Origin of the sequence: uncultured Methanobrevibacter sp. (assembly GCF_902801725.1) — an archaeon.
Classification (GTDB): Archaea; Methanobacteriota; Methanobacteria; order Methanobacteriales; family Methanobacteriaceae; genus Methanocatella.
In genome coordinates this window covers 1-57,671 of the sequence record NZ_CADCJB010000012.1, presented here as the reverse complement: position 1 = coordinate 57,671, position 57,671 = coordinate 1, and the positions used below count along the sequence as shown (strand labels likewise).

Below are 57,671 nucleotides of genomic sequence, written 5' to 3'. Positions count from 1 at the left end.
TGGAGCAAGAACTATGTTTTTATAGTTACCGTGACCTCCTCCTTTAACTACCTGATTGTAATCTCCCTGTTCCGGACCGATGTTTCCAAGTCCAGGTCCTGCTCTCATGATGTCCACGATGACTGCAGGCAATTCTGCACCTGCAAGGAATGTAAATCCTTCCTGCATTAGGCTTATTCCCGGTCCTGATGATGATGTCATAACCCTATGTCCTGCACCTGATGCGCCGTAGACCATATTGATTGATGCCTCCTCACTTTCCGCCTGAATGAAGTTTCTTCCAACCATAGGGAAGTATTTTGATGCTTCGTGAAGGATTTCACTTGCAGGAGTAATTGGGTATCCGAAGAAACAGTCGCAGCCGGCATACATTGCGCCAATGACAACTGCTGTATTTCCTTTTATCATATTATTGGTCATTTAGTTTCCCCCTGCTTTTGCTTTAATCATTTTTGCAACGGAATCGTCAACAATCTTTTTGTATTGATGCACTTCTAAAGCCAATGGCTCTGGACATGTAAAGTAACAGTCCTTGCATCCTGTACATCCGTTTCCACTATAATATGCAAATTGATATCCTGCGTTGTTCATGTCGTTTGAAAGTAATATTGCATTTTGAGGACATCCGACTATACATCTCATACAGCCTTTGCAAATCTCCTTATTAATAACTGGATAAGATATCTCTTCTGTCATTATATCATCTAATTAACTTTTTTTTGATCATTTTCTCTTATTTCAACTCTCCTTGTTTTACCACTGATGGTTTCCGGAATTTCATCTACGTATTCAACCATTCTTGGGTATTTATAAGGAGCTGTAACTCTTTTAACATGATTTTGAATGTCTTTTGTAAGTTCATCTGATGCTTCGAAGCCAGGCTGCAATATGATAGTTGCCTTTACGATTTGGCCTCTCACTTCATCAGGATAAGCTGTAATTGCGCAGTTTGAAACAGCTTCATGTGATAATACTGCGCTTTCTACTTCGTACGGTCCAATACGGTATCCTGAAGATTTGATTATGTCGTCGTTTCTTCCGACAAAGTGGACATATCCGTCTTCATCCACCCATGCAGTATCTCCGCAATGGTAATATCCGTCATGGATCTGTTTTTTGTATTTTTCTTCATCATTCACATAGTCTTTGAATAATCCCGGGTTAGGTCCATCTTCTAACTTGAAACAGAGTTCTCCTTCATCACCAATTTCAACTCTGTTGTGGTTTTCATCCAATAATCTCAAGTCAAACAATGGAGAAGGTTTACCGATGGATGCGATTTTTGCATCTAGCCAGATGAATGTTCCGATTGATAATGTGGTTTCTGTCTGTCCGAATCCTTCCTTGATTCTCAATCCTGACAGTTCATAAAACTTGTTGGATACTTCTGGAGGCAATGGCTCACCTGCAGTTGTAACATACTTGAGGTTTGACAGGTCATATCCTTCGATGTTTTCCTTAATGATAAATCTGTAAATTGTTGGAGGGGCACAGAAGGTGTCTACCTTGTATTCAATGATTTTTTCAAGCAGTTTGAGTCCGTTAAATCTTTCGTAATCATAGATAAATACTCCTGTTCCGGCAATCCATTGACCGTAAAGGTTTCCCCATACTGCTTTTCCCCAACCTGTGTCCGCGGAGGTATGGTGAATTCCGTCCTCTACAACATTGTGCCAGTATTTTGCGGTAGGGATATGGCCAAGGGAGTAAGTGTGCTTGTGTGAAACCATTTTTGGAAGGCCACTTGTTCCTGATGTGAAATAAATCAGTGAAATCTCTTCTGCGTATGTCTTTTCATCGCCTGTCGGCCTTTCGAATGTGGTGCTTTCATTTTTTATGGCTTTGTTAAAGTTTATCCAACCTTCCCTGTCGGTTTCAATAGCCAATTTTGGTATGTCAATTCCTAATGATTCAATAGCTTCTTCATAATCAGGAAATAGTGAATCACTGTCAACTGACACTACCATTTTCACATTAGCATCTTTTAGTCTAAAGGTAAGGTCATGAAGCTTTAGCATGTGTGTTCCAGGGATTGGTATTGCTCCGATTTTGTGCAGTGCAATCATGCAGAACCAGAATTCATATCTGTTTTTGAGGGTTAGCATTACGCAGTCGCCCTTTTTGATTCCTAAGCTTTTGAATAGATTTGCCGCCCTGTTGGAATATTCCTTCATGTCCTTGAATGTGAATACATGTTCCTCTCCATAATCGTTAACCCAAATTAAAGCTGTCTTTTCAGGGTCAATTTCGGCATATTTGTCCACTACATCAAATCCGAAGTTGTAATCCTCTTCATATTTGAGCTTAAAGTTTTTATAAAAATCTTCATAAGAGTTGAAGTCAACTCTTTCTACAAAATCCGCTATTACTGATGTCATTTGATTAACTCCATAAATATTATATAATTACTGCTAAAAATTTAGCCGGTTTATCGTTAAGCGCTATCATTGCGTGTCTATGTGTTGAATCAAAGAAGATTGAGTCTCCTTCGTTTAACACGATTTCATTGTTGTGTATATAAATTTTTAAGGAACCTTCCAGGACATAGTTGAATTCCTGTCCTGGGTGTGAGTTTAGTGAAGGCACTGAATCTTCTTCCGGATCCACTTCAACAAGGAATGTTTCGGCTTTTTTATTGATGAAATTAGAACATAGGTTTTCATGAGTATATTCCTTCCTTCTGTTAACTGAAACTCCCTTGTTTGATCGGGTTACATCGAAAATGCTCATTCTGCTTTCTTCACCTGTTAATAATAATCCTAAATCAACTTTGAAAATATTTGCAAGTTCATATAAAAAACTGGCAGGGATGTCTACTTCCGCGTTTTCATATTGGATGTAAGTTTCTTCTTTAATGTTTAAGTCTTTTGCAATTTCTTCCACAGTGATGTCTGAAAGTTCTCTCATTTCTCTAATTCTTTTTCCAATATCTTTGTTGTATTCATTCATTAATAAACACCTATTTTTCCAATTGATTTTTTTATATTATAATTAATATTATAACATATATAATCTATGAATTTAAAATTATATAAAGGTTATTAAAAATCATGATAATTCGTTATAAATTTGTTGAACAAAATTTTTTTAAATGTGGATTTTTAGCATAATTGATAAGAAGTTTTATATAGTTAGAAAAATAATTCTAATTATATTAATGTGAGGCGATTATAAAATGTCATCTAATGATATCGGTACTAACGTAGTTTTTAAAAAACAGCTTGGTTTAAATTATGAAATCGACCAGAAATACGTTGGTTTAAAAATGAAGGAAAATAATATTTTATCTTTTAATTTTAGAGTACCTGGATCTTTAAAAGATGAAGTTGAATCATATTTTAAAAGGTTTAAATTAGGAGAACCAATTCTTGTTGATATTGGGGGAACAGGAGATATTAAATGTGATTTTAAAGGTCTTTCCCCTGTCTTGAAAAACAAGGAAGAGTTCGACCAGTATTTCATCTCTGCAACCTTGCAGGAGGATAAGGAATACGACCCTCTGGAAGAGGAAAAATGTGAAACCTGCAGCGGATGCGGATTCCACTAATCAATTCTTTTTTTTTAGCTATACTTTCTGTTCAGGGACCTTGTCTCTGTTATTATGTATTTAATCAATAATACTGTAGCTATTGCTATGGCAATTCCCAAAAGGATTATCCACGGAAATGATGTTATTATTGAATCGAAAGGCGTAAGGTCAATCAGCGTTGCGACAATGTTGTTTATAACATGAACACTCATCGGAATTAGGATGTTGTCTGTTTTCAGGTACAGTATGCACATGCACACTCCAAACAGGAATGCGCTGACAATTCCTCCAAAGTCATGGCCTATGGCAAACAGGAATGAAGAAACAATCATTGCGGGGATGATACCGGTTCTGATTTTCAGTCTGTTGAACAGAACCCCTCTAAATATAAGCTCCTCAAGTACAGGTGCATAAATGATGGATGTTATTGCGCTTAGAAGAAATGCATCCGGAGTCAGGCTGACGGAATCGATATCCAGTGCACTTATCCATGTCGGATCACCCATTGCGATAATGAAGTCCAGGACAACTACTGAAAACAGGAAGAGGTATGCAAATGTCAGGTTGATTATGAATACATACAATATTTCCTTTCTGTTTTCCTTTAAGAATACGCTTTGGATATCTTCGTTCAGTCCTGAGCTTCCTTTCAGGCACCATGCAAAGAATATCACCAAAAATGTCAGCACGCATATCATGAATGCATCATCGTTGGTATCAAGAATTGGAAATATGAATGAAAGTCCTAATACCAACATTAATGCAATAAAACTCGCTAAAACCAGTTCTCTAATTTTTATAGTCCTTAATCTTGTGTTAAAGTTTTTGACATTCCTGTCCATGCCAAATCCTCCGTTTTTCCAATCATATTAAAACATTGATTTGATGATATTAAATTTTATCTCAATGTTTTTTTCATATTGTTGTTTTGCAGTTATTGGCATTTTTTTTAAAACGGCCTTTTATCATGTGCCGTTAACCCGTTGAATTCTTGTAAATTATTAATTCGTAGTTTAAATATTATTATAAAATTATTATTGGCATTTAAACAATTATTTGTCAATTTAAATAATATTTGAGCGGTTATCTATTATTTTTAAGTAACAATATTTATATATTTTCATATGTATATTTATTATTTAAGAGGAGTCTAATAATATGTTTGATTTGGTGTATAATACCATATTCTTTGCTTCATACAGCAATATTTATGGGCTTAGCAATATTGCGCTCGCCCCGTTTGATGTCTTATTAGCTTATATTGTTGCTATAGTAGTTTCAATTGCAATGGCGTTAATTTTAAGACTTCCGTTGTTGCCAAGCAAACCATATAGGTATTCTTTTGATGTAAGTGCATTATATCCGACTCCAATAATAGCTATTGGTATTTTTTCAATATTTTTAATTTTAAACTATACTTTTATTTATAATGGAATTGTATTGGCTGCTATTATAGGCATTTTATCTGCATTATTTGTGAAATATTTATTTGATTTTGTATTTCCAAAGCCTTTGGATGAAGATGGTGGGGAGGATATACAATGAACGAGGTAATTGGAATAATAATTGCCGCTATTCTGTGCTGGCTGAATTTTGTTATTGTCGACACTTATTTCGGACTTCCTGAACGTCCTGGTGTAAGAGGGGCCAGGATTGTTGGTGAGGATGTCAAAAGAAGAGGTGGAGACATTGCGGGAGGATTTTTCCAGGGAAACATCCTGTGTTCTCCGGATGCATCTGCAGGCACTTTGATAGCAGCTATAGGATATTTGCTTTTAGGAATTCCGGGAGGAATTATAGCTGCATTTCTGGTATTGATTGGAAACAGATTATGCGCTGATCCTGGATATGCCGGAACTGTCGGTAGTTTAACTGCAACTGTCATTATATTTATTTGTTCTTTTGTTGGTTTTACTCCTGAAATGTTTATTGTGGGAATGGTCATTGCCATATTGACCGTTCAAGGAATCGATCAAGTCAGGGCATCTGTACTTTTGGGAAAGATAGCTCAAAAATTCAATAGGCATGCGGAGGAGTGATTATATGTATGTTGAAATTATAGGAATTATAGTCATATTTGTAGCATTGAGAGCTTTGATAACACAAAACAGGGCTGAAAGATTGCTTTACCTGAATGTTATCGGTTTTGGAGTTTCTGCAATTATTGCGCTTGTAATTAACACTCCATTCGCTCTTGTAGTTGCAGCCGCATTCTTTATTTGTTCTACAATTAGTGCTAATGCAATTGCATATACATTGAAAAGGCTAGATGATGAGATACTACTGGAGTGAGGCATTAAGATGGAAATCATATCAATAATTTCAATAGCTTTAATGGTTATAGGAGCATTCGGAATAATATTCCTTAAAAGGCCATTGGATAAAGTTATAATGTTTTCAATCCTTGATGCAGGATTTGTTCTGGCTATTGTAGCATTCAAATATCTGGATGTTGCATTGTTTGCTGCCTTGGCAGGTCCTCTATCCACTGTTGTATTCATTTTAGCTATTGTAAAAATAAATGAAATCAGAAAAAACAAAGTGAAAAGTGGTGAGTTAAATGGTTGAAGTTCAATTGTTCTTTTACTTTGGTATTTTCCTGGCAATTGTAGGAAGTATTGCCACAGCATGGGGTCCGGGAGTAAATGACCCTGTCGTCAGGACATTCAATACAGAAGTGGCATCCGTTGGAGTTTGCCTGGTATTGCTGTGCTACAACCATGTTTTGGCGCTGTTGACTTTGCTTGCAACAACAGTCATTATTACATTAATCCTGTTTAGAGCAATCATTAGATTAGAAGAGATGGGGGCAGACGTATGAGAATTGGAGATTTATGGAATAAACTTGCAGAGCCGAAAAATATTCCTCGTCTTTTCGCATTTTCTCTTGGAATAATTCTGGTCATAGGACTTATCGTACCGATGGCCTTGAATCCTGACCAGTTATATACAAGACCTGCTCCACAGGAACAGGTGGATGACGGTCTGTCAATCGCCCCTTATGACAGGGGAGGCGAAGTTATGAAAACACCCGGAACAATCAATCCCCAATATCCAGAAAATGCAGCGGAATTGGGAATGATTACAGGATATATGTCACCTCTGGCGCAATGGATATCATCAATATCCCCTTACTTCGGAACATCAATTTATTCATCTCCGGGCGGATTGATAGATGAGATATTGTATTATACAAGAGGATTCGATACAATTCTCGAATCCAGCATCCTGATGATGTCATTCATCATCGCTTCATGGTTATCCATTAATTATACGATGAATCGCAAAAACGATGAAAAGGAAATAAAGTCAGATGTCAAAAAAGCAATCAATGAATCAGTACAGGTTGCAAATGAGGTAAAAGTCAGTGACGTAAAAGCCAGATCAAAACAATTAAGGAGGGATAACTGATGGTTATGATACCTCCATATGTCCCTGAAGCGTTCATTACAATGTACCTGCCTGCAATTTATGCAGGTTTAATCGTAGGATTCATTGGTACAATGGCAATAGCAATGAAAAGGGAAGAGATTCACATTCTCATCTTGACCGATTTGGTCGGTCTTGCTATGATATTTGTCGTGTCTGCTGTTGGAACTGACTTGGCGGAAGCTTTAATCTTGCCGGGTCTGGTTGTAGAATTGGCAGAAACCTTAGCGATTTCTGAAATTTTGATTACTCGTGAAATGCGCATAATAGAACAGGACCCAAGAAGAAATCTTTCAAAGTCTTCTTCATTATTCCCGCAGCCGTTTTCAGCGAATATGGAAATTTTGACTACTGCGCCTAATTTCATCGCATTGGTCCTGATAGGTTACGGAATATTCCTGACTGGTTTTACTGGAGGAGCAGTAGCTGGTGGGGGAATTGTTTTATATGCGTTGTCTAAAAAAGCAAGGGGACTTCCAATACTTATGTTGGACGGCATTGCCGGAGTTTCCGGAATAGCATGGTGTTTATGGATAATAGGATTTTTATTATTCTTTGTAATGCCTCAATATTGGCTGTTAAGTTTATTCCTTGCAGCATGTGGACTTTTATTAAAAGTAGCTTCCAAAGTGGGCCTGATAGGTCTGCTTATGAGAGAGGATATTGATAGGGAGTAGGTGATTGTAATGGATTTTGTTACACTTGGAGGAAATATACTTGGAACAATTCCACTTGGAGACATTGTATTGTACATTACCCCATTCAACTTGTTCCTTTTCGCAGTTCTGCTAGGATTTACATTGCTGATTGCATTAAGTAAGCCTGAAACTCAAGTAGAAGCTACAATGCATTATTTAAATAATACTGAAGTTAAGGTAGGTCCAAAAGAATTTAAGCAAAGAAGATTTTTATCAATTATTTGTGGTTTGGCATCCGCTGGTGCAATGATTACTGGAGATCTGTTCAACTTTACACTGTTCATGGCATTGGTGGGTATTTTAAATATAGGTATTGTATCTGCAGTAAAACAGACCACTGTGTTAAATTCAGCATTCAACTACGGACTGATAGCTATGATGTGTAGCCTGCCTCTGTTTGGAGGTGCTGCAATTATTCTCGCATCCACAGGAACATTGAGTTTGGCAGTATTGTCCCAGATGCCTGCAAATCCGATGGTAGTATTCGGTGCAGTGCTGATGCTCATTGGTATATTGGGTGAAAGCGGTGTAGCTCCATTTTTCGCAAGTAAGGCAGAAATGTTCAGGACTGCGGGTTCTCCGTTTATTGTTATCATTCACTTAAGTTCATTGTTTATTATTGTAAGAGCTGTTGAAATTTTATTATTGGTATTGTGGTAGGTGGTAGTATGGTTGGTCAAAAAAATACATGTATTATATTATTGGCATTATCAACAATAGCTATTCTAGCCTGCTTGGTTATAGACTTCGAAGCATGGATTGTTTATGCTGTAGCTATATTTGGTATTCCATTATGGATTTTATCTTTAGGTTTATTGACTATGGCTAAACCGGAACCTGAAGATGAAGAAGAGAGGGTGAAAGAACCATTTACTGGGTATTAGAGTGGTATTATGAATTTGATGGCGGAAATTATAATTCAGGTTATTATTGCATTCCTTGCGGGAAGCCTTCTTCTGGGATTGCACAGGAAAATCATGGCTCGTGTTCAGAAACGTCCGGGACCACCTATAGTCCAGCATTTGATACACTCTTTGAAATTTTTCTTTAAGGAAACTGCAATTCCAAAAACTGTTTCAAAAGTATTCTATATAGGTATTGTATTTATATTGGCTTTGATTTGGATTGTAGGTGTTATTGTAGGTCCTGTTGCCCATGGCTCTTTATTAATATTGTTTGGTGTTTATGCAGTTTACAAAATTGTTGAGCATAACTCAGGATCCAGTTCCGGTTCACCATACGGTAAACTGAGCTGTGTAAGGGCAGTACTGTCAGCGGCAACTGAACTTCCATTGTTTGCAGCAATCGTGTTTGTCTATCTTGTGACAGGCACCATGAATATTGGAGAAATAATTGTCTATCAGTCTGTACATGGTCCTCTGATATTTACAGTTCCTCTTGCGGCATTGATGTTTTTCATGCTCATTATTACAAAATCCCCATATTCTCCATTTGCAATAACAAAGGATAAAGTGTTGATATCTGGATTTGAAACAGAACACTTTGGATTTTTAAGGGGATTCATGAATTTTTCAGAGGCAATTGCATGGTATGTGATGCTTTGGGTATTTTTAACAATATTCTTCGGTCCTTTGAATGCTGTCGGCTATCTGATTGGAATGATTGTAATCACATTCATTACAGGATTTATTAATGCAACAACACCGATATTCTCTCCAAATCATTCAGTCATGACTCAAATTACCATAGGGGCAATCTGCTTCTTTGGAACCGCAATAATGATATTTACAGGAGTGGTTGCATGAATAGTGAAGATGTAATTGTATATATGACTGCGTTGGTGGCTATTGGAATAATAGTTGTTGGTTTATTGGCAACATTCCTGCACTCAACCGTTCTTGCTCCGATAGTGATTATTGGATTGATTCTGGCGATATTCGTATTGCTGGCTAAAGGCGGCTTTGCACATAAGATTGAAAGCATTGAAAAACTGTGTTTTGTTATAACATTCTTGGCAATAATTTGCTCATTTATATTACTTTATAAACCGATGTAGGAGATATTATGTTAGATTATATGATTTATATACTTGCATTTGCTGTTGGGTCCATTTTGGGTTTGCTTTACAGTTATAAACAACATGGCGAACCATTTGTTGCTGACAGCAAGCTGAATGTACTGGCGCTTGTTGGTGCAATTGTCGGTTGGTGTCTTGCATTCAATGCAGGCAATGTTGTTTTGTCAGCTATCGGATTTCTCCTTGGAGGTTTCGTAATGGGAGAAAGGCCGGGATATGGTAGAAAAGAAACTGCAATAGGTTTGCTTTTGGCAGTTGTTTTATATTTTTTATTGAATTTAACAGTATGATGTGATTTGAATGGATGATGATGCTAAATTGAGGTTAATGCAGAAGAGAATAATTAAAAGTTATGCCTGGCAAAGAGATATTATCGTTCCACTTTCTGAGGAATTCAATTGTACTGTTGATGAATTGGAAGATCTGTTCTTCAGTCTGTTGGATATGGATTCTCTGGAGGCGATGCACGGAACCTTTGAGTCTGCAAAGGACATATGCTTATATCAGAAGTTTAATGCAGATTTGAGATTATGCTGGTTCAGCGGCACTTTGGAGTTGATTTCTCCGGAAGATGGAAAGAATCTTAAAATGAAGTTGGTTGAAGAAGTAAAATCCGGCAAATCATATGATGATGTGTTGAAAGAAGGAAAACTGGAATTATTTGAATTGTTAAAGAAAGAAGCTAAATATTAAGATTATTTTATATTATTAAAATAAAGAGGGAGTATAATGTTAGATGCTATTAAGGATGTTGTGAGAAAAAGCTCAATTCATGTCTGCATCGTAAATTGTGGCGGATGTAACGGATGCGATGTTGAATGCGTTGCACTATTATCTCCGAGATATGATTTGGAGCAATATGGTATTTACGTTCACAATAATCCTCGTGAAGCTGATGTTCTATTGTTGACTGGTGCTGTAACCGAACAATGGATCGATAACCTAAAAAGAGTATATGATAAGGCTCCTGAACCAAAAATAGCAGTGGCTGTGGGAAACTGCCCGCAATCAGGTGACGTATTTGCTCAGGAAGGGGGTCATGTACATGCCCCTGCATCTGATTTTGTTCCTGTTGCGGCAGCCATTCCTGGATGTCCTCCTAGGCCTAGTGAAATATTGGAGGCAATTCTGGCTGTTGGTCCACAGGCTATTGCTGATCGTGGGAGGGAGAGAAAATGATAGTGCCAATTGGTCCGATTCACCCTGCTTTGAAAGAGCCAATTAGACTTAAACTCCAAACTGAAGGTGAAAGAGTTGTCAAAGCCGAAATTGAATACGGTTATGTTCACAGGGGAATCGAAAAGATAATTGAAGGTCAAACCTGGCAAAAAGGAATTTATCTGTCAGAACGGGTATGTGGAATCTGTTCATATGAGCATACGCAAACCTTTGCAGAAACAATCGAGAGAATTTCAGATGTTGACGTGCCTGTAAGAGCCCAATTCCTAAGGGTAATTACAAATGAATTGGACAGGATTCAAAGTCACTTCCTTGCGAATTCTACATTTTTCAAATCAATGGACCACGAAACCCTGTTCATGCATGTTCTGGAACTGAGAGAATATGCAATGGATTCCATTGAGCTTTTAACTGGAAACAGGGTTAATATGGGATGGAACGTTGTTGGCGGTGTTAGGATGGATGCCGATGAACGCCATTTCAAGCCTATTTTGGAAAATCTCGATAAAATCGAAGAAAGTTTCGAAAGGGTCCGAGCACTGTTTGCTGAAGGTCCTGCACTTGCATTAAGATGCAAGGGAATTGGATTAATGTCTAAAAAAGAGGCTATTAAGGGTCGTGCCGTAGGGCCGATCGGTAGAGCTTCAGGCATCAAGGAAGATTACAGGAACGGTCATTACACCTATGACGATTACTTCGATTTCAAGGTAATCAGAAGAAGCGAAGGGGACAACTATGCAAGGACCATGACCCGATTTGATGAAATTCCCGAATCAATCAGCTTAGTCAGACAGGCAATCGAAAATATTCCAAAAGGTGAAATACGCACTCCTGTTGATTTGAAGTCAGGTTATGCGATGCGCAGAAACGAGGCACCCCGCGGTGAAGTCACATACATGATTGAAACCAATGGTAATCTGATTAAAAACATTTCAATCAGGACTCCAAGTATTGCAAATATGGATTCCTGTGCAAAATACATGATTAGGGATGTTCCGACAGTTGCTGATGCAGTATCAACATACGCATCATGTGACCCTTGTGTTGCATGCGCTGAAAGAGTTGCCATTACTAATGAACATGGTAAAACCGATATAAAAGATTTCTACGAGGTAGTCTAAATGTCTTCATTAATGTGGTATATTTTTGATTTTGCAAGAAAAGCATGGGCTGATGCATTCACCAATGCAAAAACCGATCCTGAAATTGCAGAAAAACCGGAACGTTTCAGGGATTTTCCTAAAGTCAACAAGGAGTATTGTATTGGTTGCGGTGCATGTACTGTTTCATGTCCTTCACCTAACGCTATTAAGATTGTCAGGCAGAAGGATGATGAGGAAAGTGAAGGCCTGACTTATCCAGTCATTAATCCTGGAGCATGTATCCGCTGCGGTTTCTGTGCTGAAGTTTGTCCGACTGACCCAAAAACATTGGAATGCGGTTTGAATCATTTGATAATGCCTGAATTTAATATTATTCCCTCTAAAAGGCAGTATATTGTCGATGATTTCTTATGCATCAAATGTAAGAAATGTATGAAGAAATGTCCTGTTGGAGCAATTGAACTTGTCAACGATAAGCTTCAGGTAAATCAGCTTAAATGTATTTCCTGTGGGGAATGCCTGGAGGTTTGTCCTGTAAACGGTGCTATGAAAGGAGTATTTGTTGAAAACTTGCAGGACCAAAAGGAACTAATTCTTCTTACTGTAAACTATCTTGAGGATTTCATTAACAATAAGGAAGAGGATTTGAGGTCGTTAGAACAGAATGACCTTTTACAGTATGAAGTTCCGCTTTCCGGAATATGGGATGATGCATTGAAGATTATTCCAGATGAAGAAGTATCATTGGAGATTATTACAAATGCAGTAAACAGACTTAAAATCAGAATAATAGATTGGGACAAATCCAAATGTGAAAAATGTCAGCTTTGTATTCCTGAATGCCCTACTGGCTGCATATCCTTCGATGAAAAAGAGGATACAATAGTAAGGGATAAGGACAAATGTTTGCGCTGCAGTATTTGTTACCAGACATGTCCATTTTCAGTAATTAAATATTTCATTGCCAAATTCTCCCTCGAAGACGATGAAATAATTCATACTACTGTAAAGGCATCTAATTTGAATGAGAATATTGTTATGGAGTGAGTGTTATGATTGATAGTTATACTAAAACACCAAGACCATTAAGGCATGTTGACGTTGATTATGTCGTTGATCAAACAAAATGTGCAAACTGTAAGGATAAGCCTTGTCTTAAGTCCTGTCCTATCGAAGCAATCTATTTGGATGAGGATGACGGCTTCATTAAAATAAAAAACACATGCTTTGGTTGCGTATTGTGCCGTAATGCTTGCCCATTTGATGCGATTTCTCTTGATGTAAAAATGGATCCTCCTTTAAAGGAAAACGTTCCAAACATCAATGTCAAGTTATGCAAAGCATGCGGAGCATGCGTTCAGGCCTGTAAAAACGGTTCTATACATCTGGTTGCAGACGGAAAGCAGGAGCCTCACAGTGAAATTAATAAGGATACATGTATCCGCTGCGGATACTGTTTCAGGGTATGCCCTACAGATGCAATCAAGTATGGTCAGCTGCTTCCTAAAACAGTTAAGGGAGGTAAGGCCATCGTTGTCAATCAGGACAAGTGTATCGGGTGCATGACATGTACTCGCGTATGTCCGTCAATGGGTGCAATCAATGTTGCAAGAACCAATAAGCTTCCATACATCAATCCGGGATACTGTGCAAGATGTGAGGAATGTATGCATTCATGTCCTTCAACAGCAATCAAGTATTCATCACGTAAAAAGGCTTATAAGATGTATAGTGAAATCAAATCCTTTGATATCGTATCAAGCATTATCGATTATGACATGAAAAACCTATCACTTGACCTGATAAGCTTGAATAAGGTTCTTGAAAAGGTAGGAAACTCAATCGCTCTTGAATTTGATGACCAGAATTTTGAAAATTTCATTGAATACAAGGTAAATGATTTGATGGAGAAGGAACTTAAAATCAGTCTGGATTCAAGCATTGAAGTGAATAAGTTCTCAAAGCTGTTCGGTTCATATCTGATGGATAGAAACATCGAAGTCTATGAAAGCAAGTGTGTCGCCTGTGGGGACTGTTTCAATGTATGTCCTGTTGAAGCTATAGAGCTTGACGGACCAAATCCAATCAAGATCAATGATAACTGTATATACTGCGGCAAGTGTGTAGAACAATGTAACTTTGATGCAATAGGAGCTTATGACGATTACTTCTACAGCAAGGACACTGATTTGTACTATGCAAGGTCTTACCTGCATTATCAGAGAATCGGCGATTTGTCAATTTCACATACCAAATGTCAGGCATGTGCAATCTGCGCCAAAAACTGTCCGACAGATGCATTGACATTGAATGATGACAAGATAGATTTTGATAGTGAAAAGTGCATTTACTGTAGAAACTGTGAAGCGATTTGTCCGCTTGATACAATAAGAATAGTTAACTTCAGGTGATTTGATGTTTGAAAAGTCATTTATTACAGATTGCGAGGGGCCATTGACTTTAAACGACAATGCCTTTGAAATGTCCGCTCATTTCATTGAAAATGGCGGTGAATTATTTAAGATTCTCAGTTTGTATGATGATTATCTGGTCGATGTTGTAAAAAGAGATAATTATAAGGCAGGCAATACCTTGAAATTGATTCTGCCTTTTTTCGTTTGTGAAAACATTAAAAACTCTGATTTAATTGATTTTTCACAAAACAATATTTATGCAGTCAGGGACTCAGAATTCCTATTAAAATACTTGAAGGAAGCTATGAATACATATATAGTTAGTACTAGTTATGGTCAATATATTGAAGCACTTTCAAATTATATGGAGTTCCCATTCGAGAATACATTTTATACAAAAGTGGATGTAGATGCATTGTCTCTAAATGATGAAGAAATAGAAAAAGTCCTTGAATTCAAGGATAAGATCTTGGATAATCCTGATGACTATGAAATGTTCGACGACATTTTCTTCAATCAGATAGCAAAGATGGGAATTTATGAAGAAATCCGGAAAATAAATGTGGTTGGCGGTGAAGGCAAAAGGATGGCTATTCATGAGATAATCGAAAGGGACGGCATCGATACTGGGAAGGTATTGTATATAGGGGACAGCATAACTGATGTGGAGCCGTTGGAATTTGCAAGGGACCATGATGGAATCAGCATATCATTCAATGGAAATGAATATCCTCTGAAAGTCGCCCAGATAGCTATCGTATCTCCAAGTGCAGTTACAACATGTGTAATAGCTGATATTTACTCAAATACTGATAAAAATAATGTTTTAAAGTTTATAAATGATTACAACAGCTCAAATGATTTGACTAAACTGTTTGAAGATTATGATGTGGATTTGAAGATAAGAAACAGATTCTTTGATGTTTTTGAAAATGAGGAATATCCTTTAATTAAAATTATTGATGAAAATAACTTCGAAGATATCCTGAAACTGAGCAAAGACATGAGAAATAACATTAGAGGCCAGGATATTGGAGGATTAGGTTAAGTTTATAGAAGGTAATAAAATGAATTATGATAAGGTGGATGACACATTTTTCGAAGCTTTTGAAGGCAAATATGTAAGGGCTTTAATCACAGGGCCTACTAAAGAGATTGTCAAAAGGGCAGCATATGATTCCACTTCCACTCCAAGCGCAGTAATCGGCAGAGTGGAAGGTGGAGTTGAAGGATTTTTGGATGAAAGTCAAACTCCTGACGGAAGATATGGTGCCGTTGTCCAATACTGGCTAGGTGGAGATGATGTGGAAAAGTTTGCATTTGAATTGTCCTACAGACTGAGACAGGACGTTTTGGTCAAACCGTTTACACGAATATTTGACTATTCCGATTCAGAAGGTGATGAATTCATTGAAATGATGGATATTGTCGGTCATTGTGGTGACGGTTATGAGTGGATTGTAGAGGAATATGGAAGAAGAATGATTAATGTTCCTATTGCAGTTCCTGATTTCCAGATAGAAGAAAAATTCAGGATAAACGATGGAATAATGGGAGGAAACTTCTGGTATTTATGTTCCACTCCAGAAGCAGTTCTTGAAGCGGGAGATGCAGTAATTAATGCAATTATGGATGTTGAAGGTGCTACAGCACCATTTGAAATCTGTTCTGCAGCTTCAAAGCCGGAAACCAATTTCCCTGAAATCGGACCTACTACAAATCATGTTTATTGTCCGTCTCTTAAGGAATTCTTAGGCGAGGAGTCAAAGGTTCCCGACGGAGTTAACTATATTCCCGAAATTGTTGTCAATGCAATCAACGAAGACGCCATGAATAAGGCCATTAAGGCAGGAATTGATGCTGCTTTGGAATTTGAGGGTGTTGTAAAAATATCTGCCGGCAATTTTGATGGAAAACTTGGAGATAAGAATATAAATCTATTGGATATTTTAAAGTAAGGTTTTAAAATGGAAATTTATGATAATGATCTTAATGCTGAAGTAATAGGATTCGGAGCTTTGAATGTGGACAAGCTCTATTCTGTAGACAAGATAGTTTCCTATGATGAGGAAAGTTTCATAACAAGCGAAACTGACACTCCTGGAGGTTCTGCAGCCAATACTATTGTGGGATTGGCACGTTTGGGATGTTCAACATCAATCATCGGAAAAATCGCTGAGGATGAAGACGGTGATTTGATTGAATATAACTTGGCTGTTAATGGTGTATATTCAAACAATCTGATATATTCCCAAAACGGTTCTACCGGAAAATGCATAGGATTTGTCGATAAGAATGGTGAGAGATGTCTTTATATTTCTCCAGGAGTTAATGACGACATTAAAATAGGTGAAATAAATCCTTTGAATATTATGAGATGTAAAATAATGCATTATACATCATTTGTCGGAGACTCATTCAATACTCAGATTGAACTTTTGGAAAAGTTCAGCAAGGAGACTCTTTTAAGCTTTGACCCGGGAATGCTCTATGTTGAAAAGGGGTTCGATGCCTTAATGCCAATTCTTGAGAGAACCGATATCCTGCTTATAAACGAGTCTGAATTAAGATTATTGTGTGATAATGATTATGCCGATTTAAAAGAATTAACCATAGGTCTTTTGGATTTGGGAATCGGAACTGTTGTTGTAAAGCAAGGTTCAAAAGGTGTGTTTGCAATAAATAATTCTGAAGAATGTTTTGTTGAAGCATACAAATGTGATGCTGTTGACACTACCGGAGCGGGAGACAGCTTCAACAGCGGATTTTTATATTCCTTTTTAAAAGGATATGACCTTGAGAAATCCTGCCAAATCGGAAATTGGGTAGCAAGCAAAGCTATTCAGGGTTTCGGCATGGACAAGTTCCCTACCGCAAAGGAATTGGAGGAATTCTTTTAAATCATTAAAATAAATTATTTAGTTGGTAATAATATGAATGTATCTTTTATAAAACAGATGAAGAACCTGGAACGTGAGGTTCTTTTGAAATCTGTTGAATTAGATGATGATGGAGATGATTTCCAATTTGAACTGGAGGATTTCAGTACCGAAGAGGAAATTATAGCCGTTGCACCTAAATGCGTAAGATGTAATACCTGTGTAGAAGAATGTCCAGTTAATGCAATCGAACCAGCTAATATATTTAGAATAGCTAAAATAACTGAAAAATGTGTTAAATGTGAAATTTGCGTACAAACTTGTCCGATTTCAGCAATCAAATTAATCAACAATTCAGTTATTTATGACCATGAGGAAGAGTATGATGTTATTGAATATAACTTGAGTAATGTCAGAAGTCCTCACAGGGTAGTTAGGATGAATAATATTTCAATTGACTATTCAATTGATAACAATTGGGATGATTGTGCTAATTTATGTCCAACAAACGCATTCACCATGGAATTCAAGGAGTTCTTTGATGATTTGGATATGGATTTGGGCATTGAACTGATTGAAAATGAACTGTATCCTTATATTAATGAGAAAATGTGTATCGGATGCGGAGCATGCGCTGAAATTTCACTGAATAGCAATGCAATCGAGCTTGACAGATACATTGGTCCTATAATTCACAGCAGGAACATTGATATCAATCACGAATCCTGTGTTAATTGCTATTTGTGTGAAGAAAATTGTCCGACAGGTGCTATAGAGTTAATAGATGGTAAAGTTGTTCTTGACAATGATAAATGCATAAGATGTGTAGAATGTACTCGTCATTGTCCTGTAGAAGCATTGAAACGGATTGAAATTGAATAAAAATGGGGTTTTGTTTATGAGAGCAAAAGAGTTAATGGATAAAGAATTTGTATATTTGAACTGTGATGATGGAGTTGTTGAAGTTTCCAAAGTGATGGAAGAAATTAGGCGTTTTACCTGTCCTGTAGTAAACGACAATAAGCAATTGGTTGGATGGATAACATCTTTTGATATTACCAGAGGATTGAGAGAAGGAAATCAAAAGATTCATGAAATAATGAGTGGATATGAAGAAATTGCAACTGTTCATGAAGATGATCCTGCAAGAAAAGCAGTAATCCTGACTGCAAACAATAAATTCGTAACAGTTCCTGTTGTAAATGATGATAATCAGGTAATTGGTATGGTCAGAGCCTGCGATATTGTAGAGCTTCTGTCCGATTTATATGATATTAAAGTTGTAAAGCTGTACAAAGCAATGCAACATCAGTTAAAGGGAGTAACATGGGAAGAACTGATGGCAGCATCAGCATTGGTGTCTAAAAAGACAACTGGTATAAAGATTTCCCCTGAAGAATATGAAGCGAATATTATGAATTCCACATTCGGTGAAGCTATCTGGGCAACCGGAGGTTTGGAAAAATTCTTTGCCGGTTTGATATCTGTCGGTGAAATGGTTATCGCCCGCCGTGTAGGAAAAGCAAGAAAATAGATGATATTTGCCAGTTCACTTCGTGCCCCCTGACAAATATTATTTCGTAAAAAAATGCTTCCAATAACTTGCATGAGTGAACTGAAGCTTATTTTCTTTCAGATTCCAAATTCAAAAAGTGGAAAATTTCGACAAGTTTGAGATTAAATGATGTAAAATTGCAATAACGCATTGGATTTATAAATAAATGCATTAACTGGATTGAAATTGGTATTGTCGATGTGATTTGTGATTTACACATTTTTAACTTTTTTTACATACTTTAAAATTTAAGATATCTGCAGAAATTCATTATCTGACATTCTTTTTGAAATATTATTAAAACATTCAAATTTTGCCTATTTTATCGATACAATTTGGTATTTTGACCTAATCGATTTTTAAAGGATTTATACATTATTTTTATAAAGGATTAAAAACTAAATGTAATTATAAATTAATTTTTTTGTAAGGCGGTTACAAAATATGCAAAAAGTAATTAATGCTCATTGTCATATCTATCCTGAAAAAATTGCTTCAAAAGCAGTTAAAGGAATTCGGGATTTTTATGATCTTGACATGTCATTGAATGGTAAAATTAATAATCTCATAGAAGATGGAAATAAAGTTGGAGTTGTACATTATCTGATTCATTCTGTTGCAACCACTCCAAAACAAGTAAGGTCAATAAACGAATTCATAAGCAGTGTCGTTAAAGAAAATCCAGACCTTTTTACAGGTTTCGGAACCCTTCATCCTGACAGTGATGATGTAAAAGGCGATTTTGAACATCTGCTTGGACTGGGCCTTAAGGGAGTAAAGCTTCATCCGGATTTTCAGCAATTTGCATTGAATGAAGAAAAATCATTCAAGATGGGAGAAATAATTAATGAAGGAAATGTTCCTGTTTTAATACATTGCGGAGATTACAGGTACAATTATTCTAATCCCGAACAACTCAAACCGTTTCTTGAGAAGTTTCCGGATATGCTCGTAATCGGCGCTCATTTTGCCGGTTGGAGCGTTTGGGCTGAAGCAACGGAAAAACTTGCAGGAACTCCAAATCTTTATGTCGATTTAAGTTCCAGTCTTTATGAGTTATCATCTCAAGATGCAAAAAAGTTCATTTATGAATATGGAGTCGATAGAGTTTTATGGGGAACTGATTATCCCATGTGGGAATCAGAAAGTGAAATGGAACTTTTCCATAAGATAGGATTGACTCCTGAAGAAGAAAATATGATTTTATATGAAAATTCCGCTAAAATTCTAGGATTAAAATAATTTCGGTGAAAATATGTATTCAAAAACGAAATTGGCTTTAATTTGTTTAATTTTACTCCTGTTCAATATTGCTGTTGTTTCAGCTAGTGATATTAATTCAACAGATTTGGGATTAAATCAGGCTGATGATTCTGTTGCAACAGGAAATGAGGATTTAAAATTAAATAATGCCAAGGATATGGAGGTAATTTCTTCATATAATGATTCTGATAGTGATATTCTCAATAAAAATTTAAATGAAGATGAAAACTTAATGGCTTCATCTAAGGGGACTGTGAAGTTAGCTACTACAATAACCCCTATTCACACTAAAGTTGCTAAAGGAAGCAATTTCCAGGTATATCTGAAGGATTCAAATGGCACTCCAATTAAAAATGCTGCCATAGCCTTTAAATTGGATAATGCTAACTACAATGCAGTTACTAATTCAAAAGGAATTGCAAGCCTTAAAATTACAAAGAATGTCGGAACATATTCATTGACTGCAACATATAAAGGTAACAGTAAGTACAATCCTTCCTCAAAAACAGTTAAACTTTATGTTCCAAAGGTCACTTCACTTGTCATTGGAAATGACATATTGCTTACAAACGGATATCTGAAGGTTTACATGAAAAGTGCTTATGCTTCAGCAATATCTGGTCAAACTTTGACAATAACTGTTGGAGGCAAGAAGTTTACTAAGAAAACAACTTCCGAAGGTATTGTCGTAATCAGACCTAATTTAGGTACAAAGACTTATGAAGTCAAGGTTACTTATTCAGGTACCAAGGAGACCACCAGTGCATCAGCCTCTAAAAATGTTACTGGTATTAAAGGAACTCCGGTAAATCCATTTTTAAATTCCGTTCCTAAGAAGAATGGAGTTCCTGATGTGGATTATATGTTTGCATTTTACGTGCTTGCTGACGGCAATGCTAAATACACTCTTTTAAAGGACCAGTATCGTGAGGTCATTAAAAGAGATAGCTATTGTTTATTCATGAAAAATAAAATGACTAAATATGTGTTCTTCAAAACAAAAGCACAACCTAAATACTTGCATTTGATTGTAAGGGAAAAATGGAATGTAATTGAAAGAGCAATCAACACAAGAATTGTTCTTATGAACAAATATAATTATGCTCCGGTTCAGATAACTGTAGACCTGAAAGGAAAATCCTATACCTATTCCGAAGTGAGGGATGAACAGGATACAGGTTATACCTGCGGTCCTACATCATGCAGTATGTGTACTCAGGTTTTAAGAAACTATGTCAATGAATGGCATTTGGGCCTAGATGCAGGTACCAATTCTTATGATGGTTCAAGTACCAGCGGCCTGAAAAGGGCATTGGAAAAATACAATATGAAATGTACATATTACTATAAAAGCACATATTATTCCAAAGCCATAGCTGAACTTAAAAAAGGAGGATGTGCATTAATATTCCACACCTGGAGCCATTATGTTGCAATTTTGGATATCAGTAAGGATGGTAAGAAAGTTTTAGTGGGTAATCCTTCTGGAGACTATGACCATGGAAGCCACGATATTCCAACCAATTGGCTATCAGTGGACTATATGTACAATCAGTTCAATGATTACGATACTTCCAGTCTGATTGTCAAACTTAATTATTCATTGAGTCAGGCCACTAAAAACAAAATCAACACATTCTATTCAAATATGGGTTCATGGACCCGATCAAATACAAATGAAAGACTTCCTCAAATTTAATTTTGAGGATTTTATTTACTTTTTTTTTAATTTTTTTCCAATTGGAAAGTGTTTTATAATTTTTTCTAGAATATTATATTAATCAAGATAAGTCTTATTGGGCTTCAAAGAAATGAAGAAAAATTTAAGCCTGCAGAATATGGTTAATTAATTGGTGATGAAATGGATAAATGCCCTAATTGAGGTTATCCTTGTGATGTTTTTGAAGCACCTTGTTCTAATTGAGGATTCATTCCTTTTGTGGAATTTTTGTTTGCATGTTTTTGACTGATTTTAATAAATTTTTAATTTGCAGTAAATACTATTTTTTTGTAACATCATTGACAAAAAATTTTTATAATATTTTATCAAGAAATATATTTTATGGCAAGGCAGATAAATATCAATAAAAAGGTTCCTCTTTCTGAAATTCGTGATGTTAAAAGGGATTTGAAGAAATTTGTGGATTTGTATGAAAAAGTTACATTTATTGAAGAAATTTATTGTGATAATAGTGTAAAATCTGCCATGGAAAAAAGAGGAAAAACTGCTCAAACAGGTTATAAATGGGTTAAAGATTGGAATGAAAATGGCTTTGATGGTCTATTTAGAAAGGAAGGGTCTGGAAGGAATTCAAAGTTGTCTGACCTTCAATTTAAAGTTTTAAGGGAAAATATTATTTCAAAAGGTTTATCCAGTATTCCGGAAATTAAAAGTGAAATAAAAAAGGAATTTGGGGTTGTGTATTCAGAAAGGCATCTCAGACGGCTGATTTTTGATTTGGGTTTTGAAGATATGATAATTTCAAATCACATTAAATAATTTTATATATGATTTTTTTTGTCCATTTTGTTTTGAAGGGTATTATTTATCAAGTCATGCCTGATTAAAGTATTATTTTTTTGTACAGAATTATTTTTTCAATAGAATAATGTTCATTTTTAATGTAATTTTTTTTAAAAATTATTTATATAAATTAATTTTATATATTCTTTTTAATATATTTTATTGTGATAATTATAAGAGTCTATACTATGAATGTTAAATTAGATAGGGGAATGTCAACATTACTCATTTTTATTATTGCTGCAGCTATTTTAAGTGCTGCTCAAAGTGTGGTAACAACAGGTATTGCTGGAATCATGGATGACTTTCATGTTTCTTCAACTACTGCTCAATGGATTTATTCTTCATTTTTGTTAGTTTTAGGAGTTATGATTCCGTTATCCGCTTATATTACTCGCCGTTTTAAAGTTAAAACTATTCTGTTGTCTTCATTGTCATTGTTTTTAGTTGGATCTTTGCTGGCATATGTGTCTCCAAATATTATTGTATTGATTATTGCCAGAGTTATTCAGGCAATCGGTTCTGGAATTTTACTTCCTATTACTCAAATTGTGCTTTTTAAGGTTATTCCGGAGGAAAAATGGCAGATTTATATGGGATTATTTGGTTTCATAATTGGAATTGCTCCGGCATTGGCTCCTACTGCAGGTGGGATGATTATTGATTATGTTGGTTGGAGGTCAATTTTCTTAATTTTTGCAGGCATGGTATTCGTTTTGATATTGGTTGCACTTGTTGTTGTTAAGCTGGAATTTGAAACCGGCGATTATCCTTTGGATGTGCTTTCATTAATTTTATGTGTTTTAGCATGTGTTGGAATAATGCTTGGATTTTCAAACATTGCAGGTAATGGATTTGATTTGGTTTATGTAATTTTACCAATTGTTGTTGGTACATTCAGCTTAATATTCTTTGTCCGCCGTCAGTTTAACATTAAGACACCATTGGTTGATTTACATGCTTTGAAAAATAAATATTTCTTTTTTGGAACATTATTTTCAGCATTGCTATATTTCACAATGTGTGGATTGAATGTTATAATGCCTTTGTTTGTTCAGACTGTTACTTCCCACAATGCAACAACCTCAGGTTTAATTTTGCTTCCCGCAACTCTTGTCATGATTGTATTTAATTTTATAGGTCCTCTTTTAGCCAATAAAATTGGAGTTAGAAAAGTATTGATTATGTCATGTCTCTTTTCGATTGCGGGTTATCTGATAATGATGACTTATGATGCAAACTCTACTGTTGAATATATGATTATTACTCAAATAATAAGGGCTATCGGTGCTGGTTTAGGTTTAATGCCTGCAGTTACATGGACTATTGCCGTTGTATCTGGTGATGTTGAAGATGCGACAGCTATCAACAATACTGTAAGACAAATCATTGGTGCAATAGGATCTGCTGTTGCTGTGGTGCTAATGACAGTTTTTGCAGGAGGGGTACTGGCTCATAATCGTGTTTCTGTAGCAGCATTCGGACAAACTTCATTGGTCATGTCTATTCTGGCGGTTGTTTGTTTGGTGATTGTAATATTATATATTAAAGATGAAATTCATGACTTGATGTAATTCAGTCTTATTCTTATTTTTTTATATTTACTTTCGATATTACTTTTTTATATATCATATTTTTATTAATTTGATAAAATACTTATTTTTGAATTAAATTAGTTTATTTTAATTAATTTAATTAAATATTTATTTTAATTTAAAATTAGTCAATAATATATACTATTAAATATTATATATTTTATATGAGATTAATTATCAATAATTAATTCTTACTAATCGATAGTAAAGGAGGTGAAAAATGAGCAAGAAAGCTTTTATTTTGGTACTGTTTGTATTGGTTATTATTAGCTTAAATTTCTGTGTTGCGCAGGAGGTTAATAATGTCACAGATGATGATTCATCACTAATATCTGCTGAAAGTGATAATTCAATTGCTCATTCAGACCAAACGGCTTTAAAATCATCATCTCCAATTAAAACCCAAATTGATGTTAAAAGTAACACAACTTTTGATGTTGTTGGAGATTATTTCCAAGTTAAACTTTCAGATGATAAGGGTAGTGTGTTAAAGAATACCAAAGTTTACTTTACGGTTTCTGGAAACACTTATACTAAAACTACCAATAATTATGGAATAGCATCTCTTAAGCTTAACTTAAATGATGGATCTTACAAGATTGCAACAAAATTTTTAGGAAATTCTAAATATAATGCTTCTTCAAAAACAACCTCAATCACTATTAGGAATACCATTGCTGTTGAAGATGGGCTTTCAAGCATGGAAATTCAAAAAATTATCGATGGTGCAAAAGATAGGAATGTCATTTTATTTAAGGGATCAAGTTATTCTAATATTAATTTGGTATTGAGTAAACGTTTAACATTATTAAGCAGGTCAAACACTATCTTAAAATCAGGAAATGATAATCCTGTATTTATAATTAGGGGTAAAAGTGCTTCATTAACCACTATTAATGGTTTCAATATTCAGGGTAATGGTAATGGAATTTCAATTGTCAATTCTGATTATATCAGGCTAATTAACAATAAGATATCCACTAAAAGCAATGCTATTGTTGCAAATGCAGTCAAATATCTCAATATCACTAAAAACAATATTGTTCAAAATTCAAAAAATGGTGTTGTTATTGTAAATTCAGATTCCGCTTATATTATAGGCAATATAATCTCCAATAATGGTGTGAACGGTATTGAATTGGCAAATTCCACTAAAATTTATATCCATGGTAATACCATTTATGGAAATGGTGGGAATGGAATATATACTTCAGATAGATTAAATAGGGTTAATTATGGTAGTGCACCTGAAAATCTTCATATAATTGGGAATACCATTACAAAAAATTCCAATAATGGGATTTATATTTTGAGAGCAGGTGACAATGTTAATATAAAGGGAAATGTCATTGATTATAACGGAGACAGTGGTATTTCATTGACTTCTATTGGAGATAATATGATTCAATCTAATGAAATTGCCAGTAATGGTTATGTTGGTATTGAGTTCAATGACGAGTATCTGAAACCTGAAAGTCAGGATATAAGCTACAATGCCCTTTTTGGAAATAGGCATATTCAGGTTGAAGCCAAAGATGTCGAATACTCATTTAAAGGTGGGCAATTGGAGCTTGGTGATAACTGGTATTCTGATAAAGCTTTAGTTTGCCCTAAAATTAAAACAAATAGGATACAATTTTCCGTTACTCAAATTGGAAAAAATAAATTCCAGGCATCATTTGTCGATTCTAATGGAAAGATTGCCAGTTTGCTTCCTGATAGAACTTTGACTTATACAACAAATAATGGAAAGTCGGCCACTATTACTGTAAAAGGTGGATCAGGTGTATTCACAGTGGATGCAAATAATGGTGATATTATCAAAGCGGTTGTTGATTATTCTCCAAGGGAAAATGTTTATGACAGCAATGTTCCGGTTTCTAACCCGTCAAATGGCGTAACTCCAAGTTATCCTTATCCTGATATACCATATGGCCATGATGATATGAGTGTTAACGGTAAAGTTAACGGCAATGGCAATGGTAACGGTAATGGAAATAATGAAGGTTCTGGAAATTCCGGCCAAGGTTTTTCACAAAGTGGAGATAATGGAAACAGCACATATAATGGCCAGCAAAATTCTCCTGGCGATAGTGCAAACAACCCTTCAAAAGATGTTTCAAATGCTTATGAATCAGAAAGCTCCGCTTCTGCACAAAGCGCTGTCGGCGGAGGCAGTGGGGATTCAAGCAGTATTGAATCTAAATCTGTTGTAAAACAAATTATTATTGATGAAGATGAATTCTTTAGAGTCACTGGAATGTCATTTATTGTATTGTTGATGATATTGACAATTGGTTATTATTATCGTGATGATATAAAAGAAATGAATTCTAAAAGATAATTCTCTTCTTTTTTTCTATTTTTCTATTTTTCTTTATTGTAATAAATTATTTAATATATTTTTTACAAATCTTATATTATCTATCTTTGGAGGACTTTAAATGAATAAAAGTGATTTGAAAAGAGATTATTTTATGCTTAAGGGACCACTTGCTAAAAAGGGTTATGACTGGTGGTGGCATTCCTTAACTGCATATAATAAAAAAACTGGCGAACCAAGACCATTTTTCATTGAATACTTTGTATGTAATCCTGCACTGGCTGAAGAGGAACCAACTTTAGGTCAATTGCCTGAAAACAAAGCTGCTGGCAAAAAACCGTCTTATTGCATGGTCAAGGCAGGTGCATGGGGTAAAAATCCAAAACAAATTCATAATTTTTATTCTATGAAATATTTTGATTGTCCTGATGATGAATTGAATATTCGTGTTGGGGATTGCAGTCTAACCGAAACTCACATGAGTGGATTTGCAAGAGTAAGCGAAGAAGACGCTCAAAATCATCCGGAATATATGTGTGATGCGGGAGATATGATGTGGGATTTGGATATTGATAAACAAATCACTTTTAATGTTGGTTATGGTGCAAACTCCTTGTTCAGAAAATTAAACTCTTTTGAAATGTTCTGGCATGCTGAAGGAATCAAAACTCAATATAAGGGTACTATTTGGTTGGATGGTGAGGAATATGAAGTAATTCCTGAAAAATCCTATGGTTATGCCGATAAGAATTGGGGAGGGGATTTTACTTCACCATGGCTTTGGATTTCATCATGTAACTTAACCAGTCTTAAAACTGGTAAAAAACTCAATAATTCTGCTTTTGAAGCGGGTGGTGGAAGACCAAAAGCATTTGGAATATCTATTCCTCGCAAATTGCTGATTGGATTTTACTATGAGGGAACCATGTATGAGTACAATTTCGCAAGATTCTGGAACATGGTGAAAATCGACTTTGACTTTGAAGAGGGCGATGAAATTCATACATGGCATATAAATGCAAGCAATAAAAATTCAAAAATGGAAATGGTACTCTACTGTAAACGCGATGAAATGTTACTTATTAATTATGAAGCTCCTGATGGCCAAAAAAGACACAACCGTTTATGGAATGGCGGAAATGGTTGGGGTGAAATCAAACTATACAAGAAAGACGGAACATTAATCGATCATGTGAAAATGGAAAATGCTGGCTGTGAATATGGGGAGTATGATAAGTAATGATATTTACGGATATTCTTGCATTAATTGTAGTATATATTTATGTTGCTGTCATTTTCGTTGTAGCTGAAATGGTTTTAAAGACAAGGCCTGAAGTTTCACGTAAATTTTTGCACATTATGGTAGGTAATATGATATTTGCCATGCCATTTTTCTCAGATCCATGGGTGATGGTTTGGTTTTTAACATTGCCGATTACAATAGGATTGTTCTTCTTGACTGAATACTCTCCTGTCAAAATTGAAAACAGCGTAACTGAATCAGGACATGCCTTAGGCTTATTTTTCTATGCATTGATTTGGACAATATTAATTGCAATATACAGTATACTCTCTCCGGCAAATAATCCTAAATTCTACATTTGGATTGTGGCATTGGCTATTGTTCCTATGGTGTATGGTGATGGATTTGCAGCATTGATTGGTCAAAAATTCGGTAAAGTCAAATACACAATATTCGGAGGTACAAAATCTCTTGAAGGATCACTTACAATGTTTGTTATCACATCAGTAATGAGCGTATTTGTGTGGATGGTTTTTACTTCAATCGGTTGTACAATGCCTGAATTTAATATTGTCTACATATTGGCGATATCTGCTATTGCGACTGTCTGTGAAGCATTTAGTTATGGTGGAATTGACAACTTAACAGTTCCTGCAGTAACTTCAATTTTATACTATCTGGTGGCTGTATTATAGCAGCTACTTTCAATTCTTATTTTTTGCATTTCACTCAACGATTTTCGCATCTTGGAAGCACTGCCAAATAGCCATTTATATGGAATTGCCCTAAGTTATATTATCGAATGGTGATGATATGAACTTAAGGAAAGAGGCTGAAAAGAGAGTTGACAAAAAAATAAAGTTTCAAGAAAATCTATATAAATATTTGATTGTAAATACAGTAATAGCAATTGTTTGCTTTGTATTTCTGCAAAGCTTTTGGCTATTGATATTTGTAATGTTTTTCTGGGGTATTGGAGTTTTAGATGACTTTTTTAATGCATATTCTCTTAATAACTGTCGTGAAAAAATGATTGAAAGAGAAATTTCAAAAATGGGTGATTAAATGAATGATAATTTACGCGCATTGGCTGAAAAGCGTGCAGATGCAAAAATTAAGTTTTATAAAAGTTTCATGATCTTCATTATTGTCAATGCATTTTTGGCAGTAATTAATGCAGTATACACTCCACAATTCTGGTGGGTTCTGTTCCCGCTATTTTTCTGGGGTATTGGAATATTCATTAAATTTTTAAATGCTTTTATAATTGAAAATAAATTTAATACTGTGGAATATCGTGAACGCAAAATTCAGGAAGAAATGGCAAAATTAGGGAATGAATCATGAAGGTAAATTTATTTATTTCAAGGGATATTGAAGAGCCGCATGCGGACATCCATACCAATGAATTGACTGACAATATTACAAGAGCAATGTCAATTCTTGAAAGTGATGATTCTAATGATATGCTGGCCGTTAAAAAAGGGTCTGACTTTGCACTTTTGGAATTTAGTGATGTCTACATGTTTAGGGTTGAAGATAAGCAAGTTAAAGTTTATACGGAAAACAGTGAATATCTGATTAAAAAGCCATTATATCAGGTTGAAGAGACTTTGGATAGTGATTTTGTAAGGATTTCAAAATCCACTATCGTTAATTTAAAAAAGGTTGAAAGAGTAGCTCCCTCACTTAAGGGAATGATGTTTATACAACTTAAAAATGGTCTAAAGGACAACATATCAAGAAAATATCTGCCTGATTTCAAGCAGGCTTTGGATTTATAGGTGATGAAATGAAAGTTGATTTAATAAAAAGATTGGCAATGGGTGCTTTTGTCGGCTGTTTTATCGTAATGATTATTATGGTTTTAATATCCTTGCAGGGAGGACCTCATAATGTTCATTTTTCAGGTGAAACTATCATAAATGCGTTCTTAGGTTCAATTGTTGTCGGATGGGGGTTTTCCATAACAGGGCTTATTTATGAAAGGGAAGATATTGCATTTCCACTTCAGGTATCATTCCAAATGGGCATAGGAATGATAATCTTATTTGTTATTGCAATTTATCTGCAATGGATGCCGATTAACATGGGACTTGGTGTTATTGTTGAGTGGATTGTAATAGCTTGTATATTTGCTGCTGTTTCTTGGTTTGGATTTTATATTTATTATTATTTGGTTGCGCGCGATTTAAACAAAAAATTGAATGGTGAATAGTTTTTCTATTCATTCCATTTTTCCTCTTTTATAACCGATTATTAAAAGTATAAATATTATGATTATTCCAATAACATAATATTTGATATCTAGTGATCCCTGTTTGATAACTGAGTGTGATTTTTTATTTAATTCATATGCTTTGTTATTTTTTCCATGTGATGTTGAATTTCCAACAATTTCGTTGTCTTTTGAATTATAATCGTCATTTGCATCAGATTTAATGTGATTATTGGTGTTGTTTATATTTATTTGGTTATTCATATTGGATGCTTTGGAATTTTTTGAATTTTCATTTTCTGTATTTATTTTATTGCTGTTTTTGTTTGCATTGTAGTTATTTGCATTGTTGTTATTGTTACTGTCTGAATTCTGATTATTGTTCGGCCTATCAACTTCATCATCCTCATCATCAAAGAAATTTTCAGGGAAATAATCTTTTAAAGTATCTTTATATCTGTTTAATAAACCTAAATTCATAGTTTCTAATAAATTGGAGTGGATAGTTGATGATACTCTGCTTCTGTGTGTTACTTTGTCTGGATCGATGACTGACGGGTCATTTGGATCTTGAGTTCCCCAATCGTTGTTGTTGAAGTCAGTATAGAGGCTTTTTACATCATCCCATTTAATGAATATTTCCTGTCCTTTGGGGGATGTATTATTTGTAATGAGGTTATCATGAATATGAATGCTTGTCACGGCATCATACATTGGTTGCTGGATGTAAAATGAACCGCCTGTTCTTCCACCAGTATTATTGACGATTATTGAATTTTCAAGGTTTAAGTTTCCGGAAACCATTACTGCACCACCGTTTGTACCTGCAGTATTGTTCATAAATATGCATCTTTGGATATTTGATTCTCCAGACCAGCTGTAATATGCTCCACCCCATTCGTCCGCATGATTGTACATGAAGATGCAGTCCTGAACATTACCGTATCCTTGAACGCTAACACGAATAGCTCCACCATCCCTATGGGCGGAATTGTTTATAAACACGCAATTGTATATGTCAGAATGGGCAAAACATGTTGTAACTGCACCGCCGTCATGATTCCCATGATTTCCAATGAATAAAGAATTTTCAAGTAAAAGATATCCTTTTTCTTCTTCAGTACCGTAATTGGAAATGCCCCCTGCATTGACACCAGCGGTGTTGTTAATGAAAATGCAATTGTCCACACTGACATGGCCAGTTTCTATTGAAATGGCTCCTCCAAATCCTTCTGTGTATGCATTAATGAATGTTATGTTCCTAAAAACCACATGAGTCGAGTCATTTCGTATTGAAAAAAGGTTATATTTCTTTTCCCCATCAAAAATGATTTTTTCGGGATTTCCACTGCCTTCAAGAGTAATGTTTTTTGTTAATGTTACATTGTTGAAGTGATATGTTCCTGGTTTAATTAGGATTACGTCTCCATTTTGAGCATTATTAATTTCTGATTCTAAATCTGAGGATATGTCGTTTAATATGGGATTTTCAGCTGTTGAAATTATCATATTATGTGCTGTTGTGTTGTCTTCAAATGCATTAACTCCATTGATAAAAATCAAAAAGATAAATATTGCCAATGCTATTTTGGCTGTTTTCATTTTGATGATATAACCTCCTTAATTTTATCAAATAATCATTTATATATTATATTATTATTGGATATTATAATATTTTCCTATCGATTGACGGATTTAAATTTATAATTTTTATTCATCGTTATGAATTTAATTATAATTATTTAAATTTATTATTTTTTTTAATTATTAATTAATAATTAATATTTTTTTAATATAACTTATTTAATCAGTAATTTATTAATTTTAACTTTTTTTCACTTGTATTTTATATTATACTTGTTTTATTTTTTGTTTAAAAATTATCGATAAATAATAATGTTTATATTAATGGTTGTCCAATAGATATAATCATACTAATGGTTTAAATAAAAAATATTCATTTCGATAATGCTATTTTTTTATTTTATGTTAGTGTAGTGAGATTAATTTAAGGAGAAAAAATAATGAATAACAAGAAGATATTAATACCTCTCCTCTTAGTTATTTTAGTCGCATTATCTGTCAGTTCAGTTTCAGCATCTAATGCAACAGATGTTTTAGCTGCTGATGAAGCTGCTGATGATGTAGTTGCTGTTGATGCGGTTGATGAAGTAGTTGCTGCATCTTTAAAACCAGCCACTAATGATACTGCAGGTGTTCAAAATGCGATTGGAAACGCTGCTGTAGGAGACATTGTCGATTTAAGTAATTTTGATTCTTATGATTTTGCAGGTAATACAATTAATGTAACAACAGACAATTTAACTATCCAAGGTAATGGTAAAACCCTCATTACAGGATATGGTGACGGTAATGGATTATTCAATGTAAGATCCAATTATGTTACTTTCACAGGATTGAACTTTGTTGACACCAACCCTAAAAACAATTTGACCTATGGAGGTAATGTTGCAGGTTGGGGTGTACGTTTCGATGGTGAAGCTGGTTCTACTCATGGTGTTGTAGATAACTGTACTTTTAAAGATTTCAATCAAGCTGTTGTTGTAGCTAGTTCTAATTATGTAACTGTTAAAAATTCTATATTCAATGGTGGTATCGCTACTTTACTCATTAACGATCCTACTGTAAATAAAGAAAAAGGTTCTAAAACTATTAGTGTAATGGGTTCTCACTTCCTTACTGTTGATAATAACATATTCAATGGCCCTGTTCTTGATGGATGTTCCATTGCAGGAGGTAGTGGTGATGCTAGAATTACCAATAACTTATTCAATGGTAGTGTTTATGCTATTTTCTTCGGAGGAGCATCAACTGAAGGTACTTTCATTGATAACAATGTATTCGATCGTTGTGGTATTTTCCAAGATGGAGAACGCTTATATGGTGCTTTCCCAGTAATCAGTATTGAAAAAGCATCTGACAGTATTTCAATTTCTAAAAACATTTTCCATGCAGTAAATGAGAATTTATTAATTGCTGCTCAACAAGGTAATACTGCTCACGGTTACCCAAGTACTCTTGGAAACATTAATGTAACTGATAATACTGTTTTAGCAGCGGATAAAGATGTTGTTGGGGCATCTGTAACTTTATTACACATTCTCTGTCAAAAAAGTCAATTAAACCCATTCGCAGCTATTGATGTAAGAAATAACGAATTATTCGATGGTGTAAAAGCTGCTGTTGTATGGTCCACTGAATGGGGAACAGAACCTGCATACTACGGGAAAAAAGCTAATAATGTCACAGATATTATCATTCCTAAAGCAGACTTAGTCGCTACTCAAATTGTAGTTAGTGATATTGCTGCTAACGGTACTGTAACTGCAAAATTAGTTGACTTTGCAGGTAAAGGTATTAACGATGAATCTGTTTTTGCTATTATTGAAGGCATTACTGTAAATGCAACAACTGATAAAGATGGAATTTTCACCATTGCAGGTATTCCTGAAAAAGACATGTCAATTATATTTGATGGTACAGAAGACTTTGCTTCATCTGCATTGAACTTAACTTTACCTAAATCCACTGTAATTGTTCCTGTTGCTACTAGTATTAGTACTTCAGGTGCAACTATTTATACAGCTGCTTCTAAAGTTATTGCTGCAAACTTAAAACTTGAAGACGGTTCTGCATTAGCTGATAAAGTGGTAGCAATTTTAATTGACGGTGAAACTGTTGGTTTTGGTTCTACTGATGAAAACGGTACTTTCAAAGTGACTGTTAAAAATATTGCTGCAGGTACACACAGTATTGTTGCATACTTCGCTGGTGATAATAATACTAAAGCTTCACTTGATACTGCAGTACTTAAAGTAAACAAAAGAGCTACTGCTTTAACTGCTTCTAAAGCTACTTTAGCAGTTAAAAAAGTTAAAAAAATTAAAGTTGCTTTAAAATCTGCAAAAAAAGCTGTTGCTGGTAAAAAAGTTACTATTACTGTAAACGGTAAAACATTTACTGCAAAAACCAATTCTAAAGGTATTGCAACTATCAGTGTAAAAGTTCTCAAAAAAGGTAAATTTACAGCTGCTGTCAAATTTGCTGGAGATGCTACATACAAAGCCACAATTAAAAAAGTGGTATATGTTGTTAAATAAATAAGTAATAATCCTATTATTACTTTTTCTTTTTTTTCTTTTTTTCAAATGTTAGTTGCATTTTTCAGATAATTTTTAAAATCCTTGGGTAGATTATAAATATTATTTGGAATATATCATTTATCATCGTTAATAATAAATCATTATAACGTTTTATGAAATATTTTAAATTAAGGTTATTTAATTTAAAATTATATTTTAAAGTGAATATATTTCTAAATAAATATTATTTGAGGGGATTAAAATAAAAAAATCTAAATTAATGTCAATATTGCTATTTGCAGTATTTTTTTCGATAGTATTTTTGAATGGAGTCTATGCTGAAAATGGCGATATTAATCTAACACAAAGCGATGATAATTTCGATACAATTCAAAGCATGATTGATAGTGCAAATCCAGGTGATTCAATATATCTTAAGGATAAAACCTATCATGGGAATGGTTCAGCAATCACAATCAATAAAAATATTAATATTTATGGATCAGACTCGTCCGAAACAGTATTGGATGCATGCGACAAATCAAATATTCTTGTAATATCCCGTAATGCCAATGTAAATATTGTCGGTTTAACTTTTACTAATGGACGTACTCTCGGAGATGGGGCAGCTATTGATAATGACGGAAAGTTATCAATCATAAACTCAACTGTAGTTAACAATTATGCCGAAAGTGGTGCTGTACACAATTCAGAAAATGGCGAATTGAATGTTTATAATTCATTATTTAATAACAATACTGCCAGTTTTGGTGCTGCAATTGATGATTATGGGGGAGATTTAAAAATTGAAAATTCCACATTCCTCAACAATAATGCTCTTGAAGGTGGAGCAATCTATAAAAGGTTTGGAAATTTTTTAATATATGGTTCAATTTTCACCAATAACTCCGCAGCCCGTGGTGGAGGAGTTTATAACAATAGAGGTTTGTTAAAAATTTATAATTCTCAATTTTATTTTAATTACGCTTCTGATTTGGGTGGTGGAATTAAAAGCTGGGGATATTGTGAAGCCTATGATTCAATTGTACAGAATAACACCGGAGATTGTGGCGGCGGATTTTTCATATCAGAATTCCTTTTAACTATTGAAAATTGTACAATAGATAATAATACTGCACGTAAGGGTGGTGGAGTATATGTGGAAGCTAAAGCAGGTTTAACTGTTTCAAATTCAGTGATAACAAATAACTCTGCTTATCGTGGTGGTGGAATCGATTTGAATCAAGGTTATTTAAGTCTTTCAGATTCAACAGTCACCAACAATGTTGCAGATACTAATGGTGGGGGAATATACTGTGCTATATTTTCATCAGAAATTAAAAATTCCATCATTAATAACAACTCTGCAAAAAATGGTGGAGGAATTTATGTTAATGACATTCCTCTTACAGTTAAAATGACTGTCTTGAATTATAATTCTGCTGAAAATGGCGGTGGAATTTATAATACTGGAAGTCTAAGTTTAACTGATGTTGATTTGGAGGTTAACAGTGCAAATAATAATGGAGGTGCTGTTTACAATACAGATTCATTGACACTCAGCAATTCTACTGTCAATAAAAATTATGCCCCAGTTAATGGAGGCGGAATTTATAATGCTGGAAGTCTAAGTTTAACTGATGTTGATTTGGAGACTAACAAAGCAGGAGGCAATGGAGGCGCTGCTTACAATGAAGGAGATTTGGATATTGTAGATTCAACTTTTAAATCTAATGAAGCAATGTTTGGTGGAGCAATCTATACAAATTCTCTGTTGGGAGTTAAAAATTCAGAATTCAGTTCAAATAGTGCATCTAGAGCAGCAGGAATTTATTCAAATAGCAATTTAGAAATTGATAATTGCCAGTTTATTAATAATAAAGTAATGCATAATTCTGGGGTGTTATATCTTTTAAAGGATAATGTAAGGATTACTGATTCCTTATTCAAATTAAATACTGGTGCTGATGAAGGGGGATGCATTTTTATTAATAAAAATGCCGATGTTTATATAAATTCCACAAAATTCATATCAAACGATGCTAAAAGCTATGGCGCAGCGATTGATAATTCTGGCATATTAACAATTGAAAACTCTTTATTTGATGATAATGAGGCATACGGTGCAGGTGCAATTGATAATGGTGGGAATTTAACAATAAATCATTCAAATTTCACCAATAATAGGGCAACCAACAACGGTGGAGCCATTGACAATAAAGGTAATTTGAATATTGTCAGTTCTGTTTTTGAAAATAATGTTGCTAATGAAGATGGAGGAGCAATAATTGCAAGAAGGGGAATTAATGTTTCCTATTCTTCATTTAACAATAATTACGATAAAATAGGATATGCGATTTTTAATAATACCTGGGACAGCATAAATGTTTCAAATAATTGGTGGGGATCAAATAATCCCAAATTTGAAAAATTATTTAATTTCAATACCTCCGATGATTTTACTGATGATTTTACTTGGATTGCAATGAATGTTTCAAACGGCACCAAGTTGATTCAGGATAAAGATGCAAAGATAGTTATTGCTTTTGAAGGAGTTAATAAAAATAATTCCAGATTTAAAATTATCGTGCCGGAATCATTGCCGATTTTCAAAGTAGAGGTATCTAATGGAAATATGTTATCTGTTGAAAACGGATATCTATCAGACTATATTAAAATTCCTTCAGAAAAGATTATTGTATTTAAATTGAATGATGAAAGCATTAGTTGGAATGTTGACAGTAATCCTTCAACAATTAAAAGAATAATTAACAACAAAAATGTTGTTGTTGATTATAATGGTAAAGCAACATTTAAAGTTCGTGTAATTGGGGATAATGGAAAGCCTGTTGGTAAAGGTGTTGTAATTTCAATGAAAGTCGGCAAATCAATTTTCAAAGTAAAAACCAATGCTTATGGATATGCTTTTAAAACATTTAGTTTTGCCCCTGGAAAATATGTAATTGCAACTTCCTATAAAGGGTACAGTGTAAAAAATACAATAACCATTAAAAAAGTTCTAAAGGCAAACAGTGCCGTCAGGAAAAAGGCTAAATCAATTAAATACTCCGCCAGCTTAAAAACAAGTAAGGGCAAAGCGATTGCAGGCACAGTTATTTTCAAAATCAAAGGTAAAACATATGTTGCTAAAACTAATAAAAAAGGTGTAGCTACTATTGCCTTAAAGAATTTTAATGTAGGCAAATATTCTGTTGTTGTCAAATACTTGAAATCACAAGTTAAAACAACATTAATCGTTAAAAGATAGTGTAAAATTATTTTTTTACACTCATTATTTTTTTTCAATATGAAATTACATTTATATTAAAAAATTGAATTTGATTGATTTAGGCTTTTTTTAAGCTAAAAAGTAAAATACTTTAAATATATCGATAGTTATATTATTATATATTGATTATAGTTTCAATAAAATTAATGAAATTGTGGGTAAAATATGAAATTCAATAAAAGTTTAGTTATATTTTCATTTTTATTTATTGCATTATTGTGCATAAGTTCTGTTGGAGCTAGTGATGATGCCGCTATTGACGGTAACGTGTCTAGTTTAAAACTTGAAAAAATAAATGAAAATATTGAAGTAGATACACAGTTAATGGCATATGATAATGAATCTGTATTGTCCGAGCCAAAAACTATCCATGTTGAAGAAATTGAGGACAATCATAATGAAATGACTGATCCAAGTATTCAAAAGGTAATTGATAGTGCCAATGCTGGAGATACAATTATTATTGATGGTAAAAGCTATGTTCATTGTCATTTTGTCATAAATAAGAAGTTAACAATCAAAAGTACTATAGGAACAACTATGAGTGAATGTCCTGGAAATACCAAAGGATCAGGATATCATGGAATTTTCTATATATCCCCTGAAGCCAGCGGTACTGTAATTGAAGGATTTGAAATTGCCTTCGATAAAAATAACCAGGTAGACGGTGAAAACGATTATGGGATATTTGTCAAAGGGGCATCTGATGTTACAATTAGGAATTGTAAAGTATCAACATATGGTTTTTCTGATTCAATCAGGTTGGAAAATGCAAAAAATACAAATTTGGCAAATCTCACATTATTCAATGCAAGTAATGGAATTAGAATCATAAACTCTGAAAATATACAAATAGGAAAATCCAATATTAAAAATATAAAAAATGGAATTAACATTATCGATTCATCACAAATTAAAGTAAACGACAATATTATTTCGAATAATGAAATTTCAGGAGTATCCTTTTCAGGCAACTCCAAGAATCTAACTGTCATCTATAATAATATCACTGATAATTTCAATGGAATTAAAATAACTTCCACTGATCATGTTTATATTTTAAGCAATTATATAGCTTTTAATACATATAATGGAGTGTATATTGACTATGATGTTATTAAAATAGAAATTAAAGGAAATTTCTTCAATCAAAATCATTTTTGGGAAGTTTTCAATGATTTTCATACAACAAACCTTCCAGATAATGGACATGAAAAACAGATAGTTGATAACAATTACATGATTAATTATGGTTCTAGCGGCACTTCAGACATTGACAGGCCTATTTGGACACAAGTTTATGACTATCTGCCAGGATATGGTGAATATGATTATGATGCGGCCAATGACAGATATGTTTATGTTGGAGAAATGAAAGGGGATTACTACGGTCACCAGGGCGTTATGTTCATTGCCCATGTCTTTGAGATTAACGAATTCATGAACTGCCCTAATATCTATCGCAGTCCTGGCAAAATATGGTCGAAACCTGCAGATTTGCTATTGGACATAAGTGAAATTACACAGGTCAAAAAAGGAGTTTATTCCGTTTCTATTGTAAATGCAAATGGGACTGTTGCAAATGATTTAAGTTCCGTACCGGTTACATTCTATCTTAACAAGGCTGATAAAAGTGCAAATCCTAAAGAAGGGGATGTTTATCAGACAGTAATGATGAAAAATGGAACTGCTACTGTTACATTTGCACCATCTTTGTTTAACGAAACAGGAAATGTAATAACTGCAGTATTCCCAACACCGGGCACCGATATTGATAATAAGGTATCCCGAACATTCAATGTTGATGATGGAGATATTCCAGGCTCTTCAATAGATGCAAAAATTATTTCTTCAAATGTATACATGATTCCAAAATTGGCTGAAAATTATGTTATCACATTAAGGGATATTTCAGGCAATCCATTGGCTAACCAAAAGGTCACATTCACTGTAAATGGAAAAACTTACAATAAAAACACTAACAGCAAAGGTCAGGCAAAGGTTTTATTGAAATTCAGTGCTCAAAAAACCTATCAGATTAAAACTAATTTTGCAGGGACTGACAGTTATAATAAAGTTTCCAAAACAAATAAGATAATTGTTAAATACTCTTCAAAAACTGCAAAATTAACAGCACCTACAATAACCATTGCTCCAAAGGCTTTAAAATATTATGTGGTCACTTTAAAAGATGGAAATGGAAAAGGAATAGCCAAACAAAAAGTGACAGTTAAAATTAATGGAAAAAATTATGTCAGAACAACAAATGCTAAAGGTCAGGCTAGTGTTAAAGTAAAATTCAATTCTTTAAAAAATTATAAGGTAATTGCAAGATATAAGGGAAGCAAAATATATAAAAAAGCTTCTTCCTCAGGTATGATTAAAGTGGCCAAAATTACCACAAAAATCACTGCACCTACTGTTTCAACACTTCCAAAACAATCAAAAAAATATTCTATTGTTTTAAAGACAAATGCTGGAAAGGCCTTATCAAAACAAAAAGTCACAATTAAAGTCAATGGGAAAAATTATGCCAGAACAACAAACGCTAAAGGTATTGCAGCGGTGTCTGTCAAGTTTTCCAATGAAAGGTCTTATTCTGTTGTTGTGAATTATAAGGGCAACTCCATATATAAGTCTTCTAAGGCAACAGGTAAGATTGTTGTATCAAGGATAGCCACTCAAATAACTGGAAATGATAGAACTTACGCTAAAGATTCCATTAAGGAATATCAAATTACTTTAAAAGATAAATCAGGTATTGCACTTGCAAGGCAAACAGTCAAATTCACTGTCAATGGAAAAAACTATTCCAAATCAACAGATGCTAACGGCATAGCTAAAATTACTGTTTCCGATTTGGGTAAAGGCAAATACAATATTGTTGCAAAATATGCTGGAAATAGCAAATACAAGGCGATTTCAAAAACTAATAAGATTACTGTTACCAATAATACAAATATTTTTTATGTGGATGATTCTTTATCAAACTCTGAAATTCAATATATATTTGACAATGCTGAAAATGGTGCGGACATTGTCTTTTTGGGAGATACTTACAATGGCATTTCATTGAATGTCAATAAGCCGTTGAATATCTTCTCCAATGATAAATCTATTGTGATTGCTAAGAAGGGAAGTCCTGTATTTTCAATATCAGCGAATAATGTAACTGTTGCCAATTTTGTCATTAAAGGAAACTCCAATGATGGAATTGTAATTGATAAGTCTTCAGACATATCAGTTGTGAACAATTCATTTGTCAATAACCTTGATGAATCCAAAATTAAAAGTTATCTCGATGGAACTTTGATGCTGCCGGGTTACGGAATCCATATTTCAGATTCACGCAATGTTGATTTGTCTCAAAACACTATCTCTCAATTTGAAAGTGCAATATTTGTGGAGCATTCTTCCAAGCTAAGGATGGACACAAATTATTTGAGAGAAAATAATTACGGTATCAAATATGGATTTGGAGTTGAAAATACCCAAATTGTGAATAATGAGATATCTGACAATATCGGACTGTATATCATGACTGTGCCTGAAGGTCCAAGCGGCTATGGAATATTGTTAAATAACTCTGCAGTAAATGTCACTATAAATAAAAATCATATTTCAAATAACCATTTGGGAATTTCAATTGATGCAAATGGCTCAACCGGCATAGTCATAACTCAAAATACAATAACTGATCAGGTTTTGGAAGGAATTAGATTTAATGCAGGATATGATTTGGCTTTAAATGCTGTTAAACCTTTGGTGACTGATAATGCAATTTATAGGAATGCAAGAGGTCCTAGTATGATGATTTTGGGTGAATTGAGTGCAAATCCTGAAGGAATATATACTACTACCAACAGATTGAATCTGGATCCAAATTGGTATGGTACAAATAATTTAGTAACTTGGGATAATGATACAGGTGTTGTTGGGTATGGAACAATGTGTCCTAGAATCAATACTACGGGCATTGGATTCAATCTCACATATTCATCTGGAAGCTATGAGGTCATATTTCATAAAAACAATCAAATAGCTTCAAATCTTCCAGAGTTCGACATGTATGTCACATTAAACAGAGGAACAGATAAGCAAGCGGAAATCATATTTGATGTAATTGGTGGCATTGGAACATTCAAGTTCCCGTCACAGAATTATGATGTGCAGAATAATACTATTGAAATTTCCATTGGTTCATTAATCCATTCCACATCAAGGGTATTTAAATCAGAATACACTTATGATGTTCCAAAAAGTGAAATTCCTATTTAATCGGATATGTTTTTTGCATATTCCTTCTTTTTTTATTTTTTCATATAGATTTCAATATTTTCAAATGCTGTTTTTTAAAACAACTTCTTTTAAATGAATTTTTTATTTGATTATTTCACTATTTTATCTATTTAATATTAAAAATATTGGCGAGATTTTTAATATATTGCATGTTGAAATTGCCCCTATTTTCGGTGTTATCAATGTCACTTTCGAATAGTGTTGAAGGTCTTTATAAATTAAAATAATAACGAAAATATCTTTTATTTTTATTGGATAGGTTAAAATTTGTTAATTACATTAGATTAAATTAATTTTAAAATTATAATTTTGTTTTTAATTGTTATTAATCTATTTTTTTAATAATTTTGTAAATTTTAGAAAACTTATTAAATAACTTAGTGAAAATATATTCTTATCGATGGGGGTTTAATAATGGAAAAGAAAATTAAAGTAATTATTTTATTGTTGGTTGTTTTGGTCATAGCTGGTGTGGCTACACATTTATTTTTAACTCCTTCAACAGTTGAGAGCAAGGGGTCCAAAAATATCACGGATATGGCAGGTAGAAATGTTGAAATTCCTGCATCTGTAAGTAATGTTGTAGCAACAAGCCCTCCAATGACTACAGTATTGTATATGATTGCACCTGACAAAGTAAAGGCCGTTAACTTTCAGTGGACAGATGCTGAAATGAAGTACGTTCCGAATCAGTATAAAAATTATCCTGTTGTTGGGGGTTGGTATGGCTCTCAAGACGGAAGCTATGAAGAATTCATTGCATCCGAACCGGATATTGTTATTGAATCTATTGATGAGGGTGGAGATGGTGATTTATCCACAGTTAAGGAACGTCAGGAAAAGTTCGGAAGCATTCCGGTCATTGCAGTTAATGATACAACAAATGTCGAGAAAGTCGGTGAATCCATAACATTCATGGGTGAGATTGTTGGCGAGCAGGAAAAGGCAAAGCAACTAAATGATTTCAACAATAAATATTTGGATATTGTCCATGACAGAGCATCCAAATTATCTGACAGTAATAAAAAGACAGTTTACTATGCTCAGGGTGATGATGGACTTCAAACAAGCCCTTCAAATTCTACTCACGGACAATTGATTGATTTGGTTGGTGGAAAAAATGTTGCGGACTCTGTTTCTCAAGGAAACACAACTGGAGGAGTTCAGGTTTCAATGGAACAGGTAATCAGCTGGAATCCTGATAAGATTATCACTAACGATCCGGAATTTTATGCACATGTTTATAATGATTCAAATTGGGGTAAAATTAATGCAGTTAAAAATAAGGAAGTTTATGTATCTCCGCAATCTCCATTCAAATGGTTTGATAGGCCTGTTGGAGCAAACATGATTATTGGTGTTCCATGGACTGCAAAAGCAATTTATCCTGATGACTATAAGGATATCAAAATGGTCGATGCGACTAAAGAGTTCTATTCTAACTTTTATCATTATGATTTGAGTGATGATGATGCAAAACAAATGTTATTAGATTCAGGACTCAAACAATCAAATTTGTAGGGTAATTTTCATGGATAAGGAAACAAAAGAGATTATAAGTATTGTACTTTTAATCTTTTTTCCAATAGTTCTATTTTTTGCTTCATTTTTACTTGGAAGATATCCAATCAGTCCTGTTGATGTAATTAAAACAATATTGTCTCCTATATTTCCTCAGTTGGAAATCAACCCAACAATTACGACAATTGTATTTGAAATCAGGCTTCCAAGAATTATTGGAGCTATTGTTGTTGGGGCATGTCTTGCAATTTCAGGAGCCGCTTTCCAGTCAATATTTAAAAACCCTTTGGTATCCTCCGATTTGCTTGGAGTATCTAATGGTGCAGGATTCGGAGCTGCTTTAGCCATATTAATCAGCGGAGCCAATATAGTGACTCAGCTATTTGCATTTGTTTTTGGTTTGATATCCGTTGCAACTACCTATTTGATATCAAGAACTTATAAGGCGGGAGGAATTCTTGTCCTGGTATTGTCTGGAGTTGCAATATCTGCATTTTTCAATTCGTTAATTTCTGCCATTAAGTTTATCGCAGATCCTGACGATAAGTTGCCTGAAATTGTATATTGGCTAATGGGATCATTAGCTTCTATCAATGCTGATAAGCTGTTTATGATTGCAATACCTGTCATCATAGGTCTTGCGATATTGCTGGTTTTAAGATGGCAAATGAATTTGCTTGCTATGGGTGATGAAGAGGCCCAATCCTTAGGTTTAAATCCTTCAAGAATAAGATTGTTAATAATTGCGGGATGTACACTTTTAACTTCTGCGGCAGTTTCAATTAGTGGAATTGTTGGTTGGGTGGGTTTGATTATACCTCATATGGCTCGTATGATTGTAGGTCCAGACAATAGGGTGCTTCTTCCGGCGTCTCTAAGTTTGGGCGGAAGTTTTTTACTGTTGATTGATAATATTTCAAGGGCGGTCATATCAATTGAAATTCCGATTGGTATTCTAACTGCCATAATAGGCGTTCCGATATTCTTATACTTGCTTAAACGGGGGTATTCAGAATGGTCGTAGATGAGAAATTATTTGAAGCAAGAAACATTTCATTTTCATATGATGATGAAGAAATATTTTCAGATATTTCCTTTTCCATTAAGAGAGGGGATGTCTTATGTATTCTGGGGCCAAACGGGACTGGAAAAACTACTCTGATTAAATGTCTCAATGGATTGCATGATATAGGTTCCGGTGAAATATTAATCGATGGTAAAAACATTAAAAGATTGTCGTTTAAGGAAATTTCAAAACATATAGGATATATTCCACAATCTCATGTTCCTTCATTTCCATTTAAAGTGTTTGATGTTGTTCTAATGGGCAGAGCACCATATCTTAACTTAACAGATTCTCCTAAAGATGAGGACGTCAAAATAGCTTCAGATGCTTTAAAAACTCTTGGGATAGAGAATTTGAAAGATAAGGAATATACGAATTTGAGTGGTGGGGAACGTCAATTGGTATTTTTGGCAAGGGTACTGTGTCAGAAGCCGGATATCCTAATATTGGATGAGCCGACGTCTCATTTGGACTTTGGAAATCAAATTAAACTTCTGGAAATTATTGAAAATCTCGCAAAAAATGGATTGTCTATTATAATGTCCTCTCACTTTCCAGATCATGCGTTCCTAAGCTCAACAAAAGTGGCTATAATGAAAAATGGAAAATTTATTGATTTTGGAACTCCTGATGATGTTGTAACAGAAGAAAACTTAAAAAAAGCATATTCCATTGATGTTAGGTTAATGGAATTGGATGATAAAAGAAAAGTATGTGTACCGATGAAAACAAACTTAAAATTAGACTTATGATGGTGATATTGTGAATGAAAAAGAATATGATGAACAGTTGGCAAAAGCAGCAGAATTTCATGGACATGTCTGTGGAGGAATTGCTATTGGAACAAAATTGGCAATGTACGGACTGGAACTATTGGGAATGCCATTAAATGAAAGACACAAAAATTTAATTGTATTTCTTGAAATCGACAGGTGCATGTCTGATGCAGTCCAGTCAGTTACTGGATGTTCCATGGGCAAAAGAACATTAAAGCAAATGTATTACGGCAAATTTGCTGCAACTTTCTACAACCAGGATACTGGAGAAGCTTTAAGAATAACCGATGCAGATGCAAACAAAAAATTCAAGGATGAAGAAACTAAAGAGGAAATGATTGCCCGTTTTAGAAGAACTCCTCCCGAAGATCTGTTCAAGGTTGACAAGGTTAAAATTGAATTGGGTTTAGGAGACATGCCGGGTAAGCCTTATACTACTGCATTCTGTTCAGTTTGTGGTGAAAAAGTATCTGACGGTCGCCATAAACTTATTGGCGGAAAACCTGTTTGCAGGTCTTGTGCAGATGGATCATACTACGAAATAATTGAAGAATAATGTTGAATTTTTATTTCTCATTATTTTTTGATGTTTTTTATTTTTACTCAAAATTTTTTCTTTATTTTGATATTGGATATTTTTAATTGTAGTTTTATTTATTTGAATTACTTCTAGCCCTTTAATTAATTTTTTAATTATTCATTACGATATGTTTATATATTCATGTTGATTAATATTTAATTAGATAAATGAATATAGGTTTTGAAAAAAATGGACTTGATTGGGGGGTATTTGTTAATATTATTGGTATTATTTACAGCCAACATCGCTTTGATGCTTGGAAACTATGAGCTAAATAATATCAAATTAATAATATGTTCTTTTGTATTTTCTATCATTTCATTTTTGATAATGCATGTTTCAGGTTATCTGAATACTCAATTTGCATTTTTGTTGGATAATTTTAGTTATCTATTCATTATAATTGCAATTTTGATATTTCTTTCGATGCTATATTATGTTAAGACTAATGAGTTAAGAATGCCGTTATCTGTGATTTTGATTACCTTTTTATTGTCTGTCATATTATTTGCCTCACAGGCGAGTTTAGATTTTTTCAATATTCTCATATATTCTTTATTGAGTTTTATTATTTTATTTGTTGTTTATCAACTAACTAAATTATTGCATCATGCAAAAAGACAATACTCTGTAATAATTGGGGAATATATGTGTCTGTTTTCAATATTGGTATTCATTTTTGCAGTTACATATAATTCAACAGTTAATCTTGACTATACAATGTTTAGCTCATTTTTGATTTTAACTCCGACTTATCAGTTGATTTATGTTATTATTGCAGTTGTTGTCACTTTAATTGCTGGTATGCTTCTAAATGATAGTAAGGGAGGAAATTCATGATAATTCAAGGAACTGGAACATTGACTTCTTTCATTCATATTCTTTCGGAAAGTCTTCTAACTCCGGTCGTTATTTTGCTTGTCATCTCAGTAGTGATAGTTATCTTGGCTTTTGGCGGTTTGATTAATGAATATATATCTAGAAAGCCAATCAAGTCAAAAGATTTGGAGGACCTGATTAGAAGAGTTTCATTTTCAACTGATGTAGGTCAGATGAAGGAAGAAATAAAAAACAGCGATTTGTTTGATTATCAAAAAGAAATTTTGACTAGAATAGCGGATAATTATGATATTGGTTCTGATGCAAGAAAAGCATTAGCCAGTGAATTAATATCTGCTAATGAAACCAGATTAATTAAAAAAACCAATAAAACTGATATTTTAGTTCGTGTTGGTCCAATTTTAGGTCTTTTAGGTACTTTGATTCCATTAGGCCCAGGTCTTGCAGCACTTGGAACAGGAGATATTGCTACACTTGCAGAATCTTTAACAATTGCTTTCGATACTACTGTTACAGGTTTGACAGTTGGGGCTATTGCTTTTTTAATTTCAAAATACAAGAAGCAATGGTATGAATCAGAATTAATAGATGTTGAAACTGTTGCGGAAGCGGAGTTGGAAACTATTAACAAATGGTGATTTGATGCTTAGAAAAAGAAGAAGGATTTCAGAATCTGTTGATGATGACCCAATGGGTGGATTGAATAACCTTTCAGATGCAATGCTTGTTTTGGCTTTGGGTTTTTTGATTTTTGCAATTATGGCTCTATCGGCAAATCCGGACATGATTACAAAAACACAATCAACACAGGATGTTTCAACAGCAGATACATTCAGTCAAAACTACACTAATGCAGGCGGTCTTGAGGATAGTGGCTATAGTGAAGTCGGAAAGGTTTACCAGGATCCGACCACTGGTGAATTGGTAATGGTATCGGGTTGAAGTTTAATTTTAAGAAGTTTTTTTTCTCTTAAACTATCTTTTTTTTTATGTGTTATCTGGTGGTTGCAACGCCTTTTGACTAATCAGTTTTCTATTTTGTTTGGTCAATTTCAAATCCGCACTCGCTGCAGGATTTGGTTTGGAATTTCACAATCCCTCCGCATTCGGGACATAACCATCTTTCCCTATCCTGTGCCATCATCTTGCCTATTCCTGTTGTTTTTATGCGTTTTGCACTATCCAGTGTATTCAAATCGTGGCGTTTTACATATTTTTTAGAGTGCTTTTTCATTAACGGACATGGAAACTCACTGCATCGTCCGCAGTAGCTAAAATTCTTACTGTCAAAGCAGTTTTTGATTTTACACTTTAAACTGGCTTTGTTTTTCCCATCATCACTTATAAGGCATCCTGCACATGGATTTTGATATTTTTCACAGCTTATGCAGTTTATTCCGCAGGGCGCAAGCAATTTTGAATCTATTACATCAGGCATTTTCATAATATATGATTTATTTCATTTTGTATTAATATTTTGAGTTGCTGCAAAGATGATGCTCTTGTAAATATTTAATTTTCGTTGAAATTTTTGTTAAAATCTAATTTTTACGATACCTTTATAAATAGTTAAAACAAATATTTGATTACTGTTATTTTTATGGCAGTGCTAAAATACTTTTTTTGGGATAAGTTCCCATATGGATGTGGCCCTAGTGGCTGAACAAAAAGGTGTTATTTATGTATAAATATATTAGAGACGCATGGAAAAACCCTGATGAGTCTTACGTACGTGAACTCATGTGGGAAAGAGCTCCTAAATGGAGAAGGCAAAAAGCAGTTCAAAGAATCGAAAGACCTACCAGACTCGACAGAGCTAGAAGTTTAGGTTACAGAGCTAAAAAAGGTTTTGTTTTAGTAAGAACTAGAGTAAGACGTGGTGGAAGAAGGAAAACCCGTCACTTCAACGGTCGTAAACCTAAAAGAATGGGTGTAAACAAAATTACCCAAGCAAAATCTATTCAAAGAATTGCTGAAGAACGTGTAGCTAAAAAATACCCTAACTTAGAAGTATTAAACTCCTACTGGGTATGGGCTGACGGAAAATATAAATATTTTGAAGTTATTTTAGTAGATCCGCTAAGTCCTTCTATCGTTAACGATAAGAAAATCAATTGGATTTGCTCCAAAAAACACACTAATAGAGCTTTAAGAGGCTTAACCAGTGCTGGTAACAAAGGACGTGGAATCAAATCCAAAGGAAAAGGATCTGAACAAGCTAGAAGAAGAAAAATCTAATTTTTCTTCATTCTTTTTTGATAAAAATGATTCATAATATCAAGTTCAGGGCTTTCGTTTATGAAAATGAAAGCGTTGATGAAATTTCCGAAGCTATTTTAAATATTCTTCCTGAAGCCGAAATTGAAGCTGAAGAGGCTGAAGGATTGCTTGAAGATAAAATAATTATTTTATCTGGTAGAGTATCTAAAAAAAGATACACAAAGACTTTTTTTAACACACTCCTTGAGTGGACAGATTTAGAAAAATTAAACGCTGATTTAGAGCGTAAGATTGATGAAAAAGGAAACTGGTTTTTAAGATTTGACAAATCTGATGCTCTTGATGAAATTTGGACAATAAAGGATTCAGGCGATTCAATCCATCTTAAGGTAAAGATTGCCGCTTTTCCTGCAAAAAAACAGATTGCAGTTGATAAGGTTCGTGAAGCTATTTTAAATGATTAAAATGGAATTCAATCAAATCATTCATGAATTTGAAGAGTTGTCAGATATTGATTTTGCCAAAAACATGAAAAAATTTGGTATTCAATATGTCAAAAGCTATGGGCTCAGATTGCCCCAAATTAGAAAAGTAGCAAAAAGCTGCGGCAAAAACCATGATTTGGCATTGAAACTCTGGAATCATGGATATCATGAAACATATCTCTTGGCAACTCTTGTTGAAGAGCCGGACAAAGTTGATTTGCTCCAATTGGATGAATGGGTAAATGCATTCTATTCATGGGATTTGGTCGATCAGGCTTGCATCAATCTTTTGAGGTTCATCCCTGAAGCTATTGACAATATTTTCCTTTGGGCAGAATCTGACAAGGAATTTGTCAAAAGGACTGCATTCAGTTTAATTGCGGTATTGGCAGTTCACAACAAGGATTCTGATTTTGATAAGTATTTTGAAATAATTAGGGAAGGCTCAAAGGACAGCAGGAATTTCGTGAAAAAATCTGTAAATTGGGCTTTAAGACAAATCGGCAAATCAAACCGTGAAAACAACAGGAAAGCAATTGAACTTTCCTATGAAATTCTTGAAATTGACAACAAAGCAAGCAAGTGGGTTGCAAGAGGTGCAATTCGTGAACTTGAAAGCGAAAAGGTTCAAAGCAAATTTCAAAAAAGTTAACTTTATTTTAATTTAATCCAATATATAATCATAAAGGTGATGTAATGGAGAGAAAAAGTTATTACTTGATAATTATATTGGTTGCTTTTGTGATATGTATGGGAGTGTTTCTCTACCAATTCAATAATGACGTCCCTACATTCATAATCATAAATGAAACTGAAGTCCATGAAAACGGCTCTTTTTCAGGTATGCTAACGGACGCATATGGTTTTGGTGTTGCAAATCAGACAATAACATTCCACAAGCCAGGTCATAAAATGGGAACTATTGTTGATGTTGTGACTGATGAAAAGGGACAGTTTACCATTGAAAAGGCACAATATTTATCTGATGCAGGTAAGGATAATTATTATGGTAACTTTACATTTGCAGGAAATGGCAAATATCAGGGATGCACATATGAAGGCAATGTTACTGTAGTTCATTAATAATTTAGTAAAATATGTAATATTATGAAATTCATGAATGTTATGGATGAATTTTTTTCATTTTTGATAAAACTTATCATTGTTGTCTATCTAAATTTATATTATGAACATATCAAAAATATTTTCAGATGAAAAAGTTAACACCGGAAGGCAGGTCGAACTTGACATTGCCAAGGCATTGGCCATCATATTCATGATTTTTCTGCATACTATTATGGTAGTTCAGGGTTATAATGCGGGTTTAAGCTCCACTTATAGTTTCATATTTGGTAATGTGCTGGGAAGGCCTTATGCAGCAGTTGTTTTCATGTTTTGTATGGGTGTTGGCGTAGTATATTCAAGGCACAGCCAATGGGACACCATGATAAAAAGAGGGGTGAAATTATACCTTACTGGTGTTCTGGTAAATGTATTCGAGTACTTTGTGCCATTTTTCCTTGCCGGAAGTCTTGGCCTTGATGCCACTCCTTTTAATATATATGGTGGATTGGTGCTCTTTGTGGTTGATATCCTGGCATTTGCAGGTATGGCATTTGTTTTAATGGGTATCTTAAAGAAATTCGAACTTTCCAATAAAAAAATGATTATTGTTGCGGTTGCGCTGTCTCTTCTGGGTACTCTTTTAAGATTCACAGATTTCGGCATTCCTGTTGTAAATTTAATTACAGGCCACTTATTCGGAACTAAATTTACAGCTTTTCCATTATTCAACTGGTTCATTTTTCCAATTGCAGGATATGTTTGGGGACAATACTTCATTAGAGCCAAGGATAAAAGTGAATTCTTTAAGTTTTGGCCAATTTTAATGATTGTTTCTTTAATCTACTTCTTTGTATCTTCAAAGTTATGGGGAGGGGTCTTTTCAAAGGATGTTCACCTTTATTACTTCATGAATACCCTGGATGCAGTGTTCTGTATAATCAATGCTCATGCTGTAATAGGATTATGCTATTGGCTGGCTAAATTCCTGCCGGATGCAGTTGTTAAGATATTTTCGATGTTGAGCAGCAACATCAACAACATATATATTGCTCAATGGTTCTTTATACCGGTTACAGTACTCCTTATCACTTACCTCGCTAGAGGATTGGTATTGAATGATTTGATATCTGCAATAATCTCAATAGTAATGCTGATTATATCCACTGCAGCTGCACTGGGATATAAGAAATTAAGAACCTGATTTGAGGGTTATTCAAAAATCAAAATGTTCATCAGGTATATCCTATGCATCTCAGCTATGATGAGTATTTGAATCAAAATCTGATGATTAATTTAAAGTGATTCACATTAAATAATTGTTAAAATCAAACGTTAGGAGTTTCACTTCCTAACCAATCTTTTTTTTTTAAAATGAATCTTAAAATATGGAATTCATTGAAATTCACTATATCTAAAAAAAAATAAAAGAAGTTGAAAAACAACTTCTAAAAGAGTCCGCTATCTTCTAAACGTGATTCGAAGTAATGTGCTGCTGAATCAGCTTTGGTTTTTAAAATCAACAAGACGATAACAGTAATGATACCTATGCCTAGAAGAATAATTAGTGCAGGCTGGTAATTTGACCATACAAGACCCAATTGTGCTTCACGCATTAGCGTAATTGCATAAGTCATCGGCAGATATGGGTTTAGTGCTTGGAAAACTTCACCCATAATTTGTACTGGATAAATACCCCCAGTACCTGATATCTGGAATACTAAAAGCACAACGGCTATTGCTTTTCCAACCTCTCCCAATGCAGATACTAGAGAATAAATCAATATCATAAATACTGATGATACCAGAATGCCCGACAATATAAACAGTGGAACATTAGAAATATAAATTCCTATAAGTATAGCTCCGCCAAGGGTTATACACGCCTGTAAAATACTCAATGTTAAAAATATGCCCAATTTGCCGAAATACATTTCACGGGGAGTATATTTGGTTCCTTTGGCGACGCCCGGTTTTAACATTGCGCAGGTAATTATACCACCAACCCACATGGACAATACGATATAGAATGGGGACACGTTTGATCCGTAATCTGGAACTGGGAATATTTCATTTCTGTCAAGTGATACTGGAGCAAAGAAATAATCTCCAAGAATTGTTTCATTGATACCAGTAATTTGTCCAAGGGTGCTTGCAGATGAAGCGAGAGAGCCTGCTGCAGTAAACAATGCTTGTGCAGCTGAAGTTGAAAGTAATTCTGCTCCTGCTGCAAGAGCCAGTGAACCTTCAGCCAATTCAACTGAACCACCGGCTACTTGGCTTGCACCGTCTGCGACTTTACCCGAACCTGTTGCTAATTTTGATGAACCTTTTGCCAATGATACTGATCCGTCAGCCAATTGGCTTGCACCTCCTGCAACTTGGCTACTGCCCTTTGCAAGTTCGCCGCTACCTTTAACATACTCTTTTATAGGACCTTCCGGAACAAGAGATGGGTCTACTGCAGATTCAAGTTCTTCAGAACCTTTTTCTACTTGGCTTGCACCTGATTTTACAGCTGAAGAACCCTGTTCTACTTGGCTTGCACCTTCTTCAATTTTACCCACATTGGAAGTTACCTGTGATGCACCGCTTTGAACTTGGCTTGCACCGCTTTCAACTTGGCCGGTACCAGAAGATACTTGGGATGCACCGTCTGCCACTTGATCTGCACCGGCTTGGAGTAAGGCTCCACCGCCAGCCAATTGACTGGCTCCTGAAGCGAGACCTTCCTGCAATTCTCCAAGTTTGCCATAAGCTGCAAGATTGATAATCTGAATTATTTTTGAATTTAATGTATTGTAAACTGCATTGGCACCTGAATCAGTTAGTTTGGTGGCCACTGGATTTGATTTAATATTGACGACATATTCCAATTTTGCCTGTTGGGGGTCATCAGTAGTAATGGAGAGAACATTTTCAGTCAGATTCCGGGGTATTACAATTCCTGCATAATATTTTCCATTGTAAACTCCATCTCGCAGTTCTTTTTCCGTAACAAAAGTCCAATCAAATTTATCATTATCTTTTAACTCTTTAACCAGCTCATTTCCAATATTAATCGTTTCATTTTGGAATGAAGAACCATTATCAAGGTTTGCTATTGCAAATTGAACGTCTCCCGTATTTCCATAAGGATCCCAACATGCCTCAATATTCAAAAGAGCATAGAGAGACGGCAAGACAATTATTCCAATTAAAACGATAGTGACAACCGGATTGGAAAATGCTGATTTGAAATCATTTTTCATAATTTCTATAATATTTCTTATATCTCCAGCCATTTTATACCTCAATTAATAATTATGAATAAATCATTTTAATTTATGTTGTCACTTAATTATAAAATTTGTGTAAATTTTTTATAATATTAAATAGATATGAATATATAGTAAATGAACAGGTGTCAACATATGAAGATAAAAATGTTACTGGTTTTAATTGTATTTTTATTTAGTATTGTTTGTGTTAGTGCAAGTGATGTAAATGATACTTTGGCCGGTGCTGATGAAATTCAGGTGCTTGAAGCCAATGAAACTTCGCAGGATGTACTTTCTAGCACAGATGATGGAACTTTCTCATCTCTTCAATCCAAGATTAATAATGCCTCATCAGGCTCAACAATTACTTTGGATAGGGACTATTCTTATGATGAGAATTTAAAGTCAAACGGAATTATTATCGATAAGGATTTGACTATTAATGGTAATGGACACAAGTTGGATGGTAAGTCAAAATCCAGAATGTTCATTATTTTATATGGTTTCATGGGAAACTATAGGGTCACATTGAATAATATCCACTTTGTAAATGGGTACACCCCTTATGATGGTGGAGCAATACTTAATTTTGCAAATTTAACAGTCAATAAGTGTACTTTCACAAATAATCGCGCTCATGACTGTGGAGGTGCAATTAATTCTGTAGGATATTTGAATTGCAGAAACTCTAATTTCAATAAAAATGTTGCAGGAGGGGATGGAGGAGCAGTATTTTCATTATCCTTTGAAAACTCCTTTTTATTCTACCATAACATTTATGTAAACAGAACTATTGATGAAAAGTTGGAGTTCATCATTACTTTAACTGCGACTGCAAACATTAAATTCCTAAAGGACAGAGTAACTCACTCTACTTTCAGAAACAATGTGGCTAAAGGTCGTGGTGGTGGAGGAATATATGCATTCTCCCATATTAATGTTGCATCATCCACATTCATATCTAATGTAGCAGGTGAAAAAGGCGGAGCAGTATTTGGCAATATGAATTTATATGTACAAAATTCCAAATTCACAGGTAACAGGGCTTCGATGTACGGAGGTGCAATTTACTTCAAATGCCATGGATCCACAGGACATTATGACGATAAGGGTAATTGGGTTTCTGAAATTAAATTTTACAGTAATTCCATTCAGAAATCATCATTTTCAAAAAATGTTGCAAGTAAAGGTGGAGCAATATATGGATTCAGAGCATCCGATTCAGATAGGATTCATTGCGCAAAAGCTGTTAGATGTACTTTTGCAGCTAACAAAGTCTCTGTTGCAGGTAGAGATATTTATGGCGGAACAGCTTCCAAATGTGTGTTCAATTATTTGAAAGTAACTTTAAAAACTGTTACTGTTAAAAAATCCGCTAAAAAAGTTGTTTTGTCTGCAAGGCTTTTCAAGGGAAAAACCTTATTTAAAGGTAAGATCATTACATTCAAATTCAACGGCAAAACACTCAGAGGAAAAACCAATAGCCAGGGTATTGCAAAAGCAACTGTTACTAAAGGACTGCTTAATAAGCTTACCGTTGGTAAAAATGTCAGATACCAGGCAAGTTATGGTAAATTAACCGCTAAAAAAATCGTTAAGGTAAGAAAATAATTCCATGGCAAAAACGGAAAAACTGAAATATTTTTGCTAAGTGATGTTTTGAACTATTGCGTTCAATTCATCCACATTTCTATTTTTTTTTTAATACTTCAATTCAAAGGGATATGACTCTCACTTTTATTCAAAACTATTTTTTTTAAATCGTTTCATGTATGCTCAAGTTCAAAATAGTTCGGTTTTCAAAAACATTGAGGTTAATGTAAACCTCTCTGCATTTAATTAAAATAATGGATGGGCCTGTTGATATTATTGGTCATTTCTTATTGTAAAATCATTGCTGATACAGTTTCATTTTTAAAAAATTGTTATTGATGAATGCGTTATATTTCAGAGGTTTCAATTTTGTCCTTGTCATCAATAAATATGATTGTCAAAATAAGCATGAAAACATGTAGGGCAAGCATAATCAATGAAGTCTGATTGAATGCTACGACTGAAGCGGAATTGTGATTTATAGCACCTCCTGCTAGGATAGCCGCTATAACAACTACCATTGATGAGCCGATTGCAGCAAAAATCTGTCTTAATGTATTGTTGACTGCAGTTCCGTCCTCAACCTTGTCTGATACCATGGTCAGTGTCCATGTTGTGGCCGGCATGAGAGCCAAACCTGTACCTATATAACGGATTGATTGAGTTATTGCCATAAATTCAAATGAGGAATCTTGAGTATAGAACATCATAGCTCCAAATCCGATTATGGAAATTAAACACCCTAAAATCAGGACCTTTTTGATTCCTATTCTATTTGTAAGTAATGGACCTATGATATTAAAGACAATTATCAATAATCCTCCAGGGAGGAGCACTGAAGCGGAAAAGATTGCTGAATTGTAAGCTACGCCCTGAATGAATATTGGAAGGAGTGCAGTGCATCCATTCAAACATGCATAGAGGATACAGATAAATATTGTCCCCACTAGGAAATACTTGTTTTTAAGTATGGATAAGTTTATCAAAGGATGTTCTAATTTTGATTGACGTTTTAAAAATAATATTAAAGCTATAATTCCAATTATTATTGGCAATATTACCATATAATGTGTAAATCCATAATCTGCAACATTTGTAAAACCAAACATTACTCCAGCACATCCAATTACTGACAATACAACGGACAAATAGTCAAGGGGATAATCTTCGGTTGGAGTATTGTCTTTTACAAATATTATGCCTAAAACCAAAAGAATTAATGTGGCTATTGTGAAAAATGTGAACAATTCTCTCCAGCCATATAAAGTTATTACAAATCCTCCTAAAAAAGAACCGAGAACGGGAGCTATTGCAATTACCAAACCATATAATCCCATATATGTCTGCCATTTTTCTTCAGGTATGCTTCTCAAAAGCAAAATCTGCATATATGGCATGATAATACCGTTACCAATTGCCTGAAGAATTCTGCCAAAAATCAGAACAATAAGGGAAGTTGAAAAATAACATATTACTGATCCTATAAGGAATACAATTAATGAAAAGAAAAATATTGATCTTGCACTGAATCTGCGTGATATAAAAGCACTTAATGGAATCATGACGCCTACAACAAGTAGAAATGCAGAATATGACCACTGGGCTTGTGTTGATGAGACGGAAAAGTCACTCATCAAATAAACGACACCTGTTGTAATGATGGATTGGGCTATGCATACCAGGCTTGAAGCTAAAGTAAACAAAATCAAAAGTTGCATCTTCTTGTTTAATTGTATATTCATTTTTTCACCAAATGTATTTATAATTATTTTTTTAGGAAGATATTATTTATAATTTTGGAAATTTTTTGAATGAGGCTTTAAACGGAAGGAATATTTTTTTGTCAAAATTACATTAAATCAAATTTTAATTATTTTACAATTTATGAATAGAAAACCAATATTTTTTTATATAATCTTGAATAGAAATTTCAGTATTAATATAAATATTATATTAAATGGAGGAATTTTTATTAAATCAAAACTGATTATTGTTGCAGTAACTCTATTTGTTTTAATCAGTCTGCCTTGTGCAAGTGCAGTCGCTGACAATCAAACAGATGTTACTGCACAGGTTAACGTTATGGAAGAAACCTTAACGGATGTAAGTACAGATTTGGGTAATTTTACGGATTTAAATGAGTTAATTTCCCAGTCTGATAAAGAATTAACGTTGGATAAAAATTATAAATTTGATCCGTCAAAAGATATAGATATTAATGGATTTACAATTTCTAAGGATAATTATGTTGTTGATGGGCAAGGCCATACCATAGACGGTTCAGGCCAAGTGAAGATATTTACTTTCACAGGATCAAACATTACTCTTAAAAATATCAATATAATAAATGCAAAGGGAATTAATGGTCCTGCAGCTTCTTTTGCCTCTTTAGCAATAGTTGATAATTGTAGTTTTGTTAATAATAGCGCTTCCGGTTTAGGTGGTGCAATTCATGTTAATGACTCTGTTTCTGATTGCAAAATTGACTCTAAATTCATAAACAATAGTGCAAGTCGGGGTGGAGCAATATTCTTTAACAATACAGTTGATAACAGTATAATTAATGGTTATTTTGAAGGTAATGAAG

The 57,671-nt window shown here is 34.2% G+C and carries 59 protein-coding genes and 1 pseudogene (1 of these 60 running past the window's edge); 51 read left to right on the top strand and 9 right to left on the bottom strand.

From position 1 onward, the window contains the following. The 4 genes in view from QZV68_RS03880 to QZV68_RS03865 are tightly spaced (at most 19 nt apart) and all read right to left on the bottom strand, a layout consistent with a single transcriptional unit that may run on beyond the window. Positions 1-420 carry the start of a 3-methyl-2-oxobutanoate dehydrogenase subunit VorB gene (locus QZV68_RS03880; protein ID WP_296878780.1) on the bottom strand. Its footprint begins 696 nt before the window's first position, so the window shows 420 of its 1,116 coding nt (coding positions 1-420); its start codon is at positions 418-420; its stop codon lies beyond the left edge, outside the window. Beyond that, positions 421-696, bottom strand: coding sequence for a 4Fe-4S dicluster domain-containing protein (locus tag QZV68_RS03875; protein ID WP_296878778.1), 276 nt, complete (start codon positions 694-696; stop codon positions 421-423). It abuts the gene before it with no gap. Positions 697-704: 8 nt separating this feature from the next. Then, a complete protein-coding gene (locus QZV68_RS03870; RefSeq protein WP_296878776.1) occupies positions 705-2,378 on the bottom strand; it encodes an AMP-binding protein in 1,674 nt (557 codons plus the stop codon). Between the two features lie 19 nt (positions 2,379-2,397). Continuing rightward, complete coding sequence (locus QZV68_RS03865) at positions 2,398-2,949, bottom strand: helix-turn-helix domain-containing protein (protein WP_296878774.1); 552 nt, start codon at positions 2,947-2,949, stop codon at positions 2,398-2,400. Positions 2,950-3,175: 226 nt separating this feature from the next. On the opposite strand from QZV68_RS03865, the gene QZV68_RS03860 reads away from it, so the two are divergent. Further along, the gene (locus QZV68_RS03860) at positions 3,176-3,547 is read left to right on the top strand and encodes a hypothetical protein (protein WP_296878772.1); all 372 of its coding nucleotides are present in this window, start codon (positions 3,176-3,178) and stop codon (positions 3,545-3,547) included. A 14-nt stretch (positions 3,548-3,561) separates the two neighbouring features. On the opposite strand, the gene QZV68_RS03855 is transcribed toward QZV68_RS03860, so the two are convergent. Beyond that, positions 3,562-4,371 carry a CPBP family intramembrane glutamic endopeptidase gene (locus tag QZV68_RS03855; RefSeq protein WP_296878771.1) on the bottom strand — a complete coding sequence of 270 codons (810 nt, stop codon included), beginning with the start codon at positions 4,369-4,371 and terminating at the stop codon, positions 3,562-3,564. A gap of 316 nt (positions 4,372-4,687) precedes the next feature. Between QZV68_RS03855 and QZV68_RS03850 the strand changes: the two genes are divergently transcribed. The 33 genes from QZV68_RS03850 to QZV68_RS03690 all read left to right on the top strand — a co-directional run bounded on the left by QZV68_RS03850 (position 4,688) and on the right by QZV68_RS03690 (position 29,990). Beyond that, complete coding sequence (locus tag QZV68_RS03850; protein WP_296878767.1) at positions 4,688-5,074, top strand: energy-converting hydrogenase A subunit A EhaA; 387 nt, start codon at positions 4,688-4,690, stop codon at positions 5,072-5,074. Further along, positions 5,071-5,568: a hypothetical protein gene (locus tag QZV68_RS03845; RefSeq protein WP_296878763.1), complete on the top strand. Its 498-nt coding sequence runs from the start codon at positions 5,071-5,073 to the stop codon at positions 5,566-5,568. The genes QZV68_RS03850 and QZV68_RS03845 overlap by 4 nt, the downstream gene beginning before the upstream one ends. A gap of 4 nt (positions 5,569-5,572) precedes the next feature. Further along, a complete protein-coding gene (locus tag QZV68_RS03840) occupies positions 5,573-5,821 on the top strand; it encodes a DUF2109 domain-containing protein (protein ID WP_296878761.1) in 249 nt (82 codons plus the stop codon). Between the two features lie 9 nt (positions 5,822-5,830). Beyond that, positions 5,831-6,097 (top strand): DUF2108 domain-containing protein, encoded by a 267-nt coding sequence (locus QZV68_RS03835; RefSeq protein WP_296878759.1) that lies wholly within the window; start codon positions 5,831-5,833, stop codon positions 6,095-6,097. After that, complete coding sequence (locus tag QZV68_RS03830) at positions 6,090-6,350, top strand: EhaE family protein (RefSeq protein WP_296878757.1); 261 nt, start codon at positions 6,090-6,092, stop codon at positions 6,348-6,350. The genes QZV68_RS03835 and QZV68_RS03830 overlap by 8 nt, the downstream gene beginning before the upstream one ends. Further along, positions 6,347-6,940 (top strand): EhaF family protein, encoded by a 594-nt coding sequence (locus QZV68_RS03825; protein ID WP_296878756.1) that lies wholly within the window; start codon positions 6,347-6,349, stop codon positions 6,938-6,940. Before QZV68_RS03830 ends, QZV68_RS03825 begins: the two co-directional genes overlap by 4 nt. Next, positions 6,940-7,635 (top strand): EhaG family protein, encoded by a 696-nt coding sequence (locus QZV68_RS03820; RefSeq protein ID WP_296878754.1) that lies wholly within the window; start codon positions 6,940-6,942, stop codon positions 7,633-7,635. The genes QZV68_RS03825 and QZV68_RS03820 overlap by 1 nt, the downstream gene beginning before the upstream one ends. Positions 7,636-7,644: 9 nt before the next feature. Beyond that, the gene (locus QZV68_RS03815; RefSeq protein WP_296878752.1) at positions 7,645-8,316 is read left to right on the top strand and encodes a hypothetical protein; all 672 of its coding nucleotides are present in this window, start codon (positions 7,645-7,647) and stop codon (positions 8,314-8,316) included. Between the two features lie 8 nt (positions 8,317-8,324). After that, the gene (locus tag QZV68_RS03810; protein ID WP_363136922.1) at positions 8,325-8,540 is read left to right on the top strand and encodes a DUF788 domain-containing protein; all 216 of its coding nucleotides are present in this window, start codon (positions 8,325-8,327) and stop codon (positions 8,538-8,540) included. 9 nt (positions 8,541-8,549) lie between these two features. Further along, positions 8,550-9,422 (top strand): respiratory chain complex I subunit 1 family protein, encoded by an 873-nt coding sequence (locus QZV68_RS03805; RefSeq protein ID WP_296878748.1) that lies wholly within the window; start codon positions 8,550-8,552, stop codon positions 9,420-9,422. Then, positions 9,419-9,673, top strand: a complete 255-nt coding sequence (locus QZV68_RS03800) for a hypothetical protein (protein ID WP_296878746.1) — start codon at positions 9,419-9,421, stop codon at positions 9,671-9,673. Before QZV68_RS03805 ends, QZV68_RS03800 begins: the two co-directional genes overlap by 4 nt. An 8-nt stretch (positions 9,674-9,681) precedes the next feature. Next, positions 9,682-9,984, top strand: a complete 303-nt coding sequence (locus QZV68_RS03795) for an energy-converting hydrogenase subunit EhaL family protein (protein ID WP_296878745.1) — start codon at positions 9,682-9,684, stop codon at positions 9,982-9,984. A 10-nt stretch (positions 9,985-9,994) separates the two neighbouring features. Next, a complete protein-coding gene (locus QZV68_RS03790) occupies positions 9,995-10,387 on the top strand; it encodes a DUF1959 family protein (protein WP_296878743.1) in 393 nt (130 codons plus the stop codon). Between the two features lie 36 nt (positions 10,388-10,423). Beyond that, positions 10,424-10,873 (top strand): NADH-quinone oxidoreductase subunit B family protein, encoded by a 450-nt coding sequence (locus QZV68_RS03785; RefSeq protein WP_296878741.1) that lies wholly within the window; start codon positions 10,424-10,426, stop codon positions 10,871-10,873. Then, on the top strand, positions 10,870-11,994 hold the full coding sequence (locus QZV68_RS03780; RefSeq protein ID WP_296878739.1) for a nickel-dependent hydrogenase large subunit: 1,125 nt from the start codon (positions 10,870-10,872) through the stop codon (positions 11,992-11,994). Before QZV68_RS03785 ends, QZV68_RS03780 begins: the two co-directional genes overlap by 4 nt. Continuing rightward, positions 11,995-13,023: a 4Fe-4S binding protein gene (locus QZV68_RS03775; protein WP_296878737.1), complete on the top strand. Its 1,029-nt coding sequence runs from the start codon at positions 11,995-11,997 to the stop codon at positions 13,021-13,023. Beyond that, positions 13,020-14,387: a 4Fe-4S binding protein gene (locus QZV68_RS03770; protein ID WP_363136915.1), complete on the top strand. Its 1,368-nt coding sequence runs from the start codon at positions 13,020-13,022 to the stop codon at positions 14,385-14,387. The genes QZV68_RS03775 and QZV68_RS03770 overlap by 4 nt, the downstream gene beginning before the upstream one ends. 4 nt (positions 14,388-14,391) lie before the next feature. Then, positions 14,392-15,438 (top strand): HAD hydrolase family protein, encoded by a 1,047-nt coding sequence (locus QZV68_RS03765; RefSeq protein ID WP_296878733.1) that lies wholly within the window; start codon positions 14,392-14,394, stop codon positions 15,436-15,438. Positions 15,439-15,457: 19 nt separating this feature from the next. Further along, positions 15,458-16,348 carry a formylmethanofuran--tetrahydromethanopterin N-formyltransferase gene (locus QZV68_RS03760; protein WP_296878732.1) on the top strand — a complete coding sequence of 297 codons (891 nt, stop codon included), beginning with the start codon at positions 15,458-15,460 and terminating at the stop codon, positions 16,346-16,348. 9 nt (positions 16,349-16,357) lie between these two features. After that, positions 16,358-17,290, top strand: coding sequence for a carbohydrate kinase family protein (locus tag QZV68_RS03755; RefSeq protein ID WP_296878730.1), 933 nt, complete (start codon positions 16,358-16,360; stop codon positions 17,288-17,290). A gap of 33 nt (positions 17,291-17,323) precedes the next feature. After that, positions 17,324-18,151: a 4Fe-4S binding protein gene (locus QZV68_RS03750; RefSeq protein WP_296878728.1), complete on the top strand. Its 828-nt coding sequence runs from the start codon at positions 17,324-17,326 to the stop codon at positions 18,149-18,151. A gap of 16 nt (positions 18,152-18,167) precedes the next feature. Further along, the gene (locus tag QZV68_RS03745) at positions 18,168-18,803 is read left to right on the top strand and encodes an HPP family protein (RefSeq protein ID WP_296878726.1); all 636 of its coding nucleotides are present in this window, start codon (positions 18,168-18,170) and stop codon (positions 18,801-18,803) included. A gap of 465 nt (positions 18,804-19,268) precedes the next feature. Beyond that, positions 19,269-20,066 carry an amidohydrolase family protein gene (locus QZV68_RS03740; RefSeq protein ID WP_296878724.1) on the top strand — a complete coding sequence of 266 codons (798 nt, stop codon included), beginning with the start codon at positions 19,269-19,271 and terminating at the stop codon, positions 20,064-20,066. A gap of 13 nt (positions 20,067-20,079) precedes the next feature. Then, positions 20,080-21,786, top strand: coding sequence for an Ig-like domain-containing protein (locus QZV68_RS03735; RefSeq protein WP_296878722.1), 1,707 nt, complete (start codon positions 20,080-20,082; stop codon positions 21,784-21,786). Between the two features lie 363 nt (positions 21,787-22,149). Beyond that, the gene (locus QZV68_RS03730) at positions 22,150-22,587 is read left to right on the top strand and encodes a helix-turn-helix domain-containing protein (protein ID WP_296878720.1); all 438 of its coding nucleotides are present in this window, start codon (positions 22,150-22,152) and stop codon (positions 22,585-22,587) included. Positions 22,588-22,799: 212 nt separating this feature from the next. After that, complete coding sequence (locus QZV68_RS03725; protein ID WP_296878718.1) at positions 22,800-24,185, top strand: MFS transporter; 1,386 nt, start codon at positions 22,800-22,802, stop codon at positions 24,183-24,185. A 241-nt stretch (positions 24,186-24,426) separates the two neighbouring features. Beyond that, positions 24,427-26,550 (top strand): nitrous oxide reductase family maturation protein NosD, encoded by a 2,124-nt coding sequence (locus tag QZV68_RS03720; RefSeq protein ID WP_296878716.1) that lies wholly within the window; start codon positions 24,427-24,429, stop codon positions 26,548-26,550. 100 nt (positions 26,551-26,650) lie between these two features. Next, on the top strand, positions 26,651-27,769 hold the full coding sequence (locus QZV68_RS03715; protein WP_296878714.1) for a tocopherol cyclase family protein: 1,119 nt from the start codon (positions 26,651-26,653) through the stop codon (positions 27,767-27,769). Further along, entirely contained in the window at positions 27,769-28,467 is a 699-nt protein-coding gene (locus QZV68_RS03710) for a diacylglycerol/polyprenol kinase family protein (RefSeq protein WP_296878712.1), read from the top strand. The genes QZV68_RS03715 and QZV68_RS03710 overlap by 1 nt, the downstream gene beginning before the upstream one ends. Positions 28,468-28,585: 118 nt before the next feature. Beyond that, entirely contained in the window at positions 28,586-28,837 is a 252-nt protein-coding gene (locus QZV68_RS03705) for a 2TM domain-containing protein (protein ID WP_296878710.1), read from the top strand. Continuing rightward, complete coding sequence (locus QZV68_RS03700) at positions 28,838-29,119, top strand: 2TM domain-containing protein (protein ID WP_296878708.1); 282 nt, start codon at positions 28,838-28,840, stop codon at positions 29,117-29,119. Further along, entirely contained in the window at positions 29,116-29,556 is a 441-nt protein-coding gene (locus tag QZV68_RS03695) for a LytTR family DNA-binding domain-containing protein (RefSeq protein ID WP_296878706.1), read from the top strand. The genes QZV68_RS03700 and QZV68_RS03695 overlap by 4 nt, the downstream gene beginning before the upstream one ends. 8 nt (positions 29,557-29,564) lie before the next feature. After that, on the top strand, positions 29,565-29,990 hold the full coding sequence (locus QZV68_RS03690) for a DUF3021 domain-containing protein (protein WP_296878704.1): 426 nt from the start codon (positions 29,565-29,567) through the stop codon (positions 29,988-29,990). A 9-nt stretch (positions 29,991-29,999) separates the two neighbouring features. Here QZV68_RS03690 and QZV68_RS03685 read toward each other — a convergent pair whose 3' ends face one another. After that, positions 30,000-31,592: a hypothetical protein gene (locus QZV68_RS03685; protein ID WP_296878702.1), complete on the bottom strand. Its 1,593-nt coding sequence runs from the start codon at positions 31,590-31,592 to the stop codon at positions 30,000-30,002. Positions 31,593-32,014: 422 nt separating this feature from the next. Here QZV68_RS03685 and QZV68_RS03680 point away from each other — a divergent pair, with 422 nt between their 5' ends. The 10 genes from QZV68_RS03680 to QZV68_RS03635 all read left to right on the top strand — a co-directional run bounded on the left by QZV68_RS03680 (position 32,015) and on the right by QZV68_RS03635 (position 47,406). Next, positions 32,015-34,111 (top strand): Ig-like domain repeat protein, encoded by a 2,097-nt coding sequence (locus tag QZV68_RS03680; RefSeq protein WP_296878700.1) that lies wholly within the window; start codon positions 32,015-32,017, stop codon positions 34,109-34,111. Positions 34,112-34,373: 262 nt separating this feature from the next. Then, positions 34,374-37,361, top strand: coding sequence for a right-handed parallel beta-helix repeat-containing protein (locus QZV68_RS03675; protein WP_296878698.1), 2,988 nt, complete (start codon positions 34,374-34,376; stop codon positions 37,359-37,361). 186 nt (positions 37,362-37,547) lie between these two features. Beyond that, the gene (locus QZV68_RS03670; RefSeq protein WP_296878696.1) at positions 37,548-41,660 is read left to right on the top strand and encodes a right-handed parallel beta-helix repeat-containing protein; all 4,113 of its coding nucleotides are present in this window, start codon (positions 37,548-37,550) and stop codon (positions 41,658-41,660) included. A 435-nt stretch (positions 41,661-42,095) separates the two neighbouring features. Continuing rightward, positions 42,096-43,202, top strand: a complete 1,107-nt coding sequence (locus tag QZV68_RS03665) for an ABC transporter substrate-binding protein (protein WP_296878694.1) — start codon at positions 42,096-42,098, stop codon at positions 43,200-43,202. Positions 43,203-43,212: 10 nt separating this feature from the next. Then, on the top strand, positions 43,213-44,226 hold the full coding sequence (locus QZV68_RS03660) for an iron ABC transporter permease (RefSeq protein WP_296878692.1): 1,014 nt from the start codon (positions 43,213-43,215) through the stop codon (positions 44,224-44,226). Beyond that, entirely contained in the window at positions 44,217-45,020 is an 804-nt protein-coding gene (locus QZV68_RS03655) for an ABC transporter ATP-binding protein (RefSeq protein ID WP_296878690.1), read from the top strand. The genes QZV68_RS03660 and QZV68_RS03655 overlap by 10 nt, the downstream gene beginning before the upstream one ends. A gap of 7 nt (positions 45,021-45,027) precedes the next feature. Next, the gene (locus QZV68_RS03650; protein WP_296878792.1) at positions 45,028-45,600 is read left to right on the top strand and encodes an FmdE family protein; all 573 of its coding nucleotides are present in this window, start codon (positions 45,028-45,030) and stop codon (positions 45,598-45,600) included. Between the two features lie 672 nt (positions 45,601-46,272). Then, positions 46,273-46,464, top strand: a complete 192-nt coding sequence (locus QZV68_RS03645) for a hypothetical protein (RefSeq protein ID WP_296878688.1) — start codon at positions 46,273-46,275, stop codon at positions 46,462-46,464. Then, complete coding sequence (locus tag QZV68_RS03640; RefSeq protein ID WP_296878687.1) at positions 46,461-47,102, top strand: MotA/TolQ/ExbB proton channel family protein; 642 nt, start codon at positions 46,461-46,463, stop codon at positions 47,100-47,102. Before QZV68_RS03645 ends, QZV68_RS03640 begins: the two co-directional genes overlap by 4 nt. A 4-nt stretch (positions 47,103-47,106) precedes the next feature. Then, positions 47,107-47,406 (top strand): DUF2149 domain-containing protein, encoded by a 300-nt coding sequence (locus QZV68_RS03635; protein ID WP_296878685.1) that lies wholly within the window; start codon positions 47,107-47,109, stop codon positions 47,404-47,406. A 91-nt stretch (positions 47,407-47,497) separates the two neighbouring features. Here the strand turns inward: QZV68_RS03635 and QZV68_RS03630 are convergent, their stop codons facing one another. Further along, positions 47,498-47,908 (bottom strand): DUF3795 domain-containing protein, encoded by a 411-nt coding sequence (locus QZV68_RS03630; RefSeq protein WP_296878683.1) that lies wholly within the window; start codon positions 47,906-47,908, stop codon positions 47,498-47,500. Positions 47,909-48,144: 236 nt separating this feature from the next. On the opposite strand from QZV68_RS03630, the gene QZV68_RS03625 reads away from it, so the two are divergent. From QZV68_RS03625 to QZV68_RS03605, 5 genes are all read left to right on the top strand, one after another. Next, positions 48,145-48,702: a 50S ribosomal protein L15e gene (locus QZV68_RS03625; RefSeq protein WP_296878682.1), complete on the top strand. Its 558-nt coding sequence runs from the start codon at positions 48,145-48,147 to the stop codon at positions 48,700-48,702. Positions 48,703-48,728: 26 nt separating this feature from the next. Continuing rightward, positions 48,729-49,148, top strand: a complete 420-nt coding sequence (locus QZV68_RS03620) for an RNA-binding protein (protein ID WP_296878680.1) — start codon at positions 48,729-48,731, stop codon at positions 49,146-49,148. Continuing rightward, positions 49,141-49,821, top strand: a complete 681-nt coding sequence (locus QZV68_RS03615) for a DNA alkylation repair protein (protein WP_296878678.1) — start codon at positions 49,141-49,143, stop codon at positions 49,819-49,821. Before QZV68_RS03620 ends, QZV68_RS03615 begins: the two co-directional genes overlap by 8 nt. Before the next feature lie 44 nt (positions 49,822-49,865). Next, positions 49,866-50,252, top strand: a complete 387-nt coding sequence (locus tag QZV68_RS03610; protein ID WP_296878676.1) for a hypothetical protein — start codon at positions 49,866-49,868, stop codon at positions 50,250-50,252. A 103-nt stretch (positions 50,253-50,355) separates the two neighbouring features. Then, positions 50,356-51,435, top strand: coding sequence for a heparan-alpha-glucosaminide N-acetyltransferase domain-containing protein (locus tag QZV68_RS03605; protein ID WP_296878674.1), 1,080 nt, complete (start codon positions 50,356-50,358; stop codon positions 51,433-51,435). Between the two features lie 244 nt (positions 51,436-51,679). Here the strand turns inward: QZV68_RS03605 and QZV68_RS03600 are convergent, their stop codons facing one another. Then, positions 51,680-53,515 (bottom strand): YhgE/Pip domain-containing protein, encoded by a 1,836-nt coding sequence (locus tag QZV68_RS03600; RefSeq protein ID WP_296878673.1) that lies wholly within the window; start codon positions 53,513-53,515, stop codon positions 51,680-51,682. A gap of 129 nt (positions 53,516-53,644) precedes the next feature. Between QZV68_RS03600 and QZV68_RS03595 the strand changes: the two genes are divergently transcribed. Beyond that, positions 53,645-55,102 (top strand): hypothetical protein, encoded by a 1,458-nt coding sequence (locus QZV68_RS03595; protein WP_296878671.1) that lies wholly within the window; start codon positions 53,645-53,647, stop codon positions 55,100-55,102. Between the two features lie 329 nt (positions 55,103-55,431). On the opposite strand, the gene QZV68_RS03590 is transcribed toward QZV68_RS03595, so the two are convergent. Then, positions 55,432-56,826, bottom strand: coding sequence for a DHA2 family efflux MFS transporter permease subunit (locus tag QZV68_RS03590; RefSeq protein WP_296878669.1), 1,395 nt, complete (start codon positions 56,824-56,826; stop codon positions 55,432-55,434). 175 nt (positions 56,827-57,001) lie between these two features. Between QZV68_RS03590 and QZV68_RS03585 the strand changes: the two are divergent. Beyond that, positions 57,002-57,671 (top strand): annotated as a pseudogene (locus QZV68_RS03585) (hypothetical protein); the annotation flags it as partial.

Coding starts and splice junctions, on each gene's coding strand:
- QZV68_RS03805 (WP_296878748.1), top strand. CDS start 8,550: ATGAATTTGATGGCGGAAATTATAATTCAGGTTATTATTGCATTCCTT.
- QZV68_RS03845 (WP_296878763.1), top strand. CDS start 5,071: ATGAACGAGGTAATTGGAATAATAATTGCCGCTATTCTGTGCTGGCTG.
- QZV68_RS03590 (WP_296878669.1), bottom strand. CDS start 56,826: ATGAATATACAATTAAACAAGAAGATGCAACTTTTGATTTTGTTTACT.
- QZV68_RS03825 (WP_296878756.1), top strand. CDS start 6,347: ATGAGAATTGGAGATTTATGGAATAAACTTGCAGAGCCGAAAAATATT.
- QZV68_RS03855 (WP_296878771.1), bottom strand. CDS start 4,371: ATGGACAGGAATGTCAAAAACTTTAACACAAGATTAAGGACTATAAAA.
- QZV68_RS03860 (WP_296878772.1), top strand. CDS start 3,176: ATGTCATCTAATGATATCGGTACTAACGTAGTTTTTAAAAAACAGCTT.
- QZV68_RS03730 (WP_296878720.1), top strand. CDS start 22,150: ATGGCAAGGCAGATAAATATCAATAAAAAGGTTCCTCTTTCTGAAATT.
- QZV68_RS03630 (WP_296878683.1), bottom strand. CDS start 47,908: ATGAAAATGCCTGATGTAATAGATTCAAAATTGCTTGCGCCCTGCGGA.
- QZV68_RS03670 (WP_296878696.1), top strand. CDS start 37,548: ATGAAATTCAATAAAAGTTTAGTTATATTTTCATTTTTATTTATTGCA.
- QZV68_RS03870 (WP_296878776.1), bottom strand. CDS start 2,378: ATGACATCAGTAATAGCGGATTTTGTAGAAAGAGTTGACTTCAACTCT.
- QZV68_RS03640 (WP_296878687.1), top strand. CDS start 46,461: ATGATAATTCAAGGAACTGGAACATTGACTTCTTTCATTCATATTCTT.
- QZV68_RS03600 (WP_296878673.1), bottom strand. CDS start 53,515: ATGGCTGGAGATATAAGAAATATTATAGAAATTATGAAAAATGATTTC.
- QZV68_RS03780 (WP_296878739.1), top strand. CDS start 10,870: ATGATAGTGCCAATTGGTCCGATTCACCCTGCTTTGAAAGAGCCAATT.
- QZV68_RS03715 (WP_296878714.1), top strand. CDS start 26,651: ATGAATAAAAGTGATTTGAAAAGAGATTATTTTATGCTTAAGGGACCA.
- QZV68_RS03815 (WP_296878752.1), top strand. CDS start 7,645: ATGGATTTTGTTACACTTGGAGGAAATATACTTGGAACAATTCCACTT.
- QZV68_RS03605 (WP_296878674.1), top strand. CDS start 50,356: ATGAACATATCAAAAATATTTTCAGATGAAAAAGTTAACACCGGAAGG.
- QZV68_RS03820 (WP_296878754.1), top strand. CDS start 6,940: ATGGTTATGATACCTCCATATGTCCCTGAAGCGTTCATTACAATGTAC.
- QZV68_RS03720 (WP_296878716.1), top strand. CDS start 24,427: ATGAGCAAGAAAGCTTTTATTTTGGTACTGTTTGTATTGGTTATTATT.
- QZV68_RS03795 (WP_296878745.1), top strand. CDS start 9,682: ATGTTAGATTATATGATTTATATACTTGCATTTGCTGTTGGGTCCATT.
- QZV68_RS03800 (WP_296878746.1), top strand. CDS start 9,419: ATGAATAGTGAAGATGTAATTGTATATATGACTGCGTTGGTGGCTATT.
- QZV68_RS03840 (WP_296878761.1), top strand. CDS start 5,573: ATGTATGTTGAAATTATAGGAATTATAGTCATATTTGTAGCATTGAGA.
- QZV68_RS03830 (WP_296878757.1), top strand. CDS start 6,090: ATGGTTGAAGTTCAATTGTTCTTTTACTTTGGTATTTTCCTGGCAATT.
- QZV68_RS03660 (WP_296878692.1), top strand. CDS start 43,213: ATGGATAAGGAAACAAAAGAGATTATAAGTATTGTACTTTTAATCTTT.
- QZV68_RS03635 (WP_296878685.1), top strand. CDS start 47,107: ATGCTTAGAAAAAGAAGAAGGATTTCAGAATCTGTTGATGATGACCCA.
- QZV68_RS03735 (WP_296878722.1), top strand. CDS start 20,080: ATGTATTCAAAAACGAAATTGGCTTTAATTTGTTTAATTTTACTCCTG.
- QZV68_RS03690 (WP_296878704.1), top strand. CDS start 29,565: ATGAAAGTTGATTTAATAAAAAGATTGGCAATGGGTGCTTTTGTCGGC.
- QZV68_RS03710 (WP_296878712.1), top strand. CDS start 27,769: ATGATATTTACGGATATTCTTGCATTAATTGTAGTATATATTTATGTT.
- QZV68_RS03875 (WP_296878778.1), bottom strand. CDS start 696: ATGACAGAAGAGATATCTTATCCAGTTATTAATAAGGAGATTTGCAAA.
- QZV68_RS03620 (WP_296878680.1), top strand. CDS start 48,729: ATGATTCATAATATCAAGTTCAGGGCTTTCGTTTATGAAAATGAAAGC.
- QZV68_RS03725 (WP_296878718.1), top strand. CDS start 22,800: ATGAATGTTAAATTAGATAGGGGAATGTCAACATTACTCATTTTTATT.
- QZV68_RS03685 (WP_296878702.1), bottom strand. CDS start 31,592: ATGAAAACAGCCAAAATAGCATTGGCAATATTTATCTTTTTGATTTTT.
- QZV68_RS03655 (WP_296878690.1), top strand. CDS start 44,217: ATGGTCGTAGATGAGAAATTATTTGAAGCAAGAAACATTTCATTTTCA.
- QZV68_RS03615 (WP_296878678.1), top strand. CDS start 49,141: ATGATTAAAATGGAATTCAATCAAATCATTCATGAATTTGAAGAGTTG.
- QZV68_RS03740 (WP_296878724.1), top strand. CDS start 19,269: ATGCAAAAAGTAATTAATGCTCATTGTCATATCTATCCTGAAAAAATT.
- QZV68_RS03665 (WP_296878694.1), top strand. CDS start 42,096: ATGGAAAAGAAAATTAAAGTAATTATTTTATTGTTGGTTGTTTTGGTC.
- QZV68_RS03595 (WP_296878671.1), top strand. CDS start 53,645: ATGAAGATAAAAATGTTACTGGTTTTAATTGTATTTTTATTTAGTATT.
- QZV68_RS03750 (WP_296878728.1), top strand. CDS start 17,324: ATGAATGTATCTTTTATAAAACAGATGAAGAACCTGGAACGTGAGGTT.
- QZV68_RS03680 (WP_296878700.1), top strand. CDS start 32,015: ATGAATAACAAGAAGATATTAATACCTCTCCTCTTAGTTATTTTAGTC.
- QZV68_RS03790 (WP_296878743.1), top strand. CDS start 9,995: ATGGATGATGATGCTAAATTGAGGTTAATGCAGAAGAGAATAATTAAA.
- QZV68_RS03835 (WP_296878759.1), top strand. CDS start 5,831: ATGGAAATCATATCAATAATTTCAATAGCTTTAATGGTTATAGGAGCA.
- QZV68_RS03850 (WP_296878767.1), top strand. CDS start 4,688: ATGTTTGATTTGGTGTATAATACCATATTCTTTGCTTCATACAGCAAT.
- QZV68_RS03745 (WP_296878726.1), top strand. CDS start 18,168: ATGAGAGCAAAAGAGTTAATGGATAAAGAATTTGTATATTTGAACTGT.
- QZV68_RS03645 (WP_296878688.1), top strand. CDS start 46,273: ATGTGTCTGTTTTCAATATTGGTATTCATTTTTGCAGTTACATATAAT.
- QZV68_RS03705 (WP_296878710.1), top strand. CDS start 28,586: ATGAACTTAAGGAAAGAGGCTGAAAAGAGAGTTGACAAAAAAATAAAG.
- QZV68_RS03760 (WP_296878732.1), top strand. CDS start 15,458: ATGAATTATGATAAGGTGGATGACACATTTTTCGAAGCTTTTGAAGGC.
- QZV68_RS03775 (WP_296878737.1), top strand. CDS start 11,995: ATGTCTTCATTAATGTGGTATATTTTTGATTTTGCAAGAAAAGCATGG.
- QZV68_RS03865 (WP_296878774.1), bottom strand. CDS start 2,949: ATGAATGAATACAACAAAGATATTGGAAAAAGAATTAGAGAAATGAGA.
- QZV68_RS03755 (WP_296878730.1), top strand. CDS start 16,358: ATGGAAATTTATGATAATGATCTTAATGCTGAAGTAATAGGATTCGGA.
- QZV68_RS03810 (WP_363136922.1), top strand. CDS start 8,325: ATGGTTGGTCAAAAAAATACATGTATTATATTATTGGCATTATCAACA.
- QZV68_RS03610 (WP_296878676.1), top strand. CDS start 49,866: ATGGAGAGAAAAAGTTATTACTTGATAATTATATTGGTTGCTTTTGTG.
- QZV68_RS03785 (WP_296878741.1), top strand. CDS start 10,424: ATGTTAGATGCTATTAAGGATGTTGTGAGAAAAAGCTCAATTCATGTC.
- QZV68_RS03675 (WP_296878698.1), top strand. CDS start 34,374: ATGTCAATATTGCTATTTGCAGTATTTTTTTCGATAGTATTTTTGAAT.
- QZV68_RS03765 (WP_296878733.1), top strand. CDS start 14,392: ATGTTTGAAAAGTCATTTATTACAGATTGCGAGGGGCCATTGACTTTA.
- QZV68_RS03700 (WP_296878708.1), top strand. CDS start 28,838: ATGAATGATAATTTACGCGCATTGGCTGAAAAGCGTGCAGATGCAAAA.
- QZV68_RS03695 (WP_296878706.1), top strand. CDS start 29,116: ATGAAGGTAAATTTATTTATTTCAAGGGATATTGAAGAGCCGCATGCG.
- QZV68_RS03625 (WP_296878682.1), top strand. CDS start 48,145: ATGTATAAATATATTAGAGACGCATGGAAAAACCCTGATGAGTCTTAC.